Origin of the sequence: Agromyces sp. Root81, assembly GCF_001429165.1 — a bacterium.
In the GTDB taxonomy this organism is placed as follows: Bacteria; Actinomycetota; Actinomycetes; order Actinomycetales; family Microbacteriaceae; genus Agromyces.
The window spans coordinates 606,953-661,916 of the sequence record NZ_LMIR01000002.1; the positions used below are offsets into that span (position 1 = coordinate 606,953).

The window sequence follows — 54,964 nt, forward strand, 5'->3', positions numbered from 1 at the left end:
GCGAACGCACCGGGTGGAACTCGAGAGGCTGGACCTTCGCCGATGGTCGAGCTTCATCGCCCCGTTCACGAGCGCGGCCCGCCCGAGCGTCAAGACCACGGTGGCGAAGGTCGGAAGGCGCGGTCTGGGAGCCGCTGCGATCACCGAGCTCGTACTGTGCGCAGACGAGGTCAGCAACAGACTGTCCGCACGGATCCTCGCCGAGCGCACGGGAGCGAGGCGGAAGTAGTCAGGCGGCCCGACCTGGATCCGAGGAGCATCCGCGTAGATCGACGGATCAGTCGCACCTGCGCCGCTCTGTCAGCTCGAAGCGACCCGATCCTGGATCGTCTGCACCGTCTCGAGAATCCACGTCCAGGTGTCCGGATCGCTCGTGCTCAGCGGCCGGTTGGAGAAGAGGAACACGCGACCGTCGACGATCTCGAGGTCGATTGCGCGCGCGGCGAGCTGGGACAACAGCGACTCATCGAACAGTCGGCGCGCAACGTCGATGTCGCGTGGCCACGCCCACAGCTCGAATCGGCCGCCATCCGGCGTGGAGAGGCGAGTCGGTGTCCTGATATCGAACAGCGCCGTGATGCGGTCGTCGAACGCGCCCTTGTTCTTCTTCCCGGCGAGCAACAGCGCTGGGGCGGGAGAGTCGAGCTGAGCTGTTGCATACCCCCACTGCCAGACAGAGCGGATGCCTCGGTAGCCAGACGTCACGTAACTGTAGTTCGCAACCTCGAGCCCTTCGCCCGGCCACCGGATCAGATTGTGCGCGACTCGGTCCTGGCCGCGCGAGAAAATCTGTCCCGGATGCTTCGGCTCAGGCTCCTCGGGGACGTAGTCGAGTTCGTTGTCTGCAGCGAACCGCTCGAGCCGATATCGCAGTTCCGGCGCCTCACGATTGTGACGAGACGCTGCGAGAAGCACCCGGATGCAGATCGCGACGGTGGCGATCGAAATGACCGCGGCGGCGATCGCCCAGATGTATCCCTGATCGAGCGACATGATGCCGAAGAGCACCGACGTCGGAACTCCGACCAGCAACACGATCACAACCGCGCAGCCGATGTCGAACCGGGAGACACCTGCGCGGATGCCGCTTTCGCTTTCGAGCCGTCGCGCATGAGTGGTCACGGTCGACAGGACGACCGACTCGGTCAGGGAATGGACGTCGAGTGCATCTGCGCCCGCAGGGCTGTTCGAACTCACGATAGTCACACCTTTCCGGTGGCCATCGGCCCAGCCGCGACGAGGTCCTTCGCGTCCATCATTTCAGTTGCCGACAGCAGGAGGGGTCGTGCCCGCGGCACGGATCGGGCGCCCGACTTCGCCTCAGCTACTCGGCATGCGCATCACGACCCCACGGAAGTGCAGAAAACCCCTGGATAGCCAGGGGTTTTCTATGGCGGTACCGGCGGGAGTTGAACCCGTCTCCGCGCCGCAACAGATCCTTGGATCTTGACCGCGGGGCGAACCTTGATCGGCGAACGGATTGTAGGCATGGGCAACGAACAGACGAAGCTCGTCGATGAGGTCGATGTACCTCGACGAGGGCATTGGCGCCCCCATCACGGTCGGGTCCCTCCGCGCGTCCTTCAGGGGCGGACGCAGGCTCGGCGGCAGCTCCTTCGAGTACTCTCCCGAGTACCTCGCGAGCCCAGCACGCTACGCGATCTCACCAGACCTGCCACTTGTGTCGGGGCGGATGTACTCCAACGAACACACGCCGCTGTTCGGCGCGTTCGCCGACGCAACGCCGGATGTGTGGGGCACTGAACATCATCCGATGCTGTGTACGCCCGTCAACGACGCGCTGAGCAGCCGCTCTCAATCGGTGAGTTTGCCGATGGCCACCAGACCCGGGTCGGCTACATGTCGGCGATGACGGCCATGGAACTCGGCCCGCAGAACTCCGCGACCTACGAGAACTTCGCCGACACCATCGACCAGGTCACCGAGCGTGCAGCAAGCGAGGACCTCAAGGAGATGTTCGGCCGGGTGGCGCTCACTGTGCTTGTGGGCAACGTCGACGACCACTGGAAGAACCACGGCTTCACGCGCGAGCTCACGGGGCGCCCGGCCGGGACCACAACCTGGCGGCTGAGCCCGCTCTTCGACGTGAACCCGACGCGCTCCGGAAGCGTGGTGCGCTCGCGCCGCATCAACGAGCGCGACGACGCGTCGAACCGCGACCTGCGGCAGCTCATCGCGGGCCGAGTGATTCATCGCCTCGGTCGAGACGACGCGCTCGGCAGCAGCCGAGCGCGTCGCTGCGCGCCGGCGGAAGTACCCGGAGCTGTTCGCCGGAGACGACGATTCGCCGGCCGCCGGCGCGCAGACAGAGCAGACAGCGCCAGAGCTCGAGCGATGAGCGACTGCCCCGCCTGCGGGAACTGGATCTGCAATGAGTGCAGCGCCGAGCGCCGCTACGCCAGCCGGTTCTCGCGGGAGGCGCAGAGCTGCTCGAAGTGCGGCAGCCACGCAGGGCACATGGCACCGGCCCCGCACCGCGGTGTTCGTGCAGACGACCACAGCAGCTCGTACCGGCTGCTCGTTGCCGGCGCTACTCCCTGAGCTTCGGCTCAGACATCCCACCGGCACCTGGCCGCAGCGAGTCCTAACCAGCGCGCAAGCGCGGGTCAGCGATCGACGATGGTGAACAGCCGGTCCGAGGGGTCGACAAGCACCTCGACGGTCTCGCCGACCTTCATGCGGCCCCATCCTCTGCGGGCGCGAGTCTCGAATGGCTCGAGGCCGTCGACGTAGATCCGCAGGATCACCGCGTAGCCGTCCTCCAGCGGCTCCACGGAGAGCACCCTCGCAGTTCCTGGGACACCCTTGGCGCGGAGCTGTCGCGTGTCGCGGGACGATGAGTGCATCCCGGCCATCAGGAGCAGAGCGACCAGAACGCAGACGATCGAACCGAGCACCCAGGCACCAGCCTCTTCCGGGTTCCCGGTTACAAGGTGGACCACGAAGATCGCCGGTACGACGAGTTCTGCGGCGATGAACACCCACAGGAAGACGAGCACGCCGGGACCGAGCTCGTCGGAGGCCTGGTTCCCCCGCAGGATCGGATTCGTCCGTGTCATGTCCGCATGATAGCCGGTCGCATCCGGCCCCAACCGCCTGCACCCGGCGTCATCTCGCGCATCCGCGCGCTCCGCGCCCCTTCTTCCGACTCAGCTTCATCTCACTTCAAGGGGGTGGTTCTTTACCCGTGATAATCGCACCTATCCCTACAAAGCGGCGTCAGCCCCATCTTCCGGGTTTGAGTGTTGTCGGTTGTCGAGCCTACTTCGACCATGAGCACTCTCCAGCAATCGCAACACCCACCGAGGCGGTGACGACCCAAAGTAGCGCGCCTCGCCGGGACGCGAAGAATCCGCCCGACGAGAATTTGCACCACGAATGCACCACAACCTCGCCGGGAAAGCAGAAAACCCCTGGATATCCAGGGGTTTTCTATGGCGGTACCGGTGGGATTTGAACCCACGGTGGGCTTTCACCCACACAACTTTTCGAGAGTTGCACCTTCGGCCGCTCGGACACGGTACCGAGGACAATCGTAGACGACGAGACCGCAACCACCAAAACGAGCGGATGCCTCAGCCGACGTTCAGCCGGCATGCAGCTCACGCGAAGCGTTCGGGCATACGTTCTGCTCGTGACCGTCTCCCCCATCGCCCGTACCGACGCCCCGCGCCAGAGCCTCACCGCCGGCGCCCGGCTCGCCGCGTCGACCGTGCTCGGCAGCTTCGGCGTGCGTCCGTTCCGCGCGCGAGTGATCGAGAACCGGTCGACCCTGAACGAGACCCTGCCCATCCACTCGAAGTGGTGGCGCGACCACGCGAAGGCCGATGGCGAGCTGCTCTACGTCGCGATCGGCGACAGCGCTGCCCAGGGCATCGGCGCCTCCCGCCCCGACCGCAGCTACGTCGGCATGATCGCGGACGAGCTGCGCGAGTCGACGGGGCGGAGCGTCCGCGTCGTGAACCTCAGCGTCTCGGGCGCGACGACCGCGCTCGCGGTGCGCGACCAGCTGCCGCGCTTCCGCGGCCTCCGGCCCGACGTCGTCACGGTCTCGATCGGCGCGAACGACATCGCCGACTGGGATCCGGTGCGGTTCGACCGCAACATCCGCTCGATCTTCGCCGAACTGCCGCTGCACGCCGTCGTCGCCGACCTGCCGTGCTTCCACTTCCCGCACAACGAGCGAAAGGTCGCCGAGGCGAATCGGATGCTGCGCGCCGCCGCCCGCGAGCACGGACTCGTCGTCGTAGGGCTGCACGAGGCCACTCGGCGCCAGGGTCTCCGCGGCATCCTGACGCAGTTCGCGCGCGACATGTTCCACCCGAACGATCACGGCTACGCGGTGTGGGCCGACGCCTTCCGGCCGGCGCTCGAGGGCGTGCTGAGGTCGCGGCGCCGCGAGTCGATGACCTCGCTCTCCCGCATCATCGACCGGCGAGCCGCCTGACGACGACGTCGGCGTCCTCGCCGACGCCGAGCAGCAGCGGCGACTTGCGCGTTCGCATCCATGGCACGCCGACGACGGACAGGCCGGGAACGCGAGTGCTCGCCCCGTCCTCCTGCAGCGGGAAGCCCATGTCGTCGACGATCCCCTGCATCGCGATCCAGCTGTAGTCGGGGCGGAATCCCACGGCGTTGACGACCACCCCGAGATCGCCGAGGAGCGGCGGTGTGGCGGCGGCGAGTTCGGCGAAGATCGAGCGGATGTTGCGGTCGAACCGGGCCGCGTCCCAGTCGACGATGTCGCGCCCGTCGACGCGACGCGGCATCGCCGGCGCAGTGCCCGCGGCGAGCACGACCTCACGGCCGGCGTGCGCGAGCTCATGGGCGATCTGGCAGCCGGACTGGCCGCCGCCGATGACGAGTACGGTGCCGCCGGGCAGCGAGTCCGGCGCGCGGTACTCCGCGGCTCCGACGACGGGCACTTCGCGCGCGATCTCCTCGATGAACCCCGGACGATGCTCGCGCTGGTAGGAGCCGGTGCACACCACGACGCGATGGGCCCGGATGCCGCACAGGCTACGCCCGGGGCGACCCGGCGGCGAGCGCTTCGACCAGGGTCGCCGCGTCGAGCGCCCGCTGTCGGCGGCCGCGGCTAAGGTCGGGGCATGGCCCGCTCCACCTCCACGTTCCGCTGTTCCGAGTGCGGCTGGAGCACCCTCAAGTGGGCCGGTCGATGCGGCGAGTGCCAGCAGTGGGGAACCGTCGTCGATGTGGCCGAAGCCACCGGCATCGTTCGGGCCGTGCAGGCCGTGCAGCTCGGCGAGGCGCGCACGGCGCGATCGATCGTCGACGTGCAGACCGAAGACGCGGCCCACCGGCCGAGCGGCATCGGCGAGTTCGACCGGGTGCTCGGCGGCGGCATCGTCGCGGGCGCTGCGATCCTGCTCTCGGGCGAGCCTGGCGTGGGCAAGTCCACGCTCCTCCTCGAGGTAGCAGCGCGCGTCGCCGCGGGCGGCCGACGGGTGCTCTACGTCACGGCCGAAGAATCGGTCGCCCAGGTGCGACTTCGCGCGGGACGCACTGGCGCATTGCAGAGCGAGCTCTTCCTGGCCGCTGAGACCGACCTCGCGACGATCCTCGGGCAAGTCGATGCCATCCGCCCGGCCCTGCTCATCGTCGACTCGGTGCAGACCGTCTCCTCCTCGCTCTCCGACGGGCTGCCCGGGCAGCCGAGCCAGGTGCGCGAGGTCGCGTCGACACTCATCCGCGTGGCGAAGGAGCGGCAGCTGCCCGTGCTGCTGGTCGGCCACGTCACGAAAGACGGCTCGATCGCCGGCCCCCGCCTGCTCGAGCACCTCGTCGACGTCGTCTGCCAGTTCGAGGGCGACCGGCAGACCGCCCTGCGCTTCGTGCGGGCGCTCAAGAACCGGTTCGGGCCGACCGACGAGGTCGGTTGCTTCGAGATGACGGGCGAGGGCATCGCCGAGGTGCCCGACCCGTCGGGCCTGTTCCTCTCGAGCGGCCGCAGCGCCGTGAGCGGCACGTGCGTCACCGTGGCCCTCGAGGGCCGTCGGGCGCTCCCGGTCGAGGTGCAGGCCCTCGTGGTCTCCACGAAGGCCCCGCAGCCGCGCCGCGTCGTCAACGGGGTCGATCCCTCGCGCGTCGCCATGATCATCGCGGTGCTCGAGCGTCGGGCGGGGCTGAAGTCGCTCGGCGAGCACGACGTCTACGTCTCAACCGTCGGCGGTGTGCGGCTCGCCGAACCCGGCGCCGACCTCGCCATCGCCGTCGCGATCGCCTCCGCCATGCGCGACCGCGCAGTCCCCCACGAGCTCGCGGCGTTCGGCGAGATCAGCCTCGCCGGCGAGGTGCGCCCCGTCACCGCGGCCAAGCAGCGCAGTGCAGAGGCCAAGCGCCTCGGCTACACGACGATCCTCGACGTCGAGGCGGGCAGCGTGCACGCGGCCGTGCAGCGCGCCATGATGGCTGCCACCGGCCCGCGCGAGCGCGAGCTCGACGCCGCCTTCTAGGGCGCCCGCCCGCCGGCACCTCAGCGCACGGGCGGCCGCTCAGACGATGGCGTCGATCACCGGGCACGTCGGATGCACCGGCCCGGTCTCGACGAGCAGGGCGAGCGCCGCCCGCACACCTCGCAGGTCGGCGATCCGCTGGTCGAGTTCGGCGAGCTTGTCGGAGACCTGTTCGGCGACGTCGTCGAGCACGATGCGGCCGGGCTCGTCGGAGAGCGCCAGCACCTCGCGGACCTCGCGCAGGGTGAACCCGAGCTCCTGGGCGCGACGGATGAACCGCACCCGCCGCACCGAGTCGGGCGAGTACTGGCGATACCCGCCGTCCGAGCGCCCGTCGGGCTCGAGCAGCCCCTGTCGTTCGTAGAACCGCAGGGTGCTCACGGCGACGCCCGACGCGCGAGCGAGCGGACCGGTCGTCAGCGGCGACGCAGGCGGAGCAGTCCGCTGAGCTGCAGGATCAGCCATGTCACCTCCCCGATCAGGAACACGACGATCGTCGCGCTCTGCCCATTCAACAGCGCCCAGATCATCCAGAGCGAGAACACCGCACGCCCGGCCGTGTCGATCGCGATGAATCGCGCCTCGGGCCGCAGGATGCGGGCGATCGCCCACATGGTCACCGCGGTGCCGAACATGCTCGTGAACATGAGCGCGGTGGGGTCGAGTTCGGGGAGCTGGGCACCCGGCAGATTCAGCGCATCGTGGAGCGATCGGGTCAGGGCGAGCAGGAGCGGCGCGGTGAAGGGCGTGGCGAACCCGACGGTCACGATGAGGTCGTAGACGGCGCCGGCACGCCCCCATCGGACGCGCTGGTAGGAGTCATCGGAAGAGGGGCTGAGCAGGGCGGAGGTTGCGGTCATGCCGCCAGTGTCGACCGTGAACCACGGTGCAGGGTCAAGCGGTCGAGCGGTCGAGCCCGCTGTTGCCGATACCGTTGAACGCTGCATGCGACGCGAAGGAGCAGGATGAACGACCACACCGAGAGCACGGGCGGCCCCCGTGGAGCGACCCGATGAGCACGCTGCTCGAACCGAGCCTCGCCTTCGTCTTCGAGCTGCGGGTCGAGGTCGACGGCGAGCGCCACATCGGCCGCGGGGCATCCGAAGCACTGGGCTTCACGCCGATCACGGGCGGGACCGTCAGCGGGCCTCGACTGAACGGCCGCGTGCTGCCCGGCGGCGGCGACTGGTGGGTCGCGCGCGGCGACGTCACGCAGCTCGACGCGCGCTACCTCGTCGAGGCCGATGACGGCGCGGTGATCGATGTCGTGAACCGCGGCTACTACGTCGCCGCCGACGAGCTCGAGCGGCGGCTGGCGGCCGGTGAACCGGTCACCGAGGAGGAGCTCTACTACCGGACCGCGCCGGTCTTCCAGACGGATGCCCCGGCCCACCGATGGCTCGCCGAGCGGCAGTTCATCGGCATGGCGAGGCCGGAGCCCGGGTTCGTCTGCATCCGGATCTTCGAACTGCGCTGAACGGGAGTCGAACTCCGCGTCGGGCTACGCCTCGAGCGCCTTGAGCAGCTCGGCCGGCGAGGCCTGCATCGGATGCGGCCCCGCGATGTCGAGGAACACCGTCGTGATGGTCGACTCGTGCCGCTTCAGGAAGGTGCGCAGCCACGCGGGGCTCTGCAGCCCCACCGCGGGCGGCAGGTTCTCGGGCTTGTTCGCGGCGTCGCTGAAGAGCAGCAGCGCGACGTCACCCGTCTTCGGGTCGCGGTAGGTCCACACCTCGCCACCGTCGAGCGGCTTGTCGCGCGGGCCCGGCTTCACGAGCGGCACCACGGTGTTGCCATGACGCAGCGCCAGGGCGACCGCCGCGATGTCCTGCCGTTCGAGCGCCTCTGCGAGCGCCTGGGAACGGAACTCCACGGGCTCCGCCGCCTGCTTCCGTCGTGCCTTTCCTGCCATTCCTCAAGGGTACCGAGCGGATGCCGCGGGGCCCGCCACGTCCGCCCACGGCGCACTCCGCGGCATCCGAATGCCGGCTTCCGGGCTTCACCGAAATCGGATGTGGACTTCCCGGGAAAGCGTCCTAGGATGTCTGTGCCGGACCGTGAGGGTCCGAGGTGTCGACGAAGACGACGGCGTTCTCGTAGACCCCACGGCGCCGGCGCATTCACCCGAATCCTGCCCTGCGATCATGTCGCCGGGCGCTCAGAGCATCGAAGCAACACCGCGCGGGCCGGCGCGCTCCTCTCCGAAGGAGCCCCCAATGGCAAGCAGCCTCCCGAAACCGATCCGGTTCGACGGCGACACCTGGTTGTGCGTGCGCAACGACCCGGCCCTGCCGAAGGCCGTCATCCGCCGCTACCGCGACGTGAAGCGCGGCGATGTGTACCTCGTCGTCAAGTGGGCGCTCGACCCCGCAGAGCAGCAGCTCATGTCATCGGCGCCGTCACTCGAGGCGGCCAACGAACTCGTGCGCTTCGACCCGCCGGCGGGCTCGACTCCGGCGTTCGCCGGCTACCCGCACAGCACGCAGGGCGAGGGCCCGAAGAGCACGGGTCAGTAGAGCAGGAACTGCCGCTGCTCGGCGGATTCGAAGCCGTCGACCGTCACCGCGAGGTGGTACGAGGCGCCGCCGGCGGGCACTGTCTCACGGGCGCCGCTGCAGGTCTCGGGGGTGGAGCGAGTACGGTCCCAGATGATCGGCACGCTCGAGCTCACCGGGGTGCCCGGCGTCAGCGAGACCTCCGCGTCGATGGCGTCGACCTGGCAGTCGGTGGAGGTCCAGTACGTCTCCGTGCCGCTCGTGATCGTGAAGACCTGCGCGGCCGTGCCGGCGTTCAGCACGCACACGTTCTTGCCGACGTTGGTGATCGTGACCGACAGCTGAGGCTGCTCCCCTGGCTCGTACGAGGACTTGTCGGTGATCGCCTCGACCACGACCTTCTCGGGCGCGCACGGGTCGCCGTCGGCCGCGGTCGGCTCCGTCGGGATGGAGGTCGTCTCGGGGGCCGACGTCGGCTCGGTGCTCGGTGAGGCTCCAGCGCCGCCCTCGCCGCCCTGGCTCGAACCCGGTCGCACGATGATCAGGACGATCGCGATGATCACCGCGAGGAGTCCGATCAGCACGACGATGCGCCGACGGCGGTACACCTGCGGTGACTGCCGCCCGGCCGGTGTGTTCGTCGACATGCACACAGGGTACGACCGGGCCGCCCCCACCAGCGGTATGCGCGCGGCGTGCCGGATCTCGTCTCAGAGAAGCTTCAGCATGCGCGTGTTGCCGAGCGTGGGATCTGGGCAGCGTCGACCCTCAGAGCAGCTTCAGCATGCGCGTGTTGCCGAGCGTGTTCTGCTTCACCCGCGCGAGGTCGAGGAACTCGGCGACACCCTCGTCGTGCGAACGCACGAGCTCGGCGTACACGGCGGGGTCGACGGTCTCGTCGCCCATGTCGACGAAGCCGTTCCGGCCGAAGAAGCCGGTCTCGAACGTCAGGCAGAAGAGCCGCTGCAGGCCGAGCTCCCTGGCCTCCTCCTCGAGCGTGGCGAGCAGGGCGTGGCCGACGCCGTGACCGAGCCAGGCATCGTCCACGGCGAGCGTGCGCACCTCGCCGAGGTCCTCCCACATGACGTGCAGCGCACCGGCGCCGACCAGGCGGCCGTCGACGGTCTCCGCCACGCGGAACTCCTGCACCGAGCCGTAGAGGTCGACACGCTCCTTGCCGAGCAGGATGCGTCGTTGCACGAGTGGTTCCACGAGCTCGATGATCTTCGGCACATCGCTCGTGCGCGCCCGGCGCACGTGGAACTCGGTCATGCAGACATCGTATTGCCGCGCGACGGCGGGAACGACGAAGGGGCGGATGCCGCAGCATCCGCCCCTCGTGTCGTTCTCGGCTACTCGCCCGACGCCGCCGCGAGGTCGGGGGTCGCCGGACCGGTGCCGATCGCGGCGGCGGCATTCACGCTGACCGAGACGGGCAGCTCACGCTGCGTGGTCGTGAACACGAACTCGCCGTCCTTGAAGTCGACGTGCACGTGATCGCCGGAGTTGAGCTCGCCGTGCAGGATCTTCTCGCTGAGCCGGTCCTCCACCTCGTGCTGCACCGCGCGGCGCAGCGGGCGGGCGCCGAGGGCCGGGTCGAACCCGACCTCGATGAGCCGCTCCTTGGCCGACTGCGTGAGCTCGATCGTCATGTCGCGGTCGAGCATGCGCTCGCTGAGCCGCTTGATGAACAGGTCGACGATCTGCAGCAGCTCGGGCTTGGAGAGCTGCGGGAAGACGATGATCTCGTCGACGCGGTTCAGGAACTCGGGCTTGAAGTGCTTCTTCAGCTCCTCCTTCACCTTGCCGCTCATGAGGTCGTAGCCGGTGCGCGAGTCGCCCTCGAGCTGGAAGCCGACGGGGCCGCCCGAGATGTCCTTCGTGCCGAGGTTGGTCGTCATGATGATGACCGTGTTCTTGAAGTCGACGACACGGCCCTGGCCATCGGTCAACCGGCCCTCCTCCAGGATCTGGAGGAGCGAGTTGAAGATGTCGGGGTGCGCCTTCTCGATCTCGTCGAAGAGCACGACCGAGAATGGCTTGCGGCGCACCTTCTCGGTGAGCTGGCCGCCCTCCTCGAAGCCGACGAAGCCGGGAGGGGCGCCGAAGAGGCGCGAGACCGTGTGCTTCTCGCCGTACTCCGACATGTCGAGCGAGATCATCGCCGCCTCGTCGTCGAAGAGGAACTCGGCGAGCGCCTTGGCGAGCTCGGTCTTGCCGACGCCCGTGGGGCCGGCGAAGATGAACGAGCCCGAGGGGCGCTTCGGGTCCTTGAGGCCGGCGCGGGTGCGGCGGATGGTCTTGGCGAGGGCCGAGATGGCCTCCTCCTGACCGATGACGCGCTCGTGCAGCGCCTTCTCCATGAAGACGAGTCGCGAGGACTCCTCTTCGGTGAGCTTGAAGACGGGGATGCCGGTGGCCTGTGCGAGCACCTCGGCGATCAGGCCCTCGTCGACGACCGCTGTGGTCTTGACATCGCCCGACTTCCACTGCTTCTCGAGGCGCAGACGCTCGCCGAGGAGGTTCTTCTCCTCGTCGCGCAGCGACGCGGCCTTCTCGAAGTCCTGCTCCTCGATCGCGGTCTCCTTGGCGGCGCGCACGACGGCGATCTTCTCGTCGAACTCGCGCAGCTCGGGCGGGCTCGAGAGGATCGAGAGGCGCAGGCGTGCGCCGGCCTCGTCGATCAGGTCGATCGCCTTGTCGGGGAGGAACCGGTCGGAGATGTAGCGGTCGGCGAGGTTCGCCGCTGCGACGATCGCGCCGTCGGTGATCGAGACCTTGTGGTGGGCCTCGTAGCGGTCGCGCAGCCCCTTGAGGATGTTGATCGCGTGGGGCAGCGAGGGCTCGGCGACCTGGATCGGCTGGAAGCGGCGCTCGAGCGCTGCATCCTTCTCGAAGTGCTTGCGGTACTCGTCGAGCGTGGTCGCACCGATGGTCTGCAGCTCGCCGCGGGCGAGGAGCGGCTTCAGGATCGAGGCCGCGTCGATCGCACCCTCCGCTGCGCCGGCACCGACGAGCGTGTGGATCTCGTCGATGAAGACGATGATGTCGCCGCGTGTGCGGATCTCCTTCGTGACCTTCTTCAGGCGCTCCTCGAAGTCACCGCGGTAGCGGGAGCCGGCGATGAGCGAGCCGAGGTCGAGCGAGTAGAGCTGCTTGTCTTTGAGCGTCTCGGGCACCTCGCCCTTGACGATGGCCTGCGCGAGCCCCTCGACGACGGCGGTCTTGCCGACGCCGGGCTCGCCGATGAGCACGGGGTTGTTCTTCGAGCGACGCGAGAGGATCTGCATGACCCGCTCGATCTCCTTCTCGCGCCCGATCACGGGGTCGAGCTTCGACTCGCGAGCGGCCTGCGTGAGGTTGCGGCCGAACTGGTCGAGGATCTGCGAGCCGCCCTGCGGGGTCGTCTGCTCGTTGGCACCGACCTGCACCTGCTCCTTGCCCTGGTAGCCCGAGAGCAGCTGGATGACCTGCTGGCGCACGCGGTTGAGGTCGGCGCCCAGCTTGACCAGCACCTGGGCGGCGACACCCTCGCCCTCGCGGATGAGCCCGAGGAGGATGTGCTCGGTGCCGATGTAGTTGTGGCCGAGCTGCAGCGCCTCGCGGAGCGAGAGCTCGAGCACCTTCTTGGCGCGCGGCGTGAACGGGATGTGCCCCGTCGGCTGCTGCTGGCCCTGGCCGATGATGTCCTGCACCTGCTCGCGCACGGCGTCGAGCGAGATACCGAGCGACTCGAGCGCCTTGGCGGCGACGCCCTCACCCTCGTGGATGAGCCCGAGCAGGATGTGCTCGGTGCCGATGTAGTTGTGGTTGAGCATCTTGGCCTCTTCTTGGGCCAGGACGACGACACGACGGGCTCGGTCGGTGAATCTCTCGAACATCTCTACTCCTCACGACCCCGCTGGGTAGGGGCGCCGTTAAGAAGAGCGTAAACAAGGCGGATGCCCCGTGGGGCCCTGTTCGCCGTGGGCGCAGCGTCGCAACGGCGGGAACACCTCGCCGCAGCCCGCCGAGATCGGCAGCGGCGCACGGAGAAGGCCGTCGGTCCGAACTCGACCGACGGCCTTCTCTCTGTGGTGCGTTACGCGCCGAGTTGTCGGCGACGGCGCATCAGCATCAGCACCCCGCCCGCTCCGGCCAGCAGCAGACCGGCCCAGATCGCGCCGAGCTCGATACCGGTGACCGGCATCGGCGGTGCCGGCGGCACCTTGACCGGGGCGCACGCCTCGGCGTCGTCGGTGCCGCTCCAGCTGGTCAGCTCCGCGGTGTTCAGCAGGCCGGTACCGGTGTCACCCGATCCGAGCGTGCAGTCGGCCTGCGCCGAGGTGATCGACGACCCGACCCGCACCGTGACCGTGACGAGGTACTCGTGCATGCCGAGCGCCGGGATCGCGACATCGGTCGCGACGACCAGGTCGTCGAGCCCGTTCCAGCCTTCGTTCACCGTGATTCCGTCGAGCGAGACGATGTCGGAGGTGAGCACGGTGATGTTGCCGCCGTACTTCAGCTCGTCGGAGAGGTCGTAGAGCTCCTCGATGTGCGAACTGCTCGTCGCCGTCAGGAGGTACTCGATCGACCAGGTGCCGTCGCCGTGGTCGACGACGCTGTCATCCTTCACCACCTTGTCGAGCACGACGGGGCCGCGCTTGGCGTTGGTGAACGTGCAGGTGACGACCATTCCGGGCTCGAGCGCGACGACCGTCCGCAGTTCGGCCAGATCGACCTCGCCGCAGTCGATGTCGGTCAGCGCCCATCCTTCGAGTGCCGCTTCCTCGACGGTGTACTCGCCGGCCGGCAGCCAGCCCGAGTCCCAGGGCCCGGCTTCGTCGTCAGTGGCGTCGTTGAGCGTGAACTCCACGCCCGCCTCGCCACCGCCGAAGAGGAAGTCGAAGTCCTGATCGAACTCGTCGGGCACGGTCTCCTTGTCGACCAGCACCTTGACACGCTGCGTGTTCGTGTAGGTGCACTCGACGATCTCACCCGGATCGAGGTCGATCGTCGCGACGAGGTGGGCTTCATCGGCCACCGTTCCCCCATCGGGGTCGGCACACACGAGGTTCGTGGTGTCGTAGCCCTCGATCGGCAGCTCGGTGACGGTGTACTCGCCCCCGGCGATCTGCGTGAAGGTCGCGGTACCCCGGTGGATGCCCTCTTCGTCCGTCTCGGTCTCGATCGCGAACTCCGACGGCTCGGGCAGCCAGGTGCCCGTGTAGTCGAACGTCGCGTTGTCGAGGCCCTCGACGACCTTGTGGATGATGATCGTGCCCTTCTTCTCGTTCGTGATCTCGCACGAGATCGAGTCGCCCGGCTGGATCGTGAAGTCGCTCGTGTCGAGCGTCTCCTCGCTATCGTCGGCGTGGGTCACGGTGCAGGTCAGCCCGCCGGCGATCCAGTCTCCACCGGGGTCGACCTCGCTGAGCGAGAAGCGCGAACCCGGAAGCAGGTTCTCGAACGTGGCGACGCCGGTCCCCTGCTCGGTGTCGACGGACGCGATCATCGCATCGCCGACCGGCTCGCCGTCCTCGTCGAGCGGCTGCAGCGCGAACTCGAAGGTGCCGTCGCCGCCGACCGCCGACTTCGTCACGTCGATGTCGACCGGCACGGCGCGGTTCGTGACCGTGCACGTGATCGAGATGCCGACACCGGCGACGAACTCGAAGCCCGGGTCGTCTCCGTTGAGGTCCTCGAGGGCGGATTCATCGACCCAGCAGGCGATGTCGCTCTGGACCCAGCCGCCCACGACCTCTTCCGTGATCGTGTAGTGCGCACCGGGAACCAGGTCGCTCCAGCTCACCGAGTCGTCACCGGGGCCGGTGCCTTCCGCGGTCTGGGTGGCGTCCTGCTCGGCGGGCACCGGGTCGATCGTGAAGTCGAAGGCCCAGTCGAAGTCGTCAGAGACCCCGCTCGTCGTCTTCGTCACCGTGACGTCACCCGGCTCCGCCGTGTTCGTCACCATGCACTCGACCACGAGGCCCGGAGTGACCTCGAACTGGAACCCCGGGTCATCCGACAGGTCTTCGAGTTCGCCGGCGTTGCAGACGATCTCGCCGATGGTCCAGCCGTCGGGCACATCCTGCTCGATCAGCGTGTAGGTCGAACCGACCTCCAGGTCGGACCACGTGACGGTGGCGCTGCCCGGCAGTGCCGAGCTGTCGACCGTCTGCACGTCGGGATCGCCGTCGGGCTCCTCGATCAGCGCGAAGTCGAACTCCCACTCGAAGCCGTCAGCGACGCCCTCGACCGACTTCGTGAGCGACACCTCGCCGGGCTCGGCCCGGTTCGTGACCTCGCAGTCGATCGAGACACCGACTTCGGCCACGAACTCGAAGCCCGGGTCGTCGCCGTTGAGGTCGACGAGCGCCTGGTCATCGGCCGAGCAGCTGATCGCGCCCTGCGCCCAGCCTCCGACGACTTCCTCGGTCACGGTGTAGTGCGTTCCCGGAACGAGCTGGTTCCAGCTCACGGTGTCGGACTCTTCGCCGGTGCCGGATGCCGTCTGAGTGGCGTCCTGCGCGGCGGGCACGGGGTCGATCGTGAAGTCGAACTCCCACTCGAAGCCGTCTGCGACGTTGCTGACCGTCTTGGTCACGTCGACGTCGGCAGGCGAAGCCGTGTTCTCCACGGTGCAGTCGAGCACGAGTCCGGGCGTGACCTCGAACTGGAAGCCCGGGTCATCCGACGCGTCTTCGAGTTCGCCGTTATTGCAGACGATCTCTCCGATGTCCCACCCATCGGGCACATCCTGCTCGATCAGCGTGTAGGTCGAACCGACCTCGAGTTCGGACCAGGTGGCCGTGGCACTGTCCGGCAGCGCCGAGTTGTCGACCGTCTGCACGTCGGGATCGCCGTCGGGCTCCTCGATCAGCGCGAAGTCGAAGCTCCACTGGTACGAGGGATCGACGCCGGTCACGGACTTCGTCAGCGACACCTCGCCCGTGTGTGCGATGTTCTGGAACACGCACGTCACGACCTGGCCGGGGGCGAGCTCGATGGTCGTCGTCGCTCCATCCCGGTCACCGCAGCTGATGCTGGTGAGACTCCAGTGATCCACAAGCGTCTCGGTCACCGTGTAGGTGCCGGCGACGATGTACCCCGATGTCCACGGGTTCGCCTCGTCGTCGGTGGCGTCGTTCAGAGTGAACGGAGTCTGGAACTGTCCGTTGCTGAAGACGAATTCGAAGTCCTGGTCGTACTCGTCCGGCACGGTCTCCTTGTCGACGAGCAGCTTCGCCCGTTGCGTGTTCGTGAACGTGCACTCGACGGTCTCACCTGGATCGAGCTGGATCGTGGCTTCGAGGTCGTCGACCGTCGTCGGCTCGCCGTTGTCGTCGCTGTCGGAGCAGACGAGCATCGTCGTGTCGTACCCCTCGAGGTCGTCCTCGGTGAGGGTGTACTCGCCAGGCGTGACGTTCTCGAACGGATCGTGCGATCCGGTCCCGTTCTCGGTCGTGATCTCGAACTCGTCATCGGGCGTCAGCCAGCTGCCATGGTAGGTGAAGGTCGCGTCGTCCTCGCCGACCACCGACTTGTGCACGATGATCCGGCCGTCCTGCCGGTTCGTGAACGTGCACTCGGTGGTCTGGCCGGCGACGGTCGTCACGGTAACGGACGTGTCGACTTCCTCACCGGCGGTCGAGCAGGTGATGTCGACGAGGTCCCAGTCGGCGGCGAGCGTCTCCGAGATCTCGACCTCGGTGCCCGGCGCGTATTGGAACGTCGCGCTCGCCCCGTCGGTGAGGGTGTAGTCGTCCTGGCCGGTGGTCTCGAAGGGGAACTCCACAATGGAGCCGTCGGGCAGCGTCTGCTTCGTCACGGTGACGAAGGAGGTCGCGTTCGTGTAGGTGCAGTTCACCGTCTCGCCCGCGACCGTCGCGATCGTGGTCGTGCCCAGTGCGAGGTCTTCAGCCGTCGGCTCGACCTCCTGGCCGTCGACGGTGCAGACGATGTCGGCGAGGGTCCACTGCGCATTGGGGGTCTCGGCGATCGTGACCTCGGTCCCGGGAGCGAACTGGATCGGGGGCGAGGTCTCACCGTCGCTCAGCGCGTCGATCGGGGTGCCGTTGACCGTGAAGGCGAAGTCGCCCTCGGCTCCGGCCGGGTTCGTGATCTTCGACACGTCGAGGTACGAGGTGGCATTGGTGATCACGCACGACGTCGTCGTCGCCGTCTCGACCGGGAAGGTGTCGGTCGGGTCGTCGAGTACGATCGGGTCGCCGTCGCCGACGGTGCAGACGATCGAGTACTGCGACCACGGGGCGCCGTCGGGGATCGACTCGGTGAGGGTGAAGTCGTCACCCGGGTCGACATCGGTGTAGCTGTCGGTCTCGTCAATGAGGAGATCGCCGGTCGCCGGGAAATTCGCGCTGTCGACCGCGTAGCCGAAGAGCGTCGGGTCGTCAGTGGCGAGGTCGTTCAGCGACTCCTTCGTCACCTCGAGTGCGCCACACGTCGACGGCGGCGTCACGGTGAGGGGGGCGACATACCCCTTGAGGTTGCCGGCGCCGCTGCCTCCGGTGATCGAACGCATGTAGACCGTGGCGAGGTCGGTGACGGGCGGGCAGCCCGGGGCGACGTCGGCGAGTTCGGTGAGATCGAGGCCCACCTCGAAGAAGCTGCCCTCCTCGCCGTCGATCTCGATGGTGCCGACCGCGCTCGCGAACCCGGTCGTGTCGGTCGTGCAGTCACCCGGATCCGAGTTCACGTCGTCGGGGTAGTCGGCCTGATTGTCGTAGGGGCAGAGCTGGCCCAGCTCCGGGTCGTCGCCGCCGTTCATGTTGATGTAGGCGACGATGCCGCCTTCTTCGTGGAGCGGCCGCGGTGTGTTGTTCGGCCCCAGATTGGCGCCGGCGAACGAGAGGTCGATCGCATACTTGCCCGTGCCGCTCTCACCGGTGCGCTCCCACGCCACGTAGAGGTAGTAGTGCCCGTCGGCGCCGACCTGCGCGTACGAGTACACCCTCGCGAAGTCGCCCTTGTCGGGGGTGCTCCCCGCCGAGGTCCAGGTCGTCGGGCTGTCGACGTCCTTGGACGAGGCGCTGTACGTGCCGCCCTGAGTGGTCGTCGTCTCGTCGACGTTGTCCCAGTCGAGCACGCCAGGTGGACAGTCGACGGGCTTGTCGCCGTCGATCTCGAAGCCACCGAGGTCGCAGTCGGGTGCGGCTGCGGCCGGTGATGCGAGGACGATCGGGCTGAGTAGCGCGGTCAACAATGCGGATATCGCGACGACAACGCCGCCCTTGCGTGAGAACACGGCTCGGTTTCCTTACGTGTCGGGTCCGCCGCCCTCGGGATGGGCAGTGGCACGTAGCACGCACGTTAGTCCTGAGCTTTCATCACGGACATGGCCCAAAACGGGGGACAACCGAACTCCCCCTCGACAGCCCGCCCAGCAGCCGGCACCTCGAACACCCTGATCCGACAGGAGATACCCGGAAGTACGCGGATGCACGCGGAACCGTGCCGCTCGAATCGCCGAGAGGCGGCCTCGCAATTGCAACCCAGAGCGACCTGCCGTTACCGAATCGTGATGTTCGCGCTGTCCCCCATCCACGCGACGACCGCATCGCCGAGCCGGGCGCCCGCGCGCCGAGCGCTAACATATCGATATTCGATGTATCGTTCTTCGATACGACAGTTCGTTCGAACCCGGAGGATCGCAATGACCACCACCACCAACACGTACCGACCCAGCAGGACCGACATCGTCGGCATGTGGGCCTTCCTCGGCGCCGGGGTGGTGATCGCCGGCGGGGCCGTCGCCGCCGCGGTCCTCCGCATCATCGAGGTGCTGCCCAATCAGGATGTACAGGTGGCCGCCCGGTTCTCCGACACCGTCGCCGAGGCGCCGATCGGCCCCGACGGCGCAGCGCTGCCGGTGATCCTGGATCGTGCGATGATCACCGCCGAGTCGCTCCCCGCTGCGTCACTCGTCGCCCTCGTGATCGAGCAGGTCGTCGCGGCGCTCACGATCGTCGTGGTCGTCACCTGCCTCGTGCTCCTGAGCCGTTCGGTCATGCGAGGCCAGGTGTTCAGCCGACGCAACACGCGCCTCGTGACGACCGCCGGTTTCACCGGCCTCATCGGTTTCGCGGCAGCGCCCTTCTTCGGCAACATGGCCGCCAACGGTGCCTTCGCCACGCTCAGCGACGGCACCTTCGACAACGTCGTGATGTCGGTCGAACTGACACCGCTCATCCTCATCGCATTCGTCGCCGCCATGGCCGGCGTCGTGTTCGCGATCGGCGACCGCCTGCAGCGCGACACCGAGGGGCTCGTCTGATGGCGCCGGCGGAGCCCGACGAGGCATCCGATGTGCACTGCAGGCTCGACGAGCTGCTCACGGCTCGCGGCATGACGCTCGCACGCCTCGCCGAACTCGTCGGCGTCACCGTGGTCAACCTCAGCGTGCTGAAGAACGACCGCGCCCGCGCCATCCGCTTCTCGACCCTGCAGGCGATCTGCGAGGTGCTCGAGTGCGAGATCGGAGAGCTGCTCGTGCTCCGGCGCTCCCGGCCGGAGGCTACTTGACGGGAACCTCGACCTCGGCGCCGAAGACCTCGACGATGAGCGGCTCGGTCGTCGTGACGGTCGTCGGCGTCCAGAAGAGCGTGGTGTGCGGCACGAAGTCCATCGTGCAGATCTCGTCTTCGGACCGCTGGACGAGATCGATCGCGACGCGGTTGCCCTCGCCGGCCTCCTCCAGCACGCGGATCTGCTCGCCCACGACCGGGCACGTCGAGCTGCCGGAGATGGTGAGCGCGAGCTGGCCGCCGTCGGCCCACCACACGACCACGGGGCCATTCTCGGAGGACTGCGTCTCTTCTTCGTCACCGGCCGGATCGGTACCCGAATCGACGTCGACCACGTCGGCGTCGGCCTCGGTCGGTACCCCTGGGAAGTCCTCGGCGGGGGTCGACGGCGGGTTGCATCCCGACAGCAGGAACACCGACGAGACCGCAAGGGCGAGGAGACCAGCACGACGGAGCCGCATCGAGGGAGCCATACCGTCATGCTAATGGTCGCCCCTGCTCCATGGGCGGGTGCCGGCGTAGAATTTCGCGCATGAGCAACCTCGAGCGCGATCCGGTCGAACTGCTCTGCGCCGCCGAGGAGCCGGCCGGCCCCCTGGTGCAGGTCCTGTCGGCCCGCGACGTGCCGCTCGGCGGCCCCCGCGCGATGAACGTCCGACGCACCCTCCCCCAACGCGGACGCACGACGATCGGCGCCTGGTGCTTCGCCGACCACTACGGTCCCGACGAGGTGCAGCTCACGGCCGGCATGGTCGTGCCCCCGCACCCGCACACCGGGCTCCAGACCGTCAGCTGGCTCTTCGAAGGCGAGATCGAGCACCGCGACTCCGCCGGCAGCCACGCCATGGTGCGGCCCGGCTCCGTCAACCTCATGACGGCGGGGCGCGGCATCTCGCACTCCGAGGTCTCGACGCCCGAGACCACCCGACTCCACGGCGTGCAGCTCTGGGTGGCGCTGCCCGACGCATCCCGGCATGTCGGCCCGTTCTTCGAGCACGCCGACACGCTTCCCGTCGGCATCGGCGACGCGACCGTGCGGGTGTTCGTCGGTTCCCTCGCGGGCGGCGTCGCGCCCGACGCATCCGTCACCGTCTTCTCGCCCCTGCTCGGCGCCCAGATCGACCTGCCGCCCTTCGGCACCGTCGACCTCGAGCTCGACCCGACGTTCGAGCACGGCGTGCTCGTCGATGCCGGACCGGTCGAGATCAGTGCGACGGATGCCCCGCCCGGCGGCGTCTCGAACGGCGGCGTGTCGGCAACGGCCACGTGGAGCGAGCTCGCCTACCTCGAGACCGGGCGCCGCAGCATCCGCCTCTCGGCCGAGGCGCAGGCCGTGCGGGTGATCCTGCTCGGCGGCGTGCCGTTCGGCGAGGAGATCGTGATGTGGTGGAACTTCATCGGCCGCGACCACGATGAGATCGTCGAGTTCCGCCGGCAGTGGCAGGCCGACGTCATCGGCCGTGACAACCCCGACGGGCGCTTCGGCACCGTCGACGGGTACGACGGCGCGGCGCTGCCCGCGCCCGAGCTGCCGACCGTGCGCCTGAAGCCCCGCAAGTAGCTACTGCAGCGCCGACGAGAGGCGCGCGAGGTTGTCGAGCACGGTCGAGCCCAGCGGCTGCTTCATCCACTCGTCGAGCGTCAGCTCGCGGCTGTCACGACGGTAGCCGTCTTCGACGGCGCGCATCTCGCGCACGAACGAGGCCCCGCGCACGAGGAGCGAGATCTCCATGTTCAGCTCGAACGAGCGGATGTCCATGTTGCTCGACCCGATCACCGCGACGTCGTCGTCGATCGTGAAGTGCTTCGAGTGCAGGATGTAGGGCGCCTTGAACATGAAGATCTTCACGCCGGCGCGCAGCAGTGCCTCGTAGTACGAACGCTGCGCGTGATAGACGAGCGCCTGGTCGCCGATCTCCGAGACGAAGAGCTCGACGTGGACGCCCCGTTGGGTGGCACCGCTGATCGCCCGCAGCATCGCCTCGTCGGGCACGAAGTACGGGCTCGTGAGGATGATGCGCTCCTCGGCCGCGTAGAGCAGCGCGAGGAAGAGCTTCAGGTTGTTCTCGTTCGGGAACCCGGGCCCGCTCGGCACGACCTGGCAGTCGAGGTCCTGCGCCTCGCCGGGCTGGTCGAGGGAGTCGGAGAGGTCGCGCACCGGTTCCTCGCCGGTCTCGAGGTACCAGTCGGTCGCGAAGATCGCGTCGAGTCCGGCCACGATCGGCCCCTCGACGCGAGCCACGAGCTCTTTCCACTTGAGACCGCGACGGATGTTGCCCGGCTTGTTGTAGCTGCGATCGATGATGTTCTGCGACCCCATGAACCCGACCTCGCCGTCGACGACGAGGATCTTGCGATGGTTGCGCAGGTCGGGCCGCTGGTACTTGCCCTTGAGCGGCTGCACCGGAAGCATGAGCTGCCACCGCACGCCCATCGCGGTGAGTCGCTTGAGGGTCTTGCGGTAGCCCTTCACCCGGAGCGATGCGACGTGGTCGAGCATGAGGCGAACGTCGACCCCGCGTGCGACCGCCTCACCGAGGGCGTCGAAGAACGGCGCTGTCGTGGCGTCGAGGGCGAGGATGTAGAACTCGACGTGCACGTAGCGCTTGGCACCGCGCACCGCGGCCGTCATCGCGTCGAGCGAGCCCTGGTAGTCGCCGATGAGGCTCGCACTGTTGGAACCGATGAGCGGCATCGACCCGAGGTTGCGGTTCAGCCGGACGACCCCCTCGAACCATGCGGGCCAGTGGCCGGGGTCGCTGACCCGTTCGACACCGTGCGTCGACTCGCGGATGTACCGGTCGACCTCGGCCTGCTTCGCGCGCCGGTGCTTCGGCAGCTTCGGATTGCCGATGAGCAGGAAGAAGAACACCCCGATGAACGGGAGGAAGAAGATCGCGAGCAGCCAGGCCATGCCCGCGGTCGGGCGGCGGTTGCGCGGCACGACGATGATCGCGGTGACACGGATGACCATGTCGATGACGACGACGATGCCGGCGAAGAGGAGCGCCGTCTGCTCCGAGGTCATGCCGTCAGGCTGCCGGTCGCTGCTTGGCGAGCTTGGCCCGCTCCTCCGCCTCGACTCGGGAGTACGCCTTGCGCTCGTTGCGATCGGCGTGGATGACGGCGCGCATCACGAACCAGAAGATGAGCCCGATGAGCACCGTCGGCGCGAGCGACCAGATCGCATTCGCCCAGAAATCGTCCATAGTCACTCCAGACTACGTTGTTCCTCCTGGAAACGGGCACTGGCTGCGCACCCGCCTCGGGAGGACCTCGGAATCCCCCAGGACACGATGACGGCCCGGTCGATCGACCGGGCCGTCATCGTGTCCCGTCGCCGGGCCCGAACTTCAGGTTCGGACCCGGCGAGGGCCGTTACTCGGCGATCTGGCGCCGGCGACGGAGGAGGAACAGCATCCCGCCACCCAGCAGCAGGAGGAGGGCGATGCTCCCACCGGCTGCGAGGTTGACACCGGTCACCGGCATCGGCGGTCGCAGCGTGTTCGTGATCGCACACGCGACCTCGTCACCGGGCGAGACGACGAAGTCCGCGGCGTCGATCGCGACGGCGTCGCCGCCGGCGGCCGACACGACCGTGCAACTCAGGCTGCCGGCCTCCCAGCCGCTCGGGACGTTCGTCTCGGTGATCGAGTAGCTGGCGCCGGGCAGGACGCCGTCGAACTCGACCGAGCCGGTGCCGCCGACGGTGGTGACCGAGTCGGAGACCGCCTCGCCGCCGTCCTTCGGGGTGAGGGTGAAGGCGAAGGTGCCGTCACCGCCCTTTGCGGACTTCGTCACCGTGATCGCACCGGGCAGGGCCTCGTTGTCAGCCGAGCAGTCGAGCACGAGGCCGGGCCTCGCGAGGAACTGGAACCCGTCGGCCTCGGGGTCGAGGTCGTCGAGCGGCCCGCCCTCGGGAACATCCGCGATGCAGGTGATGTCACCGTTCACCCAGCCGGGCGTCGCCGTCTCGGTGATGGAGTACTCGACGCCCGGGAGGAGGTCGCTCCATCCGATGGCCGGTGCTTCGTTCGTCGCGGTCTGGGTATCGCTCTCGCTGTCGGGACCGGGCGTGATCGTGAAGTCGAACGACCATGCCGCGCCATCGGCGAGGCCGGTGACCGTCTTCGTGAGCGTGACCTCGGCGGGGGTCGCCGTGTTCAGCGCGGTGCACTCGAGCTCGAGCCCGGGGGTCACGGTGAACTGGAAGCCGTCGGCGTCGCTCTCGTCCTCGAGGCCCGTGCAGACGATGTCATCAGCGGTCCAGCCGAAGGGCAGCTCCCCCTCGATCAGGGTGTACTGATCGCCGACCGTGAGGTCGCCCCACACTGTGGTCGCCGAGTCGGGCAGTGCCGAGCTGTCGACCGTCTGCGTCACCGGGGCTCCATCTGGCTCCTGGGTCAGCGTGAAGTCGAAGCTCCAGTCGTAGCCGTCGGCAACGCCCTCGACCGACTTCGTGAGGCTCACCGAGCCGGGCGCCGCGACGTTCGTGAACACGCAGGTCACGACTTCGCCGGGCGCGAGCTCGATCGTCGTGCCGTCACCCTCACGCGCTCCGCAGTCGATGTCGTCGAGCGTCCAGTGCTCGGGCACCGTCTCGACGACCGTGTACGTGCCGGGAACGATCAGGCCGGAGTCCCAGGGGTTCTCCTCATCGTCGCTGGAGTCGTTCAGGGTGAACTCCTCGTGCGAGTCACCGCCATCGAAGACGAAGCCGAAGTCCTGGTCGTAGTCGGCCGGAACCGTGTCCTTGTCGACCAGGATCATGCCGCGCTCGGTGTTGGTGTACGTGCACTCGACCGTCTCGCCCGGGGCGAGCTCGATCGCAGCCGACCAGTCGCTCTCGTCGGTCGTCGTGTCATCCGTCGGGTCGTCGCAGACGAGGTTCGTCGTGTCGAAGGGCAGATCCTGCGACTCCGTCACGTCGTACGAGCCCGGCTCGAGGTTCTCGAAGGTCTCGGTGCCCGTGCCGTCTTCAGCGGTCGTGATGGTGAAGTCGCCCAGCGTCTCGCTCGTGAAGCCGAACTCGGCGGCCTGAGCGGGGTCGACCACCTTGTGGATGATGATCGTGCCGCCCTGGGTGTTCTCGAACACGCAGGAGACCGTCTCGCCGGCGATCGTCGTGACGTTGGTGCCGTTGTCGATGTCCGACTGTTCGGTGTCGCACAGGACACCCGTCAGGGTCCAGCCATCGGGTACGGTCTCGACGATGTCGACCGCGGTCTCCGGAGCGAACTGGAAGGTCTCGCTCTGGCCGTCGGACAGGTCGAACTCCGCTCCGTCGATCGTGAAGTCGAAGAGCTCGGGGGATCCGGCGGGCAGCGTCAGCTTCTCGACCGTGACGAACGACGTCGCGTTCGTGATCACGCACGACGTGGTCTCACCGGTGACGACGGGGAAGGTGTCCTCGGGATCGGTGAGGGTGTACTCGACGCCGTCGACGGTGCAGACGATTGAATGCTGCGCCCAGGGTGCGCCGTCGGGGATCGTCTCGGTGAGGGTGTAGTCGTCACCGGGCTCGACCTGGCTGTCCGAATCGGTCTCGCCGATCAGCAGCGAGCCGTCGAGCTCAGCGGAGACGAGCCCTGCGATGTCGTACTCGAACACCGTGGCGCTCGGGTCGGCGAGGTCGTTGAGGGACTCCTTGGTCACCTCGAGCGCGCCGCAGGTGGACGGGGGCGTGACACTCAGGGGTGCCACGAATGCCTTGAGGTTGCCGGCTGCGCTGCCGCCGGTGATCGAACGCATGTAGACCGTGGCGAGATCGGTGACGGGCGGGCAGCCCGGAGCCACGTCGGCGAGCTCGGTCAGGTCGAGTCCGACCTCGAAGAAGCTGCCTTCCTCGCCGTCGATGGTGGTGCTGCCGACCGCGCTCGCGAACCCGGTGGTGTCCGTCGTGCAGCCCGGATCAGATTCCACGTCATCGGGATAGTCGGCCTCGTCGGTGTACGGGCAGAGCTGGCCGAGCACCGGGGGGTCGCCGCCGTCCATGTTGATGTAGGCGACGATGCCGCCTTCGTTGCGGAGCGGCTGCGGGGTGGGGAGGTCGTTCGGCCCGGTGGGCACCACGTTGGCCCCGGCGAACGAGAGGTCGATCGCGTACTTGGCCGTACCGCTCTCACCGGTGCGATCCCACGCGACGTAGAGGTAGTAGTGCCCGTCGGCGCCGACCTTCGCGTACGTGTACACGGTCTTGAAGTCCGCCTTGTCCGGAGTGCTTCCGGACGCGACCCACCCGGTCGGGCTGTCGATGTCCTTGCCCGCGGAGCTGTACGTGCCGCCCTGCGTGGTGGAGTCGAAGTCGACGGGGGTGTCCCAGTCATCGAAGCCGGGTGGACAGTTCATCGGCGTCTTGTCGCCGTCGATCTCGAATCCGCCCAGGTCGCAGTCCTCGGCCGCGTACGCGGGAGCGGCGACCGCGAACGGCGTCAATAGTCCGGCGAGCAGTGCTCCGGAAGCGAGCAGCGCTGTGCGCTGGCGTCGTGAAAACACGTTGAACCCCTCTGATGTGTTCGGATTCGCAGGCACCTCGGGATGCGGTGCCGCGGCCACATAGTCCGGACAGTATCCGAATCGAGGGGTCCTCGAAATGGCTCAGAACGCCGGAATACAAGGGTGAGAGCGCTCTCATGAATCGGCCGATCCCGCCTTCTGCGCCCAATGGGGGACACGCCTGGAATCGAGCCCCGATTACCGGGCGGAGACGGCCGGAATGAAGCGCATCGCGAGTGTCGTCACCCGTTCGGGGGGCACGCGCGAGTCCTCGATTCGGGGGACACGACGCCCGTTACCGAATCGTGACGAAACCTCACCCCCCAAAGGGGGGACCCCGCCGTGTTCGATAGGCGCTTCGGATTCCGCGGCAGCAGGATGATCGCCGCGATACGGATGATGAGGTCGACGACGCCGACAGCGAAGTGCCGTCTGCCGGTTGGGACCGTGAGGCAGGCGACCGTGATCGACCCGATCCGTTCACGAGATCGTCGCCCGATGTCTCGCTCCGCGTGACCGAGGGGCGATTGACTGCGCGCATGCCATCCACATCACACACGCTCGGGCGCGTCACCGCCGTCTGCGCCGCCGCCACCCTCGCCTTGCTCACCGCGTTCGCCGCCGCCTCGCCCGCCGCCGCCGCGCCCGCGGAGACGACCGAATCGGCTCCCGCGGGCTCCGCCTCGGTGCCCCCGCTCGATGTGCTGTCGTACAACGTCTTCCTCATGAGCAAGCACCTCTACCCCAACTGGGGCCAGGACCACCGTGCGGAGGCCATCGCAGCCGCGGACTTCTTCCAAGGCCACGACGTGGTCGTGCTGCAGGAGGCGTTCGACAACGGCGCATCCGATCTCCTGGCCTCCCGGGCCTCCGCTGCCTACCCCTACCAGACACCCGTCGTCGGACGTTCGATGAGCGGCTGGGATGCCACGGGGGGCAACTACAGCGCAGCAACTCCCGAAGACGGCGGCGTCGCGCTGTACAGCACGTGGCCGATCATCCGTCAGGAGCAGTGGGTCTTCAAGGAGGCCTGCGGCGCCGACTGGTTCGCCAACAAGGGCTTCGTCTACGCCGAGCTCGACGTCGACGGACTGCGGACCCACGTGATCGGCACCCACCTGCAGTCCACCGACCCGGGCTGCAGCACCGGCCAGCCCGCCACTGTTCGTGCAGCCCAGCTGCAGACCATCACGCGCTTCATCGACTCGAAGAACATCCCCGCCGACGAGCCCGTCGTGATCGCCGGCGACCTCAACGTCGACTCGCGCAGTTCCGAGTACCCCTCGTTGCTCGCCAACGCCGTCGTCGCGCCCGCCACCGAGCGCACCGGGTGGCCGTACTCCTTCGACACCGCCGAGAACTCGATCGCCGCCTACCGGTACCCCACCGACCCTCGCGAGGACCTGGACTACATCCTCTACCGGGCCGACCACGCTCGCCCCGCGGAGTACACGAACGAGGTTCGCCGGGCCGAGACCGCCCCGTGGACGGTCACGAGCTGGTTCACGGACTACACGTACGACGACCTCTCCGATCACTATCCCGTGATCGGGCGATAGCCGCCGACGCCGCTGCCGCCGGTTCCCCGCGACCACGGGGCACCGGCGGCATCGCGCTGCCGGCGCTCAGTTCCCGGCGACGAGTCCCCAGATACCGGAGACCACGAGGTACAGGCCGATCGCGCCGACGACGAGCCAGATGCCGAGGCGCGTGTTCGACGGCCGCTTCGGATCCTTCTCGGGTTCGAGCTCGTCCTTCGGCAGGTAGTCGTTCATGCGCGGCATCCGCTCTCTCGTCGACTCACTTGACCAGTGGGAAGAGGATCGTCTCACGGATGCCGAGGCCGGTCAGCGCCATGAGCAGTCGGTCGATGCCCATGCCCATGCCGCCCGACGGCGGCATGCCGAACTCGAGCGCCCGCAGGAACTCCTCGTCGAGGCGCATCGCCTCGGGGTCGCCGCCCGCGGCGAGCTTCGCCTGCTCGACGAAGCGCTCGCGCTGCACGACGGGGTCGACGAGCTCCGAGTAGCCGGTCGCGAGCTCGAAGCCGCGGATGTAGAGGTCCCACTTCTCGACGACGCCCGGGATCGAGCGGTGCTCGCGCACGAGGGGCGAGGTGTCGAGCGGGAAGTCCATGACGAAGGTCGGCCGCACGAGGCCTGTCTTCACGTGGTGCTCCCAGAGCTCTTCGACGTACTTGCCGGGCAGCGGGTGGTCGACCTCGATGCCCGCCTCGTCGGCGAGCTGCTTCAGGCGCTCGACCGGGGTCGACGAGGTGATCGTCTCCCCGATCGCCTCGGACAGCGAGTCGTACATCGAGATGCGCGCCCAGTCGCCGCCGAGGTCGAAGTCGGTGCCGTCGGCCCACGTCACGACGTGCGAGCCCGACGTGGCGAGCGCGGCATCCTGGATGAGCTGCTGCGTGAGGTCGGCGATCGTGTTGTAGTCGCCGTACGCCTCGTAGGCCTCGAGCATCGCGAACTCGGGCGAGTGGGTCGAGTCGGCGCCCTCGTTGCGGAAGTTGCGGTTGATCTCGTACACCCGCTCGATGCCGCCGACGACGGCGCGCTTCAGGTACAACTCGGGTGCGATGCGCAGGTACAGCTCGGTGTCGAACGCATTGGACTGCGTGACGAACGGACGAGCGGATGCCCCGCCGTGCATCACCTGCAGCATCGGCGTCTCGACCTCGATGAAGCCGAGGCCGTCGAAGGTGCGGCGGAGGCTCGCATTGACCTTCGCCCGGTCGATGACGTTGCGGCGGGCCTGCTCGCGCGAGATGAGGTCGAGGTAGCGGCTGCGCACGCGCATCTCCTCGGAGAGTTCGTTGTGCAGGTTCGGCAACGGCAGGATCGCCTTCGAGGCGATGCGCCACTCCTTCACCATGATCGAGAGTTCGCCGCGACGGCTCGTGATGACCTCGCCTGCCACGAAGACGTGGTCGCCCAGGTCGACGAGCTCCTTCCACTCGGCGAGCGACTCCTCGCCGACCTCGGCGAGGGAGACCATGGCCTGGATGCGGCTGCCGTCGCCCGCCTGCAGCGTGGCGAAGCAGAGCTTGCCGGTGTTGCGCGAGTGCACGACTCGACCGGCGACGCCCACCTGCTCGCCGCTCGCCTCGTCGACGCCGAGCCCGACGAAGCGGTCACGCACCTCGGGGATCGTCGCCGTGATCGGCAGTCGCACGGGATAGGCACCGAAGGCACGGTCGTCGGATGCCGCGATCAGCCGTTCGCGCTTGGCGAGACGCACGGCCTTCTGCTCGGAGATCTCCTCGGCAGTGGGCTCGGTCGTGGCATCCGTCTGGTTCTCGGCCATCGTTCTCTCTCGTCGTGCGAAAAGGTGCGAACACCAGCCTACTTGGGCGCGCGTCGCGCCCGACTCTCGACCGTGACCTCGGAGATCTGCGGGACTTCGGCGGGAATCCGCCCTCTCGCTCCGCGGTTCTGCAGATGTCCGATGCCCTGGCGGGGCGGGGTGAGGCGAGGCGGGGCGGGGTGAGGCGAGGCGAGGCGAGGTGAGGCGAGGCGAGGTGAGGCGAGGCGGGGTGAGGCGGGGTGAGGCGATATCAGCCGAGTGCGATGGCGGCGTTGTCGATGAGGCGGGTCGCGCCGACGCGAGCGGCGACGAGCACCACGGCCGGGCCCCGCGCATCGTCGGCGACGGGCAGGAAGGTCTCGGGGTCGACGACCACGAGGTAGTCGAGGGTGACGTCGTCGTGGTCGCCGAAGGCGGCCGCCCCCTCGGCGAGCACCTCGGCGAGGCCGTCGGACGCCGCGGCATCCGCTGCCCTGAGGGCTTCGATCAGGGTGAGCGCCGCCTCACGCTGCGCCGGAGCGAGGAAGCGGTTGCGGCTCGAGAGCGCGAGCCCGTCGGCCTCGCGCACCGTCGGCACGACCTCGATGGAGGTCGGCACGTCGAGGTCGTCGACCATGCGACGCACGAGGAAGACCTGCTGGGCGTCCTTCTGGCCGAAGACCGCGACGTCGGGGCGCACGATGTTCAGCAGCTTGCCGACGACGGTCAGCATGCCGTCGAAGTGGCCAGGACGCGACGCGCCCTCGTAGAGCGAGCCGACCCGGCCGGCGGTGAGTGTCGTGCCGACGGCGCCCTTCGGGTACATCTCGGCCACGGCGGGCGCGAACACGAACTCGACGCCGAGCCCGGCGAGCGCCGCGACGTCGGCGTCGAGGGTGCGCGGGTAGCGATCGAGGTCCTCCCCCGGGCCGAACTGCAGCGGGTTCACGAAGATCGACACGACGACCACGTCGGCGAGCTCGCGAGCACGCGCGACGAGCGCCAGATGGCCCGCGTGCAGTGCGCCCATGGTCGGTACGAGGGCGACGGATGCCCCGGCCGCCCGCCGCCCGGCGAGGAACCCGCGCAGCTCGTCGATGGTCGGCACCACACGTGCGCCCGACGTGGACCCGGTCACGCGCCACCCCCAAGCGGCCAGTCGGAATCGGCCTCGTCGATCGTATCGGCACCCTCGACGCCGGCACCGCTGTCGTGCCGCGCGAGCGCGTTCTCGACGGTGCTGCGCACGAGCGGGGCGAGCACCGCGCCCGGCCGGCCCACGCCGATGCCGTCGAGGAGTCCGCTCGCCTGGTCGACGATCGCGCTCGAGAAGGAGACGGCCGTGTCGATCGCCTCGCCGTATGCCGCACGGTCGCGCTCGGCGACGATGAACGGTTCGCCGCCCATCTCGACGACGAGCGCCTGTCCGATCGGCAGCACCGGAGCGGGCGCGGTGACGGCGAACCAGGTGCCCGGGAGGCGCGCGAGATCGATGCTCGTGCCCGTGAAGCTCATGGCCGGGTGCACCGCGAGCGGAATCGCCCCGGCGAGGCGTGCGGGGTCGAGCACGCCCGTGCCGAACCGCGCGACGGTGTGCAGCACGAGCTGGCCCGGCTGCCAGGCGCCGGCTTCGGCGAGGCCGGCGACGAGCGGGCCGAGTTCGGCTTCCGGCACGGCGAGCAGCACGAGCTCGCTGCGCTCGATGATCTCGGGGATCGGCAGCACGGGCACCGAGGGCAGCATGGTCGCCGCCCGCTCACGGCTCTCGTCGGAGACCGCGGCGATGCCGGTGAGGGCGTGCCCGGCGCCGGCGAGGGCCGAGGCGAGCACGGCGCCGACGCGTCCGGCTCCGATGGTGCCGACACCGAGCCGGCCCGGACGGTCAGCCGACATGTCGGGGTCCCGTCTCGTCGGCAGGGGCGGCGGACGCCTCGGCCGGCGGTTCGACCGGGGCGACCGGGGTGCTGACCGGCGCGACCTCGGTGCTGACCGGCGCGACCTCGGTGCTGACCGGCTCGACCTCGGCCGGGCTCGCGCCCCAGTGGTGCGAGGTGTCGCTCGCCGCACGTTCGATCGCCTCGTGCGCGAGCCGCTCGAAGAGCGCCGTCGCGGCCGAGCGATCGGCCACGGGCAGCATGGCGGTGACCGGGCCGGTGACCGTGTGCAGGCGCAGGCTCGCGAGGTCGAGCGCACGTTCGATCGGGCCGACCGACAGGGCGACCGACTGCATGCGCGCGAGCGGCACGAGACTGAGGCTGCGGATGAGCGCGCCTCGGCGCACGACGGCCACGCCCGAGGTCTCGGCGAGTCCGATGCGCCGCCACGAGAACGGCCGCAACCACGCGGCGCGCTTCGGCGTGACGGAGAACCCGCCGTCGTCGCCCCGGCCCACGAGTCCGGCGTCGACGAGCCGCTCGCCGTGAGCCGCGGCATCCGGAATCAGCAGGGCGAGCACCCGGTGCACATCGGAGGCCGTACCGACCGGCAGCACGATCGTGCGCTGCGCCGCGTCGCCCGACGCGGAGACCGACTGCCCGGCGACGTTGATGCGCACCGACCACCAGCCGAACGGCCGCCAGAACACCCACTGGGTGGCTTCGACGGCGTGCACGCGTCCCGGCGGGATCGTCTGGTTGCCGGTCGAGAGCAGGCCGTGGCCGATGCGCACGCCGTCGGGCGTGCCCGCGATCGAGTAGCGCAACGACTTCGTGATGCGCGACCACGTGTAGCTCACGAGACCGATGGCCGCGGGCACGAAGCTGAAGAGCACCCACATCTGGCCGCTCGTCACGCCGACCACGATGATCGCGACGATGATGATCGCCCAGATCGTGGAGCCGCCGAGCAGGGTCGAGCCGATCACCCGTCCGAGCGGGAGGTGCACGACCGACTCCGGCGGGGCGAGGTCTGGGTCGAGCTCGGGGGCCAGGAACTCGTCGACGCGCTGCGTGACGATCGCTCCGGCGCGTGCGGTGACGGGCGTGCGCGGGGCGGCGGCACCGGCGGCAGCGGCGGCGCCAGCGGCGTCGGAAGCTGCACCGGGTTCGGCCACTGCGCCGGGGACCGCCACGGCTCCGGGCATGACGACCGCCGCGGCATCCGCTCGTGTCTCAGCCGGCCCGGCCGGAGCCGTGCCGCTCTGCGCCCGCTCGGCCCGCGCCCCCGACGCGAGGCGCAGCACATCGGCGCGCAGTGCGTCGGCCAGCGTCGAACCGAGGTACGCGAGCTGCACGTTCGCCGACTGCCCGGCGACCGAGATCTCGAGCTTCGCGGTGCCGAAGAGCCGCGCGAAGAGCGGCCGGTTGACGTTGATGCCCTGGATGCGATCGAGTCGCGCGCTGCGGTGCGAGCGGAAGAGGATGCCGCTGCGCACCTCCACCGCCTCGTGCGTGACCCGGAAGGTGTGCATGCGCCACGACAGCCAGAACCCGATGACGACCGCGATGATGACCGCGCCGACCGCGAGCAGCGCCCAGCCCACGAGGCCGTTCGTCACGATGCCGCCGACGGGATCGTTCGCCCAGTCCTGCTGCCATTCGCCGTACTCGACGTCGATCTGCCCGTTCGACTCCGGAGCGAAGATCGTGAGGAAGATGTCGATGACCCGCTCACGCAGGTTCGCGATCACGAAGCCCAGCACGGCGATGAACACCAGGCCGCCGCGCAGCAGCGGGCTCGCCGGGTGGAGCCGGTGCCACTCACCGTCGGCGAGGTTCACCACTCCCTGCTGGCGGGCGACTGCGCTCACAGTCCCGCCCGGCGCGATTCGGCGAGGGCGACGAGCTCGTCGCGCAGCCGATCGGCCTCCGCCATCGGCAGCCCGGGCACGGTGACCGCGGTCGACGCGGCCGCCGTCACGAACTTGAGATCGGCGAGGCCGAGGGCACGGGCGACCGGGCCGCGCGTGATGTCGACGAGCTGCATGCGCCCGTAGGGCACGGCCACCTGACGCTGGAACATGATGCCGCGACGGAAGAGCAGGTCGTCGGCTCGCAGCCGGTACTGGATGGACCGCACGCGGCGCGGCTCGAAGGCGATGCCGATGATCGAGACCACGGCGATCGCGATCGCGATCCAGAGCGCCCACTGCCACTCCAGGAGGAAGTACGCCGCGAGGCCGATGCCCACGAAGATGAGCATGCCGATGATCGAGCCGATCACCTCGACGACGACGTACTTCGGCGACACGCGCTGCCATCCGGCGTCGGATGCCTCGGCCTGCTGCGGCTCGACGTGCTCGGTCTCTTCGGGCTGGAGGCCGGGCGCCTCAGGCATGTGCGTGCTCTTTCTTCTCGGTGTCGGTGTCGTCGGGCGGAAGCGTGCAGAAGAACTCCGCGACGAGCCCGCCGGCCATGAGGAGCGCCGCGCCGATCGCCGTGGCGATGGCGAGCCAGATCGTCGCGGCCGACGGAACGACGCTGCGGGTCAGCAGGAACAGCGTGATGCCGAGCCCGAAGCCGAGCATGAGCGAGCCGCTCAGGCTGCAGGCCTTGGCGAGCACGGCGGTGCGCATGGCCCGGAACGGGTCGAGGTGCTTGGTCGCCTTGCCCTTGACTGCACGGCGGATGGGCCAGGCGAAGGCGATGACGAGCGCTGCGACGCCGGCCAGCGTGATCGGCAGCGAGATCGGCGGCACGATGGCCTTCGCCCCGTTCGAGACGATCGCGAGGTCGATGAGGTACCCGGCGACCAGTCCGGCGAGCACGAAGGCGATGATCGTTGACGCGTGCGTGCGCTTCATCGGCGCTCCACCTCGTCGGAGGCCGCGGCGCGCAGGGGGGCGATCGGCCCACGGCCGGCGAGCACCGCGGCGGGCTCGACGTCGAGCCACGGCTGCAGCACGAACGCCCGCTGCCATGCCCGGGGATGCGGCAGCACGAGCCGCTCGTCGTCGAGCATCATGCCGTCGACGTCGATGAGGTCGAGGTCGAGTGTGCGGTCGCCCCAGTGCTCGGTTCGCACGCGGCCGTGCTCGAGCTCGATGCGCTGGAGCAGGTCGAGGAGCGCAAGCGGGTCGAGGCTCGTCTCGACGACGACGACGCCGTTCAGGTATCGGGGCGCGCCGTCGTCGACGCCCGCGTCCTTGATCGCGGCCGTCTCGTAGACCGGCGACACCGCTGCGAGGTCGATGCCGTCCGCCTCGGCGATCGCGCGCACCGCTGCGGCGATCGTCGCCTCGCGGTCGCCCAGATTCGCCCCGAACGCGATGACGGCGCGGGTCATGCCCGGCCCCGCACGATCGTGACGGCGACGTCGTCGAACGGCACGGTGATGGGTGCCTGCGGCTTGTGCACCGTGACCTCGACCTCGTCGACCGCGGGGAAGCCGAGTGCGACCGCGGCGACCCGCTCGGCGACGGTCTCGATGAGATCGACCGGGTCGCGTTCGACCGCAGCGACGACGGCTTCGGCGAGCTCGCCGTAGTGCACGGTGCGCTCGAGTTCGTCGGATGCCGCGGCGGCGGCCAGGTCGACGGCGACCGTCACGTCGATCACGAACTCCTGCCCCTCGGCCCGCTCGAAGTCGAAGACGCCGTGGTGCGCGCGCACGCGAAGCCCGGTGAGGGTGATCCGGTCGCCCCACCCGCGATTGCGCAGTTCAGTCACGTCGTCCACTCTGCCATGCGCCGAGCACGTCGAGTGCGCGGCGCGTGCCCTGCACGTCGTGCACCCGCACCGCCCAAGCGCCGGCCTGCGCCGCGAGCACGCTGACGACCGCGGTCGGCAGGTCGCGGTCGGTGACGGATGCCTCGTCCGGGAGCATCGCGCCGAGGAACCGCTTGCGCGACGCGCCCACGAGGATCGGCAGGCCGAGCTCGCCGAGCACGTCGAGACGGCCGAGGAGCTCCCAGTTCTGGTCGCCGCGCTTGGCGAAGCCGAGCCCGGGGTCGAGGATGAGCTTCTCGGCGGCGACTCCGGCGGCGGTGAGCGCGTCGACCCGCTGCGCGAGCTCGTCGCGCACCTCGACGGCGACGTCGGCGTATTCGGCGAGCGAGTCCATGCGGTCGGAGTGGCCGCGCCAGTGCATGGCGACGTATCGTGCGCCCGTCTCCGCCGCGATCGATCCCATCGCGGCATCGGCGAGCCCCGCCGAGACGTCGTTGATGATCTCGGCGCCCGCCTCGACGGCGGCCTGCGCGGTCGCGGCGCGCATGGTGTCGACGCTGACGCGGATGCCGCGGCCCGCGAGTTCGCTGATGACAGGCACGACCCGCCGCAGTTCCTCCTCGGGCGCGACCCGCGCGGCGCCCGGCCGGGTGGACTCGCCCCCGACGTCGAGGATGTCGGCGCCGTCGGCCACGAGTTCGAGGCCGTGCGCGATCGCGGCCTCGGCGTCGAACCAGCGCCCGCCGTCACTGAAGGAGTCGGGCGTGACGTTCACCACACCCATGACGAGCGTGCGATCAGGCATTCGCCTGCGCCCCGATGAGCGTGATGATCTCGCTCCGGGCCGCAGGCTCGGAGAGCGCGCCGCGGCTCGCGATCGTGATCGTCGAGCTGCGCTCCTGCCGGGAGCCCCGGGTCGTCACGCAGCGGTGCTGGGCGTCGAGCACGACGAGAACTCCCCTCGGGTCGAGCCCGGCCACGAGGGCGTCGGCGATCTCCTCGGCGAGCCGCTCCTGCAGCTGCGGACGGCGAGCGAGCGTGTCGACGACCGCGGGGATGCGGCCGAGCCCGACGACCCGGTCGCCCGGCAGGTAGGCCACGTGCGCGGTGCCGACGAACGGCAGCAGGTGATGCTCGCAGACGGAGCGGAAGGCGAGGTCGCGCAGCACGACCGCGTCGCTCGTCGCGGGCACACCGGCATCCGTCGCCCCGATCGGAACCGAGTCGGCGAGGTGACTGAGCGGATCGACGTCGAGACCGCCGAAGAAGTCGGCGTAGGCCTCGGCGACGCGCTGCGGCGTGCGCTCGAGACCAGGTCGCGACGGATCTTCACCGATCGCGAGCAGGATCTCGAGCACGGCGCGCTGGATGCGCTCGACGTCCACTCCGGCCATGGCTCCCCTTCTTCGGGTCGACGGTCTCGCTGCGACCGCGACTATGCCGTCGCGGGGCGCGGGTTCGACTGCGGCGCGCGCGCCGGCGACTCGTCTTCGACCGGCAGCTGACCGGAGTCCACTCCGCCATCGACGGCACCCTGATCGATCGGCATCTTCTCGGTCGGGAACTCGATCGGCGGACGGTCGGAGACCGGGCGCTTGTCGCTCGAGAGCCAGAGCGGGCGCTCGGGCAGCTTCTTGACGTCCTTGAAGATCTCCGCGATCTGCTTGTGGTCGAGCGTCTCGTGCTCGAGCAGTTCGGCGGCCAGCTTGTCGAGGATGTCGCGGTTCTCGTTGAGCACCTGCCAGGCCTCGTCGTGCGCCTGCTCGATGAGCGTGCGCACCTCGATGTCGACCTTCTCGGCGATCTCCTCGGAGTAGTCGCGCTGGTGGCCCATGTCGCGGCCGAGGAACACCTCGCCCCCCGACTGCCCGAGCTTGACGGCGCCGACGTTCGCACTCATGCCGTACTCGGTGACCATCTTGCGAGCCGTCGACGTGGCCTTCTCGATGTCGTTCGAGGCGCCGGTCGAGGGGTCGTGGAAGACGATCTCCTCGGCGACGCGGCCGCCCATCGCGTAGGCGAGCTGGTCGAGCAGCTCGTTGCGGCTGACCGAGTACTTGTCTTCGAGCGGCATCACCATCGTGTAGCCGAGGGCGCGGCCGCGCGGCAGGATCGTGATCTTCGTGACCGGGTCGGTGTAGTTCATCGCCGCCGCAGCAAGGGCGTGGCCGCCCTCGTGGTAGGCCGTGATGAGCTTCTCCTTGTTCTTCATGACGCGCGAACGGCGCTGCGGTCCGGCGATCACGCGGTCGACGGCCTCGTCGAGGGCGCGGTTGTCGATGAGCTGCGCGTTCGAGCGAGCCGTGAGGAGCGCTGCCTCGTTGAGCACGTTGGCGAGGTCGGCACCGGTGAACCCGGGCGTCTTGCGTGCGAGCACCTCGAGGTCGACGCCGTTGGCCAGGGGCTTGCCCTTCGAGTGCACCTCGAGGATGCGCTGACGGCCCTTGAGGTCGGGCGCGTCGACGCCGATCTGGCGGTCGAAGCGACCGGGACGCAGGAGCGCGGGGTCGAGGATGTCGGGGCGGTTCGTCGCCGCGATGAGGATGACGTTGGTCTTCGGATCGAAGCCGTCCATCTCGACGAGCAGCTGGTTGAGCGTCTGCTCGCGCTCGTCGTGCCCGCCGCCCAGGCCGGCGCCGCGGTGGCGGCCGACCGCGTCGATCTCGTCGACGAAGATGATGGCGGGAGCGTTCTGCTTCGCCTGGTCGAAGAGGTCGCGCACGCGGGATGCGCCGACGCCGACGAACATCTCGACGAAGTCGGAGCCCGAGATCGAGTAGAACGGCACGCCGGCCTCTCCTGCGACCGCGCGGGCGAGGAGCGTCTTGCCGGTGCCGGGAGGGCCGTAGAGCAGTACGCCCTTGGGGATGCGCGCGCCGACGGCCTGGAACTTCGCGGGCTCCTTCAGGAACTCCTTGATCTCGTGGAGCTCTTCGATCGCCTCTTCGGCGCCGGCCACATCGTCGAACGTGACCTTGGGGCTCTCCTTCGAGACGAGCTTCGCCTTCGACTTGCCGAACTGCATGACCTTGTTGCCGCCGCCCTGCATGCCCGACAGCATGATCCAGAAGAAGAGGCCGATGAGCACGAGCGGCAGCAGGATGCCGAGCATCGAGAGGAACCAGTTCGGCTGCGGCACCTCGTCGTTGAAGCCGTCTGCAGGGTCGGCCGCGTCGACGGCGGCGACGACGTCGGTACCGCGCGGGGTGACGTAGTAGAACTGCACCTGCTTGCCGAGCTTGTCGTCTTCCTTGGCAAGCGTCATGTCGACGCGGTTCTCACCGTCGACGATCTTGACCGAGGCGACCTTGCCGTCACCCAGCAGCTCGAGGCCCTCTTGCGTCGACACCTCTTTGAAACCCGAGGCGGTGATGAGGCTCGACCCGATCCACACCGCGACGATCGCGAGCAGAATGTAGATGATCGGCCCGCGCAGGATCTTCTTGATGTTCATGGTGCTCACAGGCTACATTGCGGTTGCCGAATGCCGGCCGAGTGTTCGCTGTGGGCTGTGCCGCTGTCGCGGGCGGCGCCTCACCGAGCGGTTTCGGCGCTGCGCATGCTTCGCAGTCCGAGCATGTACGGCAGCCCCGGGCCCACCGCGGCGAACGTCTGCCCCACGCGCTTCGGCCACGAGGGCGACAGCAGCGGAGCGGGCGAATTCTCGAGATCTCCGACGTCGACGAAGTACGCGCGGACGGTGCCGAACCCCTCGAGCTCGGGAGACACCTCCTGCACGGGAGCCGCAACCGTGTGCTCGCCGGTGCGGTAGAGCTCTTCGGAGAGCAGCACGTACTCGGGGATGCCGACCGGGTTCTTCAGCATGCGGTGCACCTGGATGACGTCGATGCCGACGAGCTTGATCCGGTCGCGAATGGTCTGGGTGGCGACCTCGCCGACGTGGGCGACGAACTTCAGCTTGAGGTCGGCTGCGCCCTTGCAGCCCTTGCACGGGCAGAGGTTCGCCGTCACGTACTGGCGCTCGAGATGGAAGGCGCGGTGCATGGCGACCGCGGCGTCGAGGATCTCTGGGATCGAGGCATCCGCTTCGCCCTCGTCGACCGGCAGCGAGAGGAACGCGGCATCGCCCTCGATCTCGATGAGGTCGAAGCCAGGGGCGGCGTCGATCATCCGCTCGAGCATCCGCCCGGTGTTGACCTCGGCGTGCGCGAGGCTCATGCGGTGCGCGCCCATGTAGTCGGTGTAGCCACCGATGTCTGCGATCAGCAGGACGGCGCGGCCGGAGGTCATGCCTCACGATCCCATCAAAGCGAGAGGTTCTCAACACCCCCGTCAGGAGGGCGGCGGCGAGTCCCCGAACGGGTCCTTCGGCGAGTATCGGCCCAACTGCCCTTCGACGACGACCTCCGCCTCCTGCGCGCTCGCCGTGTAGCCGAGCACGACGGGGAGGAATCGATCCGAGCCGAGCGCCCGCAGCGCGAGCGCGCTTCTCGCCACGACCGAGGCCGTTCGACGCGTGCGGCGCAGCAGCGCGATCTCACCGAACCCCTCCCCCGGGCCGAGCGTCGCGACGACCCGGCCGTCGCCCACGACGTCGGCGTCGCCCGCCTCGATCACGTAGTACCGGTCGCCGATATCCCCCTGCGAGAACACGGCCGTGCCGGCGGGAACGGCGACGGGATCGAGGCCGCGGGCCAGCTGCTCGATCGAGGGCAGCGGCAGGGGGCGGAACATCGGCACCCGCTGGAGCAGGCCGATGTCCTCGTCGAGCACGTCGACCGAGCGGTCCATGCCCCGCAGTCGCGGCAACGACACGAGCGCGAGCACGGGGCACACGAGGCCGATCACCACGAGCGCCGTCTGCACGCCGAACCACTCGACGAGCGCCGACGTGACGACGGCGCCGATGCCGATGAAGACGGCGACGAGGCTCTCGAGCACCCCGAATACCCGTGCGAGCACCTCGTCGGGAGCCATGCGGGCGATGAGCGTGAACCCGGCGACATCGACGAGGGCGTTGCCGACGCCCACGAACGCGAGCAGCCCGAGCGCCGGCACCTCGTAGGGCGCGAGCCCGACGAGGGTGAACGGCAGGCCCCACAAGCCGACTCCGACGGCGAACCACGCCCCCAGCCGCCCGGTGCCGACGAGGAGCGAGGCCGCGAGCGAGCCCAGCACCGCCCCCACGCCGACCGCGGCCATCAGAGCGCCGACCCCCGGCTCCCCGGTGCCGAGCAGCTCGATCGCGACCACGACGGAGAGCACGGTGAGCGCGCCGCGGGTCAGGGCCTGCGCCGCCGCGAGGCCGAGGATGAGCGTCAGGTCGCGGTTCGCCGCCACCGCCCTGACGCCCTCGACCGCCTCCCTGGCCAGGTTCGGCCGCTTCGGCGCAGGCGGGCGGGGCGGGGCGTCGTACCGGAGCCGCACCAGGAGGGCCGCCGCCCAGAACGACGCGGCCGCGGCGACCGCGAACACGACGTCGACGCCGGTGAACTGCAGCAGCACCGCCGCCAGCAGCGGCCCCACGAGCGTCGCGGCCGAGTCGAGGAGACCTCGTACCACGTTGGCGCTCGCGAGCTCGTGCCCGGTGCGGCAGAGCGAGGGCAGGAGTGCGGAGTGCGCCGGCCGGTAGAGGGTGGCGGCGATCGTCGAGAGCACGGCGAGCACGTAGATGACCACCACCGGCCCGGACAGCGCCGCGACGACCGCGGCGGCGGCGGTCGCGAGCCCGCGCACGATGGAGACGAGGACGAGCACCCGCTCACGGCGCCCCCGGTCGGCGATGGGCGACAGCAGCGGGGCGAGGATCGCCGACGGCAGCATGCGCAACAGCCCGACGATCCCGAGCGCTACGGCGCCGCCGTCTCGGTAGGCCACGATGCCGAGTGCGACGGTGAACGCCCACTCGGCGGTCCATGCTCCGAGGAAGCTGAGCTGGGCTCGGCGGAGGTTGGGATTGCGCCAGTTGCTCGTGAAGGCGGCGGCAGCGTCGCGCACTCTGCTTCGGCGCTGCCCTTCGCCCATGCGAAGACTCTAGGCCCGAGGCCCGGCGCAGCGCGAGGGAATCAGCTGTAGACGTGCGGTGCCAGGATCGCGACGTCGCGGAGGTTGCGGTAGTTCTCGGCGTAGTCGAGGCCGTAGCCGACGACGAACTGGTTCGGGATGTCGAAGCCGAGGTACTTGACGGTCACGTCGACCTTCGCCGCGTCGGGCTTGCGGAGCAGCGCGCAGATCTCGACCGAATCGGCGCCGCGCGACTCGAGGTTGCCGAGCAGCCAGCTGAGGGTCAGACCGGAGTCGATGATGTCCTCGACGATCAGCACGTGCCGGCCGGTCAGGTCGGAGTCGAGGTCCTTCACGATGCGCACGACGCCGGACGACTGGGTGCCCGCGCCGTACGACGAGACGGCCATCCAGTCCATGTTCACGTGGGGCCGGAGCTCCCGCGCGAGGTCGGCCATGACCATGACCGCCCCCTTCAGCACGCCGACGAGCAGCAGGTCCTTGCCCGCGTAGTCGGCCTCGATGCGGCGGGCGAGCTCGGAGAGCTTCGCGTGGATCTCGGCTTCGGTGACGAGGACCTCAGTGAGGTCGGCCTCGATCTCGCGCGCGTACATGCCTGCTCCTTCTGTGACGGCAAACGGATGCAACGAGCCTACGCCGCGCCGGAGCGCTCAGTGATCGTGCGGCAGCACTTCGGTCGAGCCGATGGTGCTCAGCACGACGTGCGCACCGGCCCGGGTCGCACGAACACCCCCTGGCAGGTCGATCGACCCCTGCCCGTGCCAGTCGGTGACGAGACGCGCGATCTCGAGCGTCTGCGCTCGCGAGAGCGAGACGCCGAACTCGCTGCCGACGACGTGCCGGATGATGCGCTGGCGCAGCGCGGCCGGGTTCGCCGCGAGCGCTCCCGATGAGATCGCGATGCCGGCCTCGGCGGGTTCGCAGATCTCCTCGATGACCTCCTCGATCTGCTCCGAGAACGCCCCCTCGTCCTCGCGCAACTGCTCGGCCGTGCGGGCGAGCGCCTCGGCGATGCCGGGGCCGAGCTCGGCCTCGAGCACCGGCAGCACCCGCTCGCGCACCCGCACGCGGGCGTACGCGGGGTCGAGGTTGTGCGGGTCGTCCCACGGGGCGAGGCCCGCGTCGAGGCACGCCTGGCGCGCCGCGGCCCGGCGGATGCCGAGGAGCGGCCGGGCGTAGCGGCCGGCGCGCGCGGGCATGCCCGAGAGGCTCGCGGCGCCCGAACCGCGGGCGAGGCCGAGCAGCACGGTCTCGGCCTGGTCGTCGAGCGTGTGGCCGAGCAGCAGGAGCGCGGCACCGGTCTCGGCGGCGGCCGCGTCGAGCGCGGCGTAGCGCGCATCGCGAGCGGATGCCTCGGGGCCGCCCTCCCCCGTCACCTCGACGCGGCGCACGATCACGGGGTCGAGTCCGAGTTCGCGCGCGGTCGCCGCTGCGGCGTCCGCGACCTCGGCGGATCCGGGCTGCAGCCCGTGGTCGACGATGACGGCGCCGGCGCGGCATCCGGCCCTCGGCGCCTCGAACGCCGTGGCCGCAGCGAGGGCGAGCGAATCGGCACCGCCCGAGAGCGCGACGAGCACGAGCGGGCTGCGAGACGCATCGGAACCGACCGGGAGCACGCCGCGCACGGCCCGGCGCACGTCGGCGATCTGAGGTGTCAATCGCGGGCGGCGCGGTGCCGCGGCATCCGTCTGCTGGTCAGGAGGCATCAAGTAACCTTATTTGCCGACCTCCGGCGGGACTGGGTCGGGTGGCTCGAAACCGCTGCACGCACGGGCACGTCGCTGCCTGTCAGCCAGTCGAACGCGACGCCGGTCGCCATCGCCCACATGCGGAGCGTGGCGCGAGACGGCACTCGGTGGCCGTTCTCGGCCGAAGAGATCGTTGCGCGCGAGATCCCCGCGCGGTCTGCAAGTTCTGCCTGCTCGAGGCCAGCGAACTCACGCGAGAGCTGGAGCCGCCAATGGAGATCGAACTGCGGACGTGCACCGGCGTCCGGTGCGGGCATCAGGGGTGTGGTTGCCGTGCTCATGTGACCAAAGTTAGTCACACATGGCGACACTTGTCCAGCGTCCACGCTGTTCTCAGTGCATTCCCTTAGGCGCAAGCTTCGTTCGACTCGCCGGACCAAGGTTTGACGTATGTCTTACCTTCGAGCCATAGTTAGCGGCATGGGGACTTTGACATTGCTGTCCACGCGCGACGTGGCCGATCGTCTTCGCATCACGCCTCGGAAGGTCTCGCGGTTGGTCGAGGCTGACCGACTGAGGGCGGCAGCGAAGGCGCCGGGACCGCGCGGGGCGTTCATGTTCACCGCCGACGAGCTCGACCGATACATGCGCGATCGCGAGCACGAGCACGTCGATGCTGACGAGCCTGCGGTCGATGACGACGAGGTCGCAGCGTGAGGGCGTGGCGGATCGGCGACGTGCCCGCGCGGTACCCGATCATCCTGCGACACGACGACGGCACCGCGGTGCTGTCGTCGACCTACGACCAGAGCAAGGCCGGCCTCTCGGTGCCCTGCCACTGCGACATGCAGGTCGAGGCGTGAATGCCGCCCACCGCACCGCGGCAGCCGTGCTGAGGGCGGCCGCGTGAGCATCATCTCGCCGCCGGGCGCGTACGAGGGCGTGCGACCGTGGTCGAGCCGTGACGCGTGGCTGCGGCAGGTCGAGACGCTGCTCGGTACCGACGCGGGTGACCAGGTGCGGCGTGAGCTGCGCGTTGCGGCCGACCGGGTGCGCGAGGTTGCTCGCTCTGACGCGGCTGTTGCGACGTCGACGTCGGGGCGCGATGTCGCGACCTCGAACCGGACGGTGGGTCGGCGTCTCGGGATCTCCTACCGGACGGTGCAGCGTGCCCGTGCGTGGCTCGAGCGCATGCGCCTGGCGCGCACGATCGAGGCCGGCCGCTACCTCACGACCGCCGAACGTGCGGCCGCCGGCGGACAGCTCCGCGCCGCGTCGACGCGGGCGCTCACGCCTGTGGACAACCACCCGCAGGCACACGCGGCCCGCCCCGCTGATCAGTCGAGTGTCGCACTACCCCGTAGGGGTGATCTCACCCCTGCTAGTCACCTACCTGAGACCAAGACAAGACGAGCTGTGAGTAATTCGGGGGCGCGGCCGGTCTGGGTGCAGCGACTCGCGGCCGACCTCGACCGGCGGATGCCGTGGCTCGTGCGGTACGTGCACATCGGCAGGCTGGTGAACGGGCTGCAGCAGCGGAACTTGCACCCGGCGACGACCGCGGGCAGCCTGCTCGGCGCGATCCACGCCCGGGGCCCGGTGCGCGAGCTCGCCGAGCAGCGCGACCCGCTCGCGTACTTCCTCGCCCTCATCGACGACGACCTCGTGCACGGCCTCGCTCGTGCCGCCGAGGCGACCAGGTGCAGCCGCGACGGGCACGACTGGCACGGCCAATGGCGCGAGGTCTGCAGGCGCTGCGATACCGATCGACCGGGCTGGCGCTACGAGCGAGACAGGAGCGCGTCATGAACGGCCGGCATCCACTCGACTGCATGCCCGACAAGCGGCATCAGTTCCTGCCCGACAGCGGCTGGTGCATCCACGGATGCGGCAACCGCGACGACGGCCGAACCACCCTGCTCGGCGGCAAAGAGATCGTGGCCGGCCCCACCTACACCGACGACGAACTCACCGCCATGTACACACACCTCACCGAACGGACACCCGCATGACAACACCTGACATCACGCGCCGCGCATCGCCAACCGAAGTGCCCAGCGTCGTGCACCTCCGCAAGGATCGCCCTGCCCTCGTGCAGCTCGTGAAGTGGAAGCCCGGCACCGACGAGTACGAACTCGTCGCCGGCTACCTCACCGGGCGCAACGCGACGACCTGGTACCTCGTGACCGACGAAGGCCCGCTCGAACTGGACCGCGAGGCGTGGCTCGTCTGCGACGATGGCGAAGACGAGATGGCGGAAGCGGCATGACGACACCTGTCGTCCGGTACCGCCACGTCTGTGGCATCGACTGCGCGTGGGGCTGCATCATCACGCCTACCGTGACAGCACCTGTCACGACACCTGACATGCGCCGGTACCGTGTCGAGCGCTCGGTCGCGTCGGGCAAGTGGCTCGTGCTGAACCGCGACGGCGAGGTCATCGACTCGGCCGACAGCTGGCCTGACGCATTCGCGGTCGCGAGCCTGATCGCCACCGTTCACACCGCGCAGGAAGACATGGCCGCGAGCCTCGGCCGTAGTCACGTCGACTTGGTGCACGAGCTGCTCGACGATCTGCTGAGCGCATGAGCGCCAAGCATGCGGATCCGGAGTACCGGAAGAATGCGCGCATCATCCGCGGGCAGGTGCAGCAGCGCCGCAAGCGCGACGATGACGTGACGTGCTGGCGCTGCGGCCGGGCTATCCACGAGGAGCAGACGTTCGACGTGGGCCACATCAACCCGGACGGCGGGCACAGCCTCGACAACCTCGCACCCGAGCACCGGTACAAGTCCGGTCGATGCCAAGGCAACCGTGCCGCCGGCGGCAGGCTCGGCGCAGCACGACAGCAAGCGCGCACCGCCGGCACGAAGGGACTGTTGCCGTGGTGAACCTCGGCGCTGACCGGGCTTTTTTTCGCGCTGCCGGTGCAACCCCCGCCAAGGCTCTTCAGACATCTCTCTCCCCGACGGAAGCCACATCATGACCGACGAGCTCGACCTCGACGACCTCCCCGAGGCCGTCCGCAAGCATCCGCTCCTCGAGGAGACGGCGTGGGTCGAGCTGCGCGACTCGGGCCTCGAACCGCTCGCCGATACCCCGATGGTCACCACGCTCAAGGACCGCGCCGCGTTCCTGATCGGTGCGTGGCTGCTCGACAAGACGAAGACGAAGGACCGGTGCGGGCTGCTCGCGAATATCAAGCCGCAGATGCTCCGCGCGGTCGACGTGCTCGCCGCCGGCCGGTTCAAGAACGCGATCATCCTGCCCCGCCGATCGTCGAAGACGACAACGCTGTGGTGCGTGCTGCTCGGCCGGTGCTGGCTCGACGAGGCTCACATGGCCGGCTACTCGATGCTGACCACGCAGAAGAAGACCGCCGAGCGGTACCGGCTCGACGTGTACGGGCCGATCACGAGGCAGTGGCCCGACAAGGACGACCGGCCGGTGAAGCTCTACAAGGGCAACGGCACCGAGCGCGTCGAGTTCGACAACGGCTCGGTCCTCACGATCCTCTCGCCCGACGGTGACGCGTTCCGCTCGGGCGCGTACGAAACGCTCGTCGCCGACGAGGGCGGCGCATCCTCGATCGAGATGGGCGCCGACATCAAGGCCGCCGTGCTGCCCGCGTTCGACACGACAGACGGGCAGTTCATCGTGGCCGGCACCGCCGCGAAGTACCGCGAGGGCAACGTGCTGTGGGAGATCGTGAACGACGCGAAGGCCGGCGTGCTCCGGTTCACCGTCGATGACACGATCGACCCCGAGCAGCTCGAAGCGTGGGAACCCGACGAGGACCACCCGCGCGCCCGCGTGCGCGAGCTCGTCGAGGGCATGCACCCCGGCATCCACAGCGGGCTCACCACGCTCGCGAAGATCGAGGAGAACTGGAACGGCCTCGACCGGGAGCAGTTCTTCGAGGAGTACCTCGGCCTGTTCGGCTCCGAAGGGTCGAACACGGGCCTCATCCCGCCGGCGCACTGGGAGCGCAGCACTCTGCCCGGCGACCCGCCGCCGCCTCCGAAGCGCTTCACCATGGCGATCGCCATTCACCCCGACGGGCTCTGGGCATCCATCGGCGCCGCCTGGCACTACGACGAGACCGACGACGACCTCGTCGCCGCGGCGATGGCACTCGACGGGCAGGTGCCCGACCGGAAGCCCCGCATCGGAGTCGGCCTGCTCTGGCACCAGCACGGCGTGCAGGGCTTCGCGACGAAGGCACTGACCCTCGCCCGGAAGTTCAAGACGCCGATCATCTACGACCAGCTCTCGCAGGCTGCCGGCGTCGAGGTCGAGACACTGACCCGCGCGAACCCTCGCCCTGACCTCACGCCCGCCGCGACCAGCGACGTGCGCCGCGGCGCGACGAAGGTGCTCAAGCTCCTCGACCCGAAGGACGACACCCTGCGGCACTGGCGATCGCCGCAGCTCGACCAGGCCGTCACGATCGCCGTAAAGCGTGCGATCGGCTCCGCCGGCGGCTTCGGATTCGGCCGACCCAAGGGTGACTTCGGCGCCGATATCACCCCGATCGAGGCGACCTCGCTCGCGCTGCAGTTCCTCGGCGACACGAACGAGAAGCCCGCGAAGGCCGAGATCGTCTTCGGCTGATCTGTGGACATCCCACAATGCATTGGTTGTGAGCTTGTGGGATGTCCACAGTACGGTTTCGGTCATGGGTTTCTGGCGCGAACTGCTCTTCGGACCGCCGGCGACGCCGGGCATCGTCTCGCCCTGGGCGCCGCCAACGGAGTTCGAGACCTTCGCCGCCGGCAAGCTGCTCGGCGAGATGCCCGACGTGATGACTCGCGAGAAGGCGCTCAAGGTGCCCGGCGTGAAGCGGGCGCATGGGTTGCACTGCTCGATCGTGGCATCGTCGCCGTTCTTCCAGATGGACGGCGACAAGCGCGACACCGACCAGCCGGGCTGGCTGACGAGCTCGGCGTCCGGGGTCTCGCCGTACCACCGAATGTGGGGCGTCGCCTCCGACCTGTTCATGAGCGCGTGGGCATGCGTCGGCATCACCGAGGATCGCGACGACGCCCTGCACATCCCGTTCGGGCTGTGGGGCGTGGACCAGCAGAGCGGCCGCGTCGTCGTCACCGACGAGCGCATCCCCGTCCAGTACCGTGCGCGGCTCGTGCCGATCAGCATGGGCTACGGCGAGAACGGGCTCCTCATCGACGCGAAGGACACCCTGACAGCGTCACGTGACATCGAGCGCGCATGGATGGAACGAGTCAAGAACCCAGCGCCCGCGACCGAGCTGCACATCGAGGACTCGAAGTACGACGGCCTCAGCCGCAAGGAGAAGCGGAAGATCGTCGACGACTGGAACGAGAACCGTCGCCGCGACGGCGGGCAGACCGCCCTCACCCCGTCATTCATCAAGGTCAACGCGCTCGGCCAGACCTCGGCCGACCTGTTCGAGAAGGGTCGCAACGCGATCCGGCTCGACATCGCGAACCACACCGCCGTGCCTGCGTCGATCATCGAAGGCGCCCGCGACGGCTCCGGCAGCGACATCCACTATTCCTCCGAAGCGGGCGCCGGCGGCGCCACTCGCAACGAGCTGTACGACTTCGGCACCAAGAGATTCGTGCAGGCGATCGAGGCACGCCTCTCGCTCGACGACGTGTGCGACCAGGGTAAGTCGATCCGCGCCGATCTGACCGGCCTCATGGCCGTCCCGACCCCGAACACCAACCCCACGAGTGAGGACTGATCATGACGAAGACCACCGACCCCGCGACCGTGTCACCTGACACGGCACCTGACACCGAGCCCGACCAGGACACCGAAACCGAGCAGCTCGTCGCCGACGACGCCTCGCTCGAAGAACGGCTCGCGGCCGGCATCGCGAACCTCATCGAGGTACTGCTCGAGCTGCCCGCCGGGCACCCCGACACGCTGGGCGCGTACGCGCACCTCGAGGCGTTCGCCGAGCGCGCCGCCGCCGCACTGCCGATCCCGCCGGCCACCGCCGAGGACGTCTGAGCATGGCCGAGAGCCTGATCCAGTACGAGGGCGGCGAGGTGCTCGCCTCCCTCGAAGACCGCACCATCACCGGCCTGCTCATCCCGTTCAACGAGATCGGCCGCACCAACGCCGGCCGGTTCATGGTCGAGGCCGGCGCGATCGAGCTGCCCGCCGACCCCGCCGTGATCGGCCTGAACCTCGACCACGAGCGCTCGCAACCCGTCGGGCGGGCGACACGGGTGTGGGCCGAAGCCGTCGGCATCATGGCAACATTCGCGATCGCGAACACGCCCGCCGGCGACGCCGCCCTCGCCGACGCCCTCAGCCCGAGCGGAACGCGTCGCCGCCTCTCGGGCGAGTTCCACGCCGTCATCAAGGCTGCCAAGGCGATCGGCGGCAACCTCTGGGGCGCCGCCCTCGTCGGGCAGGGCGCGTTCCCCTCCGCGATGGTGCTCGCCGCCGACACCCCCGACGAGCCGACCGCCACCTCGAGCTCGCGCTACGTGACCGAGTACACCGACGAGGCAGGCGACACGTGGCGCCGCGTCGAAGAAACCACGACCACTATCACCGAAACCAGCACCGCCGACGCCGAGGACGACCCCGACGCCGAGGACGACCCCGAAGGAGAAACCACCGTGACCGCCACCGCCACCGTGCCCGCCACCCAGATCGCCGGCGCTCCCGTCGCCGTCGAGGTGCAGGCCCGCCAGACCGACGCACGCGACGTGTTCGCCGCGCTCAACACGCTCCGCACCGACCGGCAGAACCCCGAGGCTCTCGCCGTGCTCGCCGCCCTCAACGACGTCACCACGACCACCCTCTCGGGTGGCGTGGAGCCGGCGCACTGGCTCGGCCAGATCAACCAGGGCATCGCCTACCAGCGCATGTTCCTGCCGCTCGGCACCGTCGGCACCAACATCTCCATCGCCGGCAAGAAGGGTTTCAAGATCAAGCGCGGCACCGAGGCCGCGCCCGTCGACAAGATCGACGGCGCGTGGGCCGGCGACAAGACGGCGATCAAGTCGGGCAACGGGTTCGTGCAGACCGCGCAGTCGACCCGTCGGAACTGGGCGCTCGGCGAGGACATCGGCCGCGAGTTCTACGACCTCCCCGGCGGCGCCGAAGTCGTGGCCTCGTTCCTCGCGCTGCTCGTCGAGGACTACCACCGCTGGTCGGACGAGTCCGCCCTCGGCGACTACGTCGCCGTCGCCGGCGCTGCTGTCGCCGCCGACACCACGAAGTACCCGGCGACCTACCCGAAGGCGCTCGGCATGCTCATCCAGGGCATGCTCGCCCTCGGCAAGATCAAGGCGGACGGCCGCCGCGACCTGCCGACGTTCGCGATCGCGAACGACGCCGCGTTCGAGGAGCTCGCGTACGCCTCCGGCGGCGAGCAGAACCTGCCCGCGTTCGTGAGCATCGCGATCAACAGCGCGATCGCCGGCGACGCCGGACTCGACAACAAGATCACGATCGTCCGCGGCGACGTGGGCGCCCCGATCACCGCTGGGAAGGGTGCCGTCATCGTCGGTGCGAACTACGGCATCGAGTTCGACGAGCTGCCCAACGGGCCGCTTCAGATCGACGCCCTGGAGATCGCCCGCGGCGGCATCGACAAGGCGCTGCACGGCTACCTGCAGACGTTCAAGGCTCGCTCCGAAGCGTTCGTCAAGATCAGCCTCTGATCGGCCCGGGGCGAAGACTCATGACCGATTACGCCTGGTACGCCGGGGAGCCCGCCGAGCAGCTCGACCGGCTCATCGCAGCGTGGCCGGAAGCGCCGGCTACCGATCTCGAATCGCTCGCGATGCTCCTCGAGATCTCGGCCGATCAGGTCTGGGCCTTCGCCCCGGAATGCCTCGACGATGACAACGCCGCTGTGGCCCGCCCCGCGGCCGCGCCCGCTCGGCTCGTGTACGCGCAGATGCAGCAGGCGCAGAACCTCTGGAACGCCGGCCGCGCCGACTCGAACGGAGACGCCGGCCTCGACGGATTCAGCTACACGCCGCGCCCGCTCGACAAGACCGTGCGCGGCCTGATCCGCCCGACCGAAGGAGTCTTCGATGCCGGCTGAAACGCTCCGCACGAAACTCACCGCCGCGGTGAAGGATGCCCTGCCCGCCGGGTGGCGGTTCATCCCGAACCAGAAGACACCCGAGAAGATCACGCGCGTGACCGTCACGCTCAAGCACCTCCGCATCAAGCCGCTCCCCGAGGCACCCGCGGCCGCGTTCACGAACTCTGTCGTGCTCACCATCGCGAGCCCCCTCACCGACGACGTGAAAGCCGAGAACGCCCTCGATGAGGACGTGCTCACCCTGCTCCACACGATCGCCGCGAACACGGCCGGATGGATGCAGCTCGACGAAGCCGAGAAGGTGCGTGTGCGCGACGGCGCGCCCTACCTCGGCTGGGACTGCAAGTTCGACGCCATCACCACCAAAGCCTGAGGAGGCACCCATGACCACGATCGCCACCAAGCCATTCTTCATCGGCGCATCCACGCTTACCGTCGCCGCCGACGACCACACCTCTGCCATCAACTCGGCCCAGCTCGACCCGACCACCCCGACCGCCCAATTCCGCGACATCGGCGGCGGCATCGTGAACATCGAGGGCACGCCCTCATGGGTGCTCTCCCTCGGGATCGCGCAGGACTGGGAAGACGACACCTCCACCGCGCACTACATGCGCATCAACGCCGGCCAGACGAAGGCGATGAAGCTCACCCCCGTCAGCGGCGGGCGAGGCGTCACCGTCAATGTCATCTGCCGCGCGCCGAGCGTCGGCGGTGCCGCGGCCGCGATCGCGCAGAGCACCCTGCAGCTGCCTGTCAACGGTCAGCCCGTCTGGGACCCGGAAGCCTGACCGGTGGGTCTCGGCCGGATCTCGCTGCTCGTCTCCGACGACCTGCGGCGACTCACTGAGGTCGCGCGCTCCCTCGAGCGGGAGCTAGCTGCGCGCGTCCGGAGTGAAACGAAGTCCGAGGCCCAACCTATCTTTCAGGAGTCCGTGCGGGCGAACGTCACCACTCGGCTGCAGACGAGGGTGCTGTCCGACACCGCCCGTGTCGCAGTATCGGACTCGAACGTCACCCTGAAGTCGGCGACCATCGGCACGCTGTCGTCAGGTGTCAAGACAGGTGACATCGCTCATCTTGTCGAGTTCGGCGCCACACCGACGAAGCGCGTCGCGCAGCGCTCGAGCAAGGGGAACCGGTACACCCGGCAGCTCGGCCGCGTCGTCGGCCCGCCTCGCTCGCGCGGCTATGTGTTCCACCCGGCCGTGCGCGAGTCCATCCCCCGTCTCGCGTCCCTCTGGATGCAGACCGCCTACCGCACCATCGCCGAGACCTTCGAGAAGGGAGCCCCCTGAAATGGCCGGCTACACCGTGGGCATCGCCGCCGACACCAAGGCGGCGAAGCAGGGCATCGAGACCGGGCTCATCAAGCCCCTCGGTGACGCCGCCGACGCCGCCGACCAGCTCGGCAAATCGCGCGGTCCCGACCAGCTCGAGCGCGGCCTCAAGGATGCGCAGGACGCCACCGAGCGACTGAAGCGTGAGACGAAGGAGACCGCCGACGCGATCGACCGGGAGTATCGCGATGCCTACCGGAAGATGAGGCAGTCATCAGACGACGGAGTGCGCGGCGCGAAGGATGGATTCGACGAGATCAAGGCTGAGTCAAGCTCCACCGCGAAGGAGGCAGCGGCATCGTTCGATGGTTCGGCCGAATCGATCGGTGATGCGCTGCAGGAGGTCACGGCTAACGCGTTCGCCGGGTTCGGTCCAGCGGGCGAGTTGGCGGGCCTCGTCGCGGCGGCGGGTATCGGCCTCGCGATCAAGGGCTTCACCGACGTGGACGCCGCGAAGAAAGCTTCGGAAGAGGCTGCAGCCGAGTGGGCTGACGCCTATGTCGAGGCCGGCGGCAGGGTGCTCACCTCAGCTGTGACGACCGCGAAGGCGCTCGCGATCATCACCGACACCGAAGGCAAGTTCAAGGAAGCAGAACAGAACGCGAAGAACTGGGGCGTCGGGATATCGACCGCAGTCGCGGCGATGGCCGGCGAGACCTGGGCGCTGGATGCTGCACGCACCTCACTCGCCGACAAAGAGGAGCGCTTGAACGAGCTCGTCGAGCAGGGTGGTGCGGGCCGAGGGAACCTCCGAGAAGAGACCAACCGGCTCTCGGCGCAGACCCTCGAAGGCGCAGCCGCGTTCGAGAAACTGACCGGCGAGATGGAAGCCGGAGCCGAGCGCGCCGACGTCTACTCCAGGTATCTCGCCGACGTGGCGAAGAACACGGCTGGCGCGACGACTGAGGTCGATGCGTTCGGCGATTCCGTGACGACCCTTCCCGACGGGAAACAGATCTATATCGACGCCGAGACCGGACAGGCAACACAGGACACGGACGCGATCGAGAAGAAGGTGTACGGCCTGCCGGACAAGACGATCCGCGTCACGGCCGACACGTCCGACGCTGACCGCAAGATCCGCGGCCTGTCGAAGGACGTCACTGTCACGGTCAAGGGCGTCACTCGAACCGGAAATCAGGTGTGGTGATGACGACGACACTCTCGAACGGCACCGACACGGTCACACCCGACGCCGTGAACGGGTACCAGACGAACCGCGAAGCTCGGACGATCGCGCACGACATCCTCGGGCGTGGAGACCCTGACATCACCCTGCGCCCGGCCAGCACCAGACGCGGCAGTCTCGAACTGCTCTTCGCCGATGAAGCGCCAGCCGCCGCGGCCGAGGTCGCGCACGCTGGCGCCCATGTGTGGACGCTCGCGAACACCGACCTCGGCACGATCGGCATGCTCTACGTCGTCGCCGAGGGCGGCATCACCCGGGCGCTTGACGACACGCGGGCATGCTGGCTCGTCTCGATCCCGTTCCGTGAGGTGCTGCCGTGATCTCCGAGCACGAGTACACCGCGACCCTCCTCGAGGGAGCCGGCTACGAGCTCGCACCGACAGGCGGCAAGGTCGGGATGGACGAGGGGTGGGCGCCCCATGTGCAGGCGACGCTCACGATCCCCGTCCCGGTCGAGGCTGTGCAGGAGCTCATCGACGCCCGTGAGGCGCGCCGGATCGAGATCTCGTGCACGTCCACTCCTCACCCGCTCACCCCAGCACCGGCGCAGTCGCGAGTGTTCAACCTCGGATTGCGCGGCCGGAAGATCGGTCACCGGCCGGGGACTATCGAGATCACCCTCGCTTCCGATGAGGCGCTCGTGCAGGACGACGTCCTGCTCGCCGACACGCCGAACCGTGACGCGCTCGCCTACCAGCACTCCCTGCGCGCGATGATCAACGCCGTAATCCTCGCCCGAATCGGCGCCGCGCTCGAGCCCGGCACGGTCGATACTCCGTTCCGGGTGCTGTCGGATGCGACGAATCCGCTGAAGAATCCGACCGGCGCGGCGGCGAGTCCCATCGCCGGGTACACGACCAGCAGCGGTGGCACCGGGTCCATCGCCGGGCTCGCGGCGCAGATTCCCGGAGTCGAGCATCAGGGCAAGGTGATCCGCTCCACCCCGAACACCGCGACCGGCGGGTTCTGGTTCAACGGCAACACGGGCGCGGCCACCACGTACGGTCCCGACACGATCCCGCTCGCCGCGGGCAAGAAGGCGACCATCGCGGTCTGGGTGCGCGCATCCGTCGCGAAGACCGTCGCTCTGACCGCGCAGACACTCACCGCGGCCAATGCCACCGTGGCTGCAATCTCAGGCCCCGCGACGGCGCTTGCCGCGAACGTCTGGACGCGGCTCGTGCTCACGTTCGAGCAGCCCGCAACTGCCGCGAAGTACGGGTTCAACGTCTACAACACGGCCGGGTCGTGGGCGGCCGGGCAGACACTCGACTTCGGGGCAATCATCCCCGCCGAGGGCGACACTGCAGTCGACTACTTCGACGGCGCGACGGTTGACACCGAAGAGTATGCGTATGCGTGGACCGGTGCGGCGAACGCTTCGACATCGACCCGGGCAGCCCTGATCGACCGGTCGCCGCAGATGCTCGACTGGGAGCCCGGCGAGTCGGCGTGGGATTTCATTCAGCCGATCTTCCAGACCGCTGGGCTGCGCCTCTACTGCAACGAGCAGCGGCAGTGGTTCCTCGTCGATGCTGGCTACATCGCCGACGGTCACACACAACTCGCCGTCGGCCTCAACACGACCGAAGCCGACGACACGATCTCTCGCGACGGCTCGGACTGGTGCGACGCCGCGCTCGTCGTGTACCGGTGGAACGACCAAACCGACACGCCCACCGTGCGTTACGACTGGTACGCCGAGCCGGACCATACCCGCGTGCGCGTCGTCGAGCTGCGCCGCGCCTACACCGGCACGGGGTTTGCCAAGTACATCGTCAAGC

Annotated in this window: 60 protein-coding genes and 1 tRNA gene (2 of these 61 cut by a window edge); 29 read left to right on the forward strand and 32 right to left on the reverse strand. The window is 69.0% G+C overall.

The genetic code is table 11. From position 1 onward, the window contains the following. Window positions 1–229, forward strand: partial view of a hypothetical protein gene (locus ASE14_RS07870; protein WP_157372868.1) — the end only. 668 nt of this gene lie to the left of the window's left edge; only the last 229 of its 897 coding nucleotides appear in the window; its start codon lies off the left edge, out of view; the stop codon is at window positions 227–229. A gap of 71 nt (window positions 230–300) precedes the next feature. On the opposite strand, the gene ASE14_RS07875 is transcribed toward ASE14_RS07870, so the two are convergent. Continuing rightward, window positions 301–1,197, reverse strand: a complete 897-nt coding sequence (locus ASE14_RS07875) for a hypothetical protein (protein WP_056653167.1) — start codon at window positions 1,195–1,197, stop codon at window positions 301–303. Between the two features lie 328 nt (window positions 1,198–1,525). Between ASE14_RS07875 and ASE14_RS21400 the strand changes: the two genes are divergently transcribed. Further along, window positions 1,526–1,873, forward strand: coding sequence for a HipA N-terminal domain-containing protein (locus ASE14_RS21400; RefSeq protein ID WP_162257717.1), 348 nt, complete (start codon window positions 1,526–1,528; stop codon window positions 1,871–1,873). Then, entirely contained in the window at window positions 1,780–2,562 is a 783-nt protein-coding gene (locus tag ASE14_RS07885) for a HipA domain-containing protein (RefSeq protein WP_255356076.1), read from the forward strand. Before ASE14_RS21400 ends, ASE14_RS07885 begins: the two co-directional genes overlap by 94 nt. Before the next feature lie 65 nt (window positions 2,563–2,627). Here ASE14_RS07885 and ASE14_RS07890 read toward each other — a convergent pair whose 3' ends face one another. Beyond that, a complete protein-coding gene (locus tag ASE14_RS07890) occupies window positions 2,628–3,080 on the reverse strand; it encodes a hypothetical protein (RefSeq protein ID WP_056653178.1) in 453 nt (150 codons plus the stop codon). A gap of 376 nt (window positions 3,081–3,456) precedes the next feature. Further along, a tRNA-Ser gene (locus tag ASE14_RS07895) sits at window positions 3,457–3,546 on the reverse strand. A 109-nt stretch (window positions 3,547–3,655) separates the two neighbouring features. On the opposite strand from ASE14_RS07895, the gene ASE14_RS07900 reads away from it, so the two are divergent. Continuing rightward, the gene (locus tag ASE14_RS07900) at window positions 3,656–4,468 is read left to right on the forward strand and encodes an SGNH/GDSL hydrolase family protein (RefSeq protein WP_235511141.1); all 813 of its coding nucleotides are present in this window, start codon (window positions 3,656–3,658) and stop codon (window positions 4,466–4,468) included. On the opposite strand, the gene ASE14_RS20770 is transcribed toward ASE14_RS07900, so the two are convergent. Continuing rightward, window positions 4,446–5,234: an NAD(P)-binding domain-containing protein gene (locus ASE14_RS20770; RefSeq protein WP_255356090.1), complete on the reverse strand. Its 789-nt coding sequence runs from the start codon at window positions 5,232–5,234 to the stop codon at window positions 4,446–4,448. The genes ASE14_RS07900 and ASE14_RS20770 overlap by 23 nt on opposite strands. Here ASE14_RS20770 and radA point away from each other — a divergent pair. Further along, on the forward strand, window positions 5,130–6,494 hold the full coding sequence (gene radA, locus ASE14_RS07910; protein WP_056653184.1) for a DNA repair protein RadA: 1,365 nt from the start codon (window positions 5,130–5,132) through the stop codon (window positions 6,492–6,494). The genes ASE14_RS20770 and radA overlap by 105 nt on opposite strands. 39 nt (window positions 6,495–6,533) lie before the next feature. On the opposite strand, the gene ASE14_RS20775 is transcribed toward radA, so the two are convergent. Together ASE14_RS20775 and ASE14_RS20780 are read right to left on the reverse strand one after the other, a co-directional pair. Continuing rightward, window positions 6,534–6,959, reverse strand: a complete 426-nt coding sequence (locus tag ASE14_RS20775) for a heavy metal-responsive transcriptional regulator (protein ID WP_056653187.1) — start codon at window positions 6,957–6,959, stop codon at window positions 6,534–6,536. Beyond that, on the reverse strand, window positions 6,911–7,354 hold the full coding sequence (locus tag ASE14_RS20780; RefSeq protein ID WP_056653191.1) for a hypothetical protein: 444 nt from the start codon (window positions 7,352–7,354) through the stop codon (window positions 6,911–6,913). Before ASE14_RS20780 ends, ASE14_RS20775 begins: the two co-directional genes overlap by 49 nt. Window positions 7,355–7,506: 152 nt before the next feature. Here ASE14_RS20780 and ASE14_RS07925 point away from each other — a divergent pair, with 152 nt between their 5' ends. Then, a complete protein-coding gene (locus ASE14_RS07925) occupies window positions 7,507–7,971 on the forward strand; it encodes a DUF3237 domain-containing protein (RefSeq protein WP_056653198.1) in 465 nt (154 codons plus the stop codon). 24 nt (window positions 7,972–7,995) lie between these two features. Here ASE14_RS07925 and ASE14_RS07930 read toward each other — a convergent pair whose 3' ends face one another. After that, window positions 7,996–8,406: a hypothetical protein gene (locus tag ASE14_RS07930; protein ID WP_056653201.1), complete on the reverse strand. Its 411-nt coding sequence runs from the start codon at window positions 8,404–8,406 to the stop codon at window positions 7,996–7,998. 304 nt (window positions 8,407–8,710) lie between these two features. Between ASE14_RS07930 and ASE14_RS07935 the strand changes: the two genes are divergently transcribed. Then, entirely contained in the window at window positions 8,711–9,010 is a 300-nt protein-coding gene (locus ASE14_RS07935) for a hypothetical protein (protein WP_056653204.1), read from the forward strand. On the opposite strand, the gene ASE14_RS07940 is transcribed toward ASE14_RS07935, so the two are convergent. The 4 genes from ASE14_RS07940 to ASE14_RS07955 all read right to left on the reverse strand — a co-directional run bounded on the left by ASE14_RS07940 (window position 9,004) and on the right by ASE14_RS07955 (window position 18,239). After that, window positions 9,004–9,636: a hypothetical protein gene (locus ASE14_RS07940; protein ID WP_056653207.1), complete on the reverse strand. Its 633-nt coding sequence runs from the start codon at window positions 9,634–9,636 to the stop codon at window positions 9,004–9,006. The two genes, ASE14_RS07935 and ASE14_RS07940, sit on opposite strands and share 7 nt — an antisense overlap. Before the next feature lie 121 nt (window positions 9,637–9,757). Then, complete coding sequence (locus tag ASE14_RS07945) at window positions 9,758–10,261, reverse strand: amino-acid N-acetyltransferase (protein ID WP_056653208.1); 504 nt, start codon at window positions 10,259–10,261, stop codon at window positions 9,758–9,760. A gap of 80 nt (window positions 10,262–10,341) precedes the next feature. Continuing rightward, entirely contained in the window at window positions 10,342–12,870 is a 2,529-nt protein-coding gene (locus ASE14_RS07950; protein WP_056653209.1) for an ATP-dependent Clp protease ATP-binding subunit, read from the reverse strand. Between the two features lie 200 nt (window positions 12,871–13,070). Then, window positions 13,071–18,239, reverse strand: coding sequence for a DUF5979 domain-containing protein (locus ASE14_RS07955; protein ID WP_157372871.1), 5,169 nt, complete (start codon window positions 18,237–18,239; stop codon window positions 13,071–13,073). Between the two features lie 408 nt (window positions 18,240–18,647). Here ASE14_RS07955 and ASE14_RS07960 point away from each other — a divergent pair, with 408 nt between their 5' ends. Together ASE14_RS07960 and ASE14_RS07965 are read left to right on the forward strand one after the other, a co-directional pair. Further along, the gene (locus tag ASE14_RS07960; RefSeq protein ID WP_056653211.1) at window positions 18,648–19,268 is read left to right on the forward strand and encodes a DUF2975 domain-containing protein; all 621 of its coding nucleotides are present in this window, start codon (window positions 18,648–18,650) and stop codon (window positions 19,266–19,268) included. Continuing rightward, complete coding sequence (locus ASE14_RS07965; RefSeq protein ID WP_056653212.1) at window positions 19,268–19,516, forward strand: helix-turn-helix transcriptional regulator; 249 nt, start codon at window positions 19,268–19,270, stop codon at window positions 19,514–19,516. The genes ASE14_RS07960 and ASE14_RS07965 overlap by 1 nt, the downstream gene beginning before the upstream one ends. Here ASE14_RS07965 and ASE14_RS07970 read toward each other — a convergent pair. After that, window positions 19,509–19,991, reverse strand: coding sequence for a hypothetical protein (locus ASE14_RS07970; RefSeq protein WP_056653213.1), 483 nt, complete (start codon window positions 19,989–19,991; stop codon window positions 19,509–19,511). The two genes, ASE14_RS07965 and ASE14_RS07970, sit on opposite strands and share 8 nt — an antisense overlap. 59 nt (window positions 19,992–20,050) lie before the next feature. Here ASE14_RS07970 and ASE14_RS07975 point away from each other — a divergent pair, with 59 nt between their 5' ends. After that, the gene (locus ASE14_RS07975) at window positions 20,051–21,079 is read left to right on the forward strand and encodes a pirin family protein (protein WP_056653216.1); all 1,029 of its coding nucleotides are present in this window, start codon (window positions 20,051–20,053) and stop codon (window positions 21,077–21,079) included. On the opposite strand, the gene cls is transcribed toward ASE14_RS07975, so the two are convergent. The 3 genes from cls to ASE14_RS07990 form a co-directional block, all read right to left on the reverse strand. Then, complete coding sequence (gene cls, locus ASE14_RS07980) at window positions 21,080–22,546, reverse strand: cardiolipin synthase (protein WP_056653219.1); 1,467 nt, start codon at window positions 22,544–22,546, stop codon at window positions 21,080–21,082. It lies immediately after the preceding gene. Between the two features lie 4 nt (window positions 22,547–22,550). Then, window positions 22,551–22,727: a hypothetical protein gene (locus ASE14_RS20940; RefSeq protein ID WP_056653222.1), complete on the reverse strand. Its 177-nt coding sequence runs from the start codon at window positions 22,725–22,727 to the stop codon at window positions 22,551–22,553. A gap of 169 nt (window positions 22,728–22,896) precedes the next feature. Beyond that, a complete protein-coding gene (locus tag ASE14_RS07990) occupies window positions 22,897–26,013 on the reverse strand; it encodes a DUF5979 domain-containing protein (RefSeq protein ID WP_157372872.1) in 3,117 nt (1,038 codons plus the stop codon). A 539-nt stretch (window positions 26,014–26,552) separates the two neighbouring features. On the opposite strand from ASE14_RS07990, the gene sph reads away from it, so the two are divergent. Next, on the forward strand, window positions 26,553–27,572 hold the full coding sequence (gene sph / locus ASE14_RS07995; RefSeq protein ID WP_056656000.1) for a sphingomyelin phosphodiesterase: 1,020 nt from the start codon (window positions 26,553–26,555) through the stop codon (window positions 27,570–27,572). 66 nt (window positions 27,573–27,638) lie between these two features. Here the strand turns inward: sph and ASE14_RS20435 are convergent, their stop codons facing one another. The 17 genes from ASE14_RS20435 to ASE14_RS19995 form a co-directional block, all read right to left on the reverse strand. Continuing rightward, complete coding sequence (locus ASE14_RS20435; RefSeq protein WP_157372873.1) at window positions 27,639–27,788, reverse strand: hypothetical protein; 150 nt, start codon at window positions 27,786–27,788, stop codon at window positions 27,639–27,641. 25 nt (window positions 27,789–27,813) lie between these two features. Further along, the gene (gene lysS, locus ASE14_RS08000) at window positions 27,814–29,331 is read right to left on the reverse strand and encodes a lysine--tRNA ligase (protein WP_056653228.1); all 1,518 of its coding nucleotides are present in this window, start codon (window positions 29,329–29,331) and stop codon (window positions 27,814–27,816) included. Between the two features lie 250 nt (window positions 29,332–29,581). Next, entirely contained in the window at window positions 29,582–30,448 is an 867-nt protein-coding gene (gene panC, locus ASE14_RS08005) for a pantoate--beta-alanine ligase (protein ID WP_056653229.1), read from the reverse strand. Continuing rightward, window positions 30,445–31,203, reverse strand: a complete 759-nt coding sequence (locus tag ASE14_RS08010) for a Rossmann-like and DUF2520 domain-containing protein (RefSeq protein ID WP_056653232.1) — start codon at window positions 31,201–31,203, stop codon at window positions 30,445–30,447. The genes panC and ASE14_RS08010 overlap by 4 nt, the downstream gene beginning before the upstream one ends. Next, entirely contained in the window at window positions 31,193–33,058 is a 1,866-nt protein-coding gene (locus ASE14_RS08015) for a PH domain-containing protein (RefSeq protein WP_056653235.1), read from the reverse strand. The genes ASE14_RS08010 and ASE14_RS08015 overlap by 11 nt, the downstream gene beginning before the upstream one ends. Then, entirely contained in the window at window positions 33,055–33,585 is a 531-nt protein-coding gene (locus ASE14_RS08020) for a PH domain-containing protein (RefSeq protein ID WP_056653238.1), read from the reverse strand. Before ASE14_RS08020 ends, ASE14_RS08015 begins: the two co-directional genes overlap by 4 nt. Next, window positions 33,578–34,051, reverse strand: coding sequence for a DUF3180 domain-containing protein (locus ASE14_RS08025; RefSeq protein ID WP_056653241.1), 474 nt, complete (start codon window positions 34,049–34,051; stop codon window positions 33,578–33,580). Before ASE14_RS08025 ends, ASE14_RS08020 begins: the two co-directional genes overlap by 8 nt. Beyond that, window positions 34,048–34,533, reverse strand: coding sequence for a 2-amino-4-hydroxy-6-hydroxymethyldihydropteridine diphosphokinase (gene folK, locus ASE14_RS08030; protein WP_056653244.1), 486 nt, complete (start codon window positions 34,531–34,533; stop codon window positions 34,048–34,050). The genes ASE14_RS08025 and folK overlap by 4 nt, the downstream gene beginning before the upstream one ends. Continuing rightward, on the reverse strand, window positions 34,530–34,916 hold the full coding sequence (gene folB / locus ASE14_RS21140; RefSeq protein ID WP_056656003.1) for a dihydroneopterin aldolase: 387 nt from the start codon (window positions 34,914–34,916) through the stop codon (window positions 34,530–34,532). The genes folK and folB overlap by 4 nt, the downstream gene beginning before the upstream one ends. Continuing rightward, window positions 34,909–35,721, reverse strand: coding sequence for a dihydropteroate synthase (folP, locus tag ASE14_RS21145; protein WP_056653247.1), 813 nt, complete (start codon window positions 35,719–35,721; stop codon window positions 34,909–34,911). The genes folB and folP overlap by 8 nt, the downstream gene beginning before the upstream one ends. Then, window positions 35,714–36,310, reverse strand: a complete 597-nt coding sequence (folE, locus tag ASE14_RS08045; RefSeq protein ID WP_056653249.1) for a GTP cyclohydrolase I — start codon at window positions 36,308–36,310, stop codon at window positions 35,714–35,716. The genes folP and folE overlap by 8 nt, the downstream gene beginning before the upstream one ends. Window positions 36,311–36,351: 41 nt before the next feature. Next, on the reverse strand, window positions 36,352–38,370 hold the full coding sequence (gene ftsH, locus ASE14_RS08050) for an ATP-dependent zinc metalloprotease FtsH (protein ID WP_056656005.1): 2,019 nt from the start codon (window positions 38,368–38,370) through the stop codon (window positions 36,352–36,354). Window positions 38,371–38,450: 80 nt separating this feature from the next. Then, window positions 38,451–39,167, reverse strand: coding sequence for a DUF2652 domain-containing protein (locus ASE14_RS08055; protein WP_056653252.1), 717 nt, complete (start codon window positions 39,165–39,167; stop codon window positions 38,451–38,453). A gap of 42 nt (window positions 39,168–39,209) precedes the next feature. Next, the gene (locus tag ASE14_RS08060) at window positions 39,210–40,901 is read right to left on the reverse strand and encodes an MFS transporter (protein WP_082600329.1); all 1,692 of its coding nucleotides are present in this window, start codon (window positions 40,899–40,901) and stop codon (window positions 39,210–39,212) included. A 41-nt stretch (window positions 40,902–40,942) separates the two neighbouring features. Further along, window positions 40,943–41,494 (reverse strand): hypoxanthine phosphoribosyltransferase, encoded by a 552-nt coding sequence (gene hpt / locus ASE14_RS08065; RefSeq protein ID WP_056653257.1) that lies wholly within the window; start codon window positions 41,492–41,494, stop codon window positions 40,943–40,945. A gap of 57 nt (window positions 41,495–41,551) precedes the next feature. Then, window positions 41,552–42,607: a tRNA lysidine(34) synthetase TilS gene (gene tilS / locus ASE14_RS08070; protein WP_056656007.1), complete on the reverse strand. Its 1,056-nt coding sequence runs from the start codon at window positions 42,605–42,607 to the stop codon at window positions 41,552–41,554. After that, window positions 42,607–42,930 (reverse strand): helix-turn-helix transcriptional regulator, encoded by a 324-nt coding sequence (locus tag ASE14_RS19995; protein ID WP_082600331.1) that lies wholly within the window; start codon window positions 42,928–42,930, stop codon window positions 42,607–42,609. Before ASE14_RS19995 ends, tilS begins: the two co-directional genes overlap by 1 nt. 139 nt (window positions 42,931–43,069) lie before the next feature. Between ASE14_RS19995 and ASE14_RS21335 the strand changes: the two genes are divergently transcribed. The 18 genes from ASE14_RS21335 to ASE14_RS08155 all read left to right on the forward strand — a co-directional run. Continuing rightward, window positions 43,070–43,306 (forward strand): helix-turn-helix domain-containing protein, encoded by a 237-nt coding sequence (locus ASE14_RS21335; RefSeq protein ID WP_255356077.1) that lies wholly within the window; start codon window positions 43,070–43,072, stop codon window positions 43,304–43,306. Continuing rightward, on the forward strand, window positions 43,303–43,452 hold the full coding sequence (locus ASE14_RS20440) for a hypothetical protein (protein ID WP_157372874.1): 150 nt from the start codon (window positions 43,303–43,305) through the stop codon (window positions 43,450–43,452). The genes ASE14_RS21335 and ASE14_RS20440 overlap by 4 nt, the downstream gene beginning before the upstream one ends. A gap of 43 nt (window positions 43,453–43,495) precedes the next feature. Next, window positions 43,496–44,398, forward strand: a complete 903-nt coding sequence (locus ASE14_RS08080) for a hypothetical protein (protein WP_056653263.1) — start codon at window positions 43,496–43,498, stop codon at window positions 44,396–44,398. Between the two features lie 23 nt (window positions 44,399–44,421). Next, complete coding sequence (locus ASE14_RS08085; RefSeq protein WP_157372875.1) at window positions 44,422–44,601, forward strand: hypothetical protein; 180 nt, start codon at window positions 44,422–44,424, stop codon at window positions 44,599–44,601. A 38-nt stretch (window positions 44,602–44,639) separates the two neighbouring features. Continuing rightward, complete coding sequence (locus ASE14_RS08090) at window positions 44,640–44,858, forward strand: hypothetical protein (protein WP_157372876.1); 219 nt, start codon at window positions 44,640–44,642, stop codon at window positions 44,856–44,858. A 98-nt stretch (window positions 44,859–44,956) separates the two neighbouring features. Further along, a complete protein-coding gene (locus tag ASE14_RS08095; protein ID WP_056653270.1) occupies window positions 44,957–45,178 on the forward strand; it encodes a hypothetical protein in 222 nt (73 codons plus the stop codon). Further along, on the forward strand, window positions 45,175–45,480 hold the full coding sequence (locus ASE14_RS08100; RefSeq protein WP_056653273.1) for a hypothetical protein: 306 nt from the start codon (window positions 45,175–45,177) through the stop codon (window positions 45,478–45,480). The genes ASE14_RS08095 and ASE14_RS08100 overlap by 4 nt, the downstream gene beginning before the upstream one ends. A 91-nt stretch (window positions 45,481–45,571) precedes the next feature. Beyond that, window positions 45,572–47,203: a hypothetical protein gene (locus ASE14_RS08105; RefSeq protein WP_056653277.1), complete on the forward strand. Its 1,632-nt coding sequence runs from the start codon at window positions 45,572–45,574 to the stop codon at window positions 47,201–47,203. 64 nt (window positions 47,204–47,267) lie between these two features. Further along, window positions 47,268–48,317: a hypothetical protein gene (locus ASE14_RS08110; protein WP_056653279.1), complete on the forward strand. Its 1,050-nt coding sequence runs from the start codon at window positions 47,268–47,270 to the stop codon at window positions 48,315–48,317. Window positions 48,318–48,319: 2 nt separating this feature from the next. Then, window positions 48,320–48,589, forward strand: coding sequence for a hypothetical protein (locus ASE14_RS08115; protein WP_056653282.1), 270 nt, complete (start codon window positions 48,320–48,322; stop codon window positions 48,587–48,589). Window positions 48,590–48,591: 2 nt separating this feature from the next. Beyond that, window positions 48,592–50,259 carry a hypothetical protein gene (locus ASE14_RS08120; RefSeq protein ID WP_056653285.1) on the forward strand — a complete coding sequence of 556 codons (1,668 nt, stop codon included), beginning with the start codon at window positions 48,592–48,594 and terminating at the stop codon, window positions 50,257–50,259. Window positions 50,260–50,279: 20 nt separating this feature from the next. Next, window positions 50,280–50,648 (forward strand): hypothetical protein, encoded by a 369-nt coding sequence (locus ASE14_RS08125; RefSeq protein ID WP_056653288.1) that lies wholly within the window; start codon window positions 50,280–50,282, stop codon window positions 50,646–50,648. Beyond that, window positions 50,638–51,024, forward strand: a complete 387-nt coding sequence (locus ASE14_RS08130; protein WP_056653291.1) for a hypothetical protein — start codon at window positions 50,638–50,640, stop codon at window positions 51,022–51,024. The genes ASE14_RS08125 and ASE14_RS08130 overlap by 11 nt, the downstream gene beginning before the upstream one ends. Before the next feature lie 10 nt (window positions 51,025–51,034). Next, window positions 51,035–51,442, forward strand: a complete 408-nt coding sequence (locus ASE14_RS08135; protein WP_056653293.1) for a hypothetical protein — start codon at window positions 51,035–51,037, stop codon at window positions 51,440–51,442. Between the two features lie 144 nt (window positions 51,443–51,586). Beyond that, window positions 51,587–51,949 carry a hypothetical protein gene (locus ASE14_RS08140; protein ID WP_056653296.1) on the forward strand — a complete coding sequence of 121 codons (363 nt, stop codon included), beginning with the start codon at window positions 51,587–51,589 and terminating at the stop codon, window positions 51,947–51,949. 16 nt (window positions 51,950–51,965) lie between these two features. Then, window positions 51,966–53,141 carry a hypothetical protein gene (locus ASE14_RS08145; protein WP_157372877.1) on the forward strand — a complete coding sequence of 392 codons (1,176 nt, stop codon included), beginning with the start codon at window positions 51,966–51,968 and terminating at the stop codon, window positions 53,139–53,141. After that, on the forward strand, window positions 53,141–53,500 hold the full coding sequence (locus ASE14_RS08150) for a hypothetical protein (protein WP_056653302.1): 360 nt from the start codon (window positions 53,141–53,143) through the stop codon (window positions 53,498–53,500). Before ASE14_RS08145 ends, ASE14_RS08150 begins: the two co-directional genes overlap by 1 nt. Next, window positions 53,497–54,964 carry the 5' portion of a hypothetical protein gene (locus tag ASE14_RS08155; RefSeq protein ID WP_056653304.1) on the forward strand. The gene runs 278 nt beyond the window's last position, so only the first 1,468 of its 1,746 coding nucleotides appear in the window; the start codon lies at window positions 53,497–53,499; its stop codon lies beyond the right edge, outside the window. The genes ASE14_RS08150 and ASE14_RS08155 overlap by 4 nt, the downstream gene beginning before the upstream one ends.

Coding starts and splice junctions, on each gene's coding strand:
- ASE14_RS21400 (WP_162257717.1), top strand. CDS start 1,526: ATGTACCTCGACGAGGGCATTGGCGCCCCCATCACGGTCGGGTCCCTC.
- ASE14_RS07890 (WP_056653178.1), bottom strand. CDS start 3,080: ATGACACGGACGAATCCGATCCTGCGGGGGAACCAGGCCTCCGACGAG.
- radA (WP_056653184.1), top strand. CDS start 5,130: ATGGCCCGCTCCACCTCCACGTTCCGCTGTTCCGAGTGCGGCTGGAGC.
- ASE14_RS20775 (WP_056653187.1), bottom strand. CDS start 6,959: ATGGCTGATCCTGCAGCTCAGCGGACTGCTCCGCCTGCGTCGCCGCTG.
- ASE14_RS20780 (WP_056653191.1), bottom strand. CDS start 7,354: ATGACCGCAACCTCCGCCCTGCTCAGCCCCTCTTCCGATGACTCCTAC.
- ASE14_RS07925 (WP_056653198.1), top strand. CDS start 7,507: ATGAGCACGCTGCTCGAACCGAGCCTCGCCTTCGTCTTCGAGCTGCGG.
- ASE14_RS07930 (WP_056653201.1), bottom strand. CDS start 8,406: ATGGCAGGAAAGGCACGACGGAAGCAGGCGGCGGAGCCCGTGGAGTTC.
- ASE14_RS07935 (WP_056653204.1), top strand. CDS start 8,711: ATGGCAAGCAGCCTCCCGAAACCGATCCGGTTCGACGGCGACACCTGG.
- ASE14_RS07940 (WP_056653207.1), bottom strand. CDS start 9,636: ATGTCGACGAACACACCGGCCGGGCGGCAGTCACCGCAGGTGTACCGC.
- ASE14_RS07945 (WP_056653208.1), bottom strand. CDS start 10,261: ATGACCGAGTTCCACGTGCGCCGGGCGCGCACGAGCGATGTGCCGAAG.
- ASE14_RS07950 (WP_056653209.1), bottom strand. CDS start 12,870: ATGTTCGAGAGATTCACCGACCGAGCCCGTCGTGTCGTCGTCCTGGCC.
- ASE14_RS07960 (WP_056653211.1), top strand. CDS start 18,648: ATGACCACCACCACCAACACGTACCGACCCAGCAGGACCGACATCGTC.
- ASE14_RS07965 (WP_056653212.1), top strand. CDS start 19,268: ATGGCGCCGGCGGAGCCCGACGAGGCATCCGATGTGCACTGCAGGCTC.
- ASE14_RS07970 (WP_056653213.1), bottom strand. CDS start 19,991: ATGGCTCCCTCGATGCGGCTCCGTCGTGCTGGTCTCCTCGCCCTTGCG.
- ASE14_RS07975 (WP_056653216.1), top strand. CDS start 20,051: ATGAGCAACCTCGAGCGCGATCCGGTCGAACTGCTCTGCGCCGCCGAG.
- cls (WP_056653219.1), bottom strand. CDS start 22,546: ATGACCTCGGAGCAGACGGCGCTCCTCTTCGCCGGCATCGTCGTCGTC.
- ASE14_RS20940 (WP_056653222.1), bottom strand. CDS start 22,727: ATGGACGATTTCTGGGCGAATGCGATCTGGTCGCTCGCGCCGACGGTG.
- sph (WP_056656000.1), top strand. CDS start 26,553: ATGCCATCCACATCACACACGCTCGGGCGCGTCACCGCCGTCTGCGCC.
- ASE14_RS20435 (WP_157372873.1), bottom strand. CDS start 27,788: ATGAACGACTACCTGCCGAAGGACGAGCTCGAACCCGAGAAGGATCCG.
- lysS (WP_056653228.1), bottom strand. CDS start 29,331: ATGGCCGAGAACCAGACGGATGCCACGACCGAGCCCACTGCCGAGGAG.
- ASE14_RS08010 (WP_056653232.1), bottom strand. CDS start 31,203: ATGTCGGCTGACCGTCCGGGCCGGCTCGGTGTCGGCACCATCGGAGCC.
- ASE14_RS08020 (WP_056653238.1), bottom strand. CDS start 33,585: ATGCCTGAGGCGCCCGGCCTCCAGCCCGAAGAGACCGAGCACGTCGAG.
- ASE14_RS08025 (WP_056653241.1), bottom strand. CDS start 34,051: ATGAAGCGCACGCACGCGTCAACGATCATCGCCTTCGTGCTCGCCGGA.
- folK (WP_056653244.1), bottom strand. CDS start 34,533: ATGACCCGCGCCGTCATCGCGTTCGGGGCGAATCTGGGCGACCGCGAG.
- folP (WP_056653247.1), bottom strand. CDS start 35,721: ATGCCTGATCGCACGCTCGTCATGGGTGTGGTGAACGTCACGCCCGAC.
- folE (WP_056653249.1), bottom strand. CDS start 36,310: ATGGCCGGAGTGGACGTCGAGCGCATCCAGCGCGCCGTGCTCGAGATC.
- ftsH (WP_056656005.1), bottom strand. CDS start 38,370: ATGAACATCAAGAAGATCCTGCGCGGGCCGATCATCTACATTCTGCTC.
- ASE14_RS08055 (WP_056653252.1), bottom strand. CDS start 39,167: ATGACCTCCGGCCGCGCCGTCCTGCTGATCGCAGACATCGGTGGCTAC.
- ASE14_RS08060 (WP_082600329.1), bottom strand. CDS start 40,901: ATGGGCGAAGGGCAGCGCCGAAGCAGAGTGCGCGACGCTGCCGCCGCC.
- hpt (WP_056653257.1), bottom strand. CDS start 41,494: ATGTACGCGCGCGAGATCGAGGCCGACCTCACTGAGGTCCTCGTCACC.
- tilS (WP_056656007.1), bottom strand. CDS start 42,607: ATGCCTCCTGACCAGCAGACGGATGCCGCGGCACCGCGCCGCCCGCGA.
- ASE14_RS19995 (WP_082600331.1), bottom strand. CDS start 42,930: ATGAGCACGGCAACCACACCCCTGATGCCCGCACCGGACGCCGGTGCA.
- ASE14_RS21335 (WP_255356077.1), top strand. CDS start 43,070: ATGGGGACTTTGACATTGCTGTCCACGCGCGACGTGGCCGATCGTCTT.
- ASE14_RS08085 (WP_157372875.1), top strand. CDS start 44,422: ATGCCCGACAAGCGGCATCAGTTCCTGCCCGACAGCGGCTGGTGCATC.
- ASE14_RS08095 (WP_056653270.1), top strand. CDS start 44,957: ATGCGCCGGTACCGTGTCGAGCGCTCGGTCGCGTCGGGCAAGTGGCTC.
- ASE14_RS08100 (WP_056653273.1), top strand. CDS start 45,175: ATGAGCGCCAAGCATGCGGATCCGGAGTACCGGAAGAATGCGCGCATC.
- ASE14_RS08105 (WP_056653277.1), top strand. CDS start 45,572: ATGACCGACGAGCTCGACCTCGACGACCTCCCCGAGGCCGTCCGCAAG.
- ASE14_RS08110 (WP_056653279.1), top strand. CDS start 47,268: ATGGGTTTCTGGCGCGAACTGCTCTTCGGACCGCCGGCGACGCCGGGC.
- ASE14_RS08115 (WP_056653282.1), top strand. CDS start 48,320: ATGACGAAGACCACCGACCCCGCGACCGTGTCACCTGACACGGCACCT.
- ASE14_RS08120 (WP_056653285.1), top strand. CDS start 48,592: ATGGCCGAGAGCCTGATCCAGTACGAGGGCGGCGAGGTGCTCGCCTCC.
- ASE14_RS08125 (WP_056653288.1), top strand. CDS start 50,280: ATGACCGATTACGCCTGGTACGCCGGGGAGCCCGCCGAGCAGCTCGAC.
- ASE14_RS08130 (WP_056653291.1), top strand. CDS start 50,638: ATGCCGGCTGAAACGCTCCGCACGAAACTCACCGCCGCGGTGAAGGAT.
- ASE14_RS08135 (WP_056653293.1), top strand. CDS start 51,035: ATGACCACGATCGCCACCAAGCCATTCTTCATCGGCGCATCCACGCTT.
- ASE14_RS08150 (WP_056653302.1), top strand. CDS start 53,141: ATGACGACGACACTCTCGAACGGCACCGACACGGTCACACCCGACGCC.